The following is a 57,671-nucleotide window of genomic DNA, read 5'->3' as shown; positions in this document are numbered from 1 at the left end:
CGGGGAGGGACCCCTGTGCCCTCCCGCGCACGACGCGGGGGCTGACACGTTGGCCGCTGGGAACGGAATCCACTCCATGACGAATGTGACCGCATCGGCCGCGACGGGCGGGCCGTCCCGACCCACCGGCCGCCACGGCCGTCGACGTGCCCTCATCATCGTGGTGTCGATCCTCGCCGTGCTCGCAGTGGTCCTCACCGGCGGGGCACTCGCCTATGCCAAGCAGTACGAGGACAAGGCCCTTCCGGGCACCACCGTGCTCGGCCATGACGTGGCCGGCAAGTCGGCCGAGGAGATCTCGACGCTCGTCGCCGAGCAGGGCAAGGGGGTCACCGTCGCCGTCACCGCCGGTGACCAGCAGGTCGACGCCACCCTCGAGGAGCTCGGCGTGAGCGTCGATGCCGACGCGACCGCGCAGGCCGCCCTCGGGCGCGACGCCTCGCTGCCGGACGTCGTCGCCTCCACCTGGTCCGGGGAGCACCCCATCGAACCGGTCGTGGACGTCGACGAGGACGCCGTCTCCACGTTCGCCGAGGGCCTCGTGCCCGAGGAGATGAAGAAGCCGGTGGACGCGAAGGTCACCTTCGACGAGGATGCCAAGACCTGGAACGCCGTCCCGGGCCGAAACGGCCAGGGCGTGGACCCCCAGCCGCTCGTGGAGGCCGTCTCCCAGAAGGCCCCCGCGCTCGAGGACTTCAGCGTCGAACAGCCGCTCGAGGAGATCGCCCCGGCGATCACCACCGAGGAGGCGGAGAAGACCGTCGGCACCATCTCCTCGCTGCTCGAACAGCCCATGTCCATCTCCAGCGCCGAGGACACGACCCACGAGGTCTCCCCGGAGCGTCGCAGCAGCTGGCTCTCCGTGGCCCCCGACGATTCCGGGAAGGCCCTCGAGGTCTCGGTCGACGAGGACGCCGTGCGCGCCTGGGTCTCCGACCGCGCCGCCGACGATTCGGTCGAGGCCAAGGACGGGATCGAGCAGGTCGACGAGGACGGCGAGGTCGTCAAGGTCGTCAGCAAGAAGAAGGACGGCCTGGAGATCACCAACTCCGATGCCGTGGCCGATGAGCTGATCGCCGCGCTGCAGGGCACCACCCCTCTCGAGGCCGCCTTCAAGACCAAGAAGATCGAGTCCGAGGTCGAGAAGGTCGACGCGCCCGAGGACGAGAAGGACGACGCCTCCAAGGACGATGACAAGTCCAAGGACGACGACAAGGACAAGCCGGCGGACAAGCCCACGGGCGAGAAGTGGATCGACGTCGACCTCAGCAACAAGACCGTCACGGCCTATGTCGGGGACACCCCGGTGTGGGGCCCGCGGTCGATGGTCGACGGCAAGGAGGGCAACGAGACCCCGGCCGGCAGCTACGAGATCTATCTGCGCTACGACCGTCAGGACATGACGAACGCGGCGTACTACCCCGAGGGCCACGAGAAGTACTACTACAACGAGGACGTCCCCTGGGTGCAGTACTTCCACCACGGCTATGGCTTCCATGGGGCACCGTGGCGCTCGTCCTTCGGCTACTCCGGGTCGCACGGCTGCATCAACATGCCCGTCTCCGACGCGAAGTGGCTGTACGACTGGGCGTCGATGGGCACCCGGGTGGAGTCGCACTACTGAGGCGTTCACCCCGATGCCGCCGAACCGGCACAGGCATCGAGTGAGCAGCGGCATCGCGCCAGCGGCGACATCGAGCCAGTTGTCACGGGGAGTCAGGCGCCACGGACGGTGGCATGACAAGACCCCTCCCGGAGGATCCGGGAGGGGTCTCGTGCGTGTCAGCAGCGGGCGTCGAGCGGGACGACGAGCACCGGGCGCCAGTGTGCGCCGTCCGGTCGCAGGACTGCGCACAGGGCACCGGAGGGGTCCAGTGCGGCCACCAGATCGTCGGCCCCTCGTGCGGGTCGCGGCCCGGACGGCTCTCCCTCTGAAGCGGATGCCGGGGAGGGGTCCTGGTCCCGTGCGATGCGCTTGCCGTCGGCCAGCTCGCGGGCCGCCTGCTCATCGACCGTGAGGACAGGGAGCACCCGCCCGGCGGTCTCCCCCAGCCCTGGCAGGGGCAGCTCGACGTCGTCGCCCTCGCCGCGCGCGGGAACGTGCAGGGCCCCGTCGACGGAGAAGGGGCCCACGCTCGTGCGGCGCAGCGCGAGGAGATGGCCGCCGACGTCGAGCGCTGCGCCCAGATCCCGGGCCAGAGCACGCACGTAGGTGCCCGAGGAGCAGGTGACGACAGCATCGAGGTCCAGATGGCCCTCGGTCTCCCGGCGCGCAGTGATCTCGAAGCGGGAGATCCGCACCGGCCGGGCGGCGAGCTGGACATCCTCCCCGGCCCGGGCGCGAGCGTAGGCGCGCTGGCCGTCGACCTTGATGGCGCTGACGGTGGAGGGGACCTGCTGGATGTCTCCGCGCAGCTGCTGCAGCTGCGCCTCGATCTCCGCATCCGTCAGGCCGGTGGCCTCGTGATGCTCCCCGATCGCCTCGCCCTCGCGGTCATCCGTGACGGTGGAGCGCCCCAGCCTGATCGTGGCCTCATAGGTCTTGTCCAGTCCCACCAGGTGCGTGAGCAGACGAGTGCCCTGGCCGATGCCGAGGATCAGCAGCCCTGTCGCCATCGGATCCAGGGTGCCGGCATGGCCCACCTTCTTGGTGTGCAGCAGCCAGCGCACCCGGGCGACGACGTCGTGACTGGTCCGATCCGGCGCCTTGTCGACCAGCAGGATCCCGTGCGGGGCGCTGCTGTGCGGGGCGCTCACGCGTCCTCGCGCTCGTCGGTCCCCTCGTCCGGATCCGCGTCCCGCTCCTCGAGGTCATCTGCCCCGTGGGTCTCGTCGGCCGCATCGGCCTCGTCGCGGGCGACCCGGTACGGCTCCGCCTCGCCGGCGTAGTCAGCGCCCTCCTTCGCCTTGGCGAGCTCGGCGTCACGGCCCCGGGCCTCGGAGAGCAGGTCCTCGATCACGCGGGCGTTCTCGGGAACGGCGTCGGCGATGAACTCGAGGGTCGGGGTCAGGCGCACGCCGGTCTGCCGACCCACCTCACGACGGAGCATGCCGGTGGCGCTGACCAGCGCAGCGGCGGTGCCTTCGCGTTCCTCGTCGGTGCCGAAGACGGTGTAGAAGAGCGTCGCGTGCTGCAGGTCGCCGCTCACGCGGACGTCCGTGATGGTCACGAAGCCGAGTCGGGGGTCCTTGACGCGGGAGTCGAGCATCGTCGCGACGATCACCTTGATGCGATCGGCGAGCTTGAGGGCGCGGGGGTTGTCGGTCATGGTCGGTCATTCTCCTGAGGGGTGCAGAGAGCGGAGTGCTCGTCGATGCGGGGATGGTCTGTGGTGGTGGCGAGCACGGCACTCGTCATGTCATGGCCGAGGGTATGCCGGGACGGGGCGGACGCGATACCCGCTCGCCCGTGCGGCCGGCAGTGGCGGCGTGCGCTGCCCGGAGAACACCGGGGCGATCGACCCCGCGCAGGCCGAGACCCCCGGCGCGCGCCCGGGACCCGAAGGGCCCAGGCGCACGCCGGGGGTGGTGCGACCGCTGCACAGGGGCGGCCGGGCACCCAGGGGCGCCCGGCCGGCTCCGCATCAGATGCGGGGCTTCTCCTGCATCTCGTACGTCGTGATGACGTCGCCGATCTGCAGGTCGTTGAAGGATCCCAGGTTGATACCGCATTCGTAGCCGTCACGAACCTCGGTCACATCATCCTTGTAGCGACGCAGGCCGGCGATCTCGAGGTTCTCGGTGATCACCACACCCTGACGGGTGATGCGCGCCTTGCCGCCGCGCTTGATGAGGCCACCGCGCACGATGGAGCCGGCGATGTTGCCGAACTTGGAGGAGCGGAAGATCTCGCGGATCTCCGCCGTGCCGAGCTCGACCTCCTCGTACTCCGGCTTGAGCATGCCCTTGAGAGCCTGCTCGACCTCGTCGATGGCGTTGTAGATGACCGAGTAGTACTTGATCTCCACACCCTCGCGGTCGGCGTACTCCGCGTTCAGGCCCTCGGCCCTCACGTTGTAGCCGATGATGATGGCGTCCGAGGCCACGGCGAGGTTGATGTTGTTCATCGTGATCGCGCCGACGCCGCGGTCGATGATCCGCAGATCCACGCCGTCGCCGACCTCGATCCCGAGCAGCGACTCCTCCAGCGCCTCGACGGCACCGGCTGCGTCGCCCTTGAGGATGAGGTTGAGCGTCTCGACCTTGCCCTCGGCCATCGACTTGGTGATGTCCTCGAGGCTGATGCGCTTGCGCGCCTTGGACAGCGACGCGGCACGCTTGGCGGCCTCGCGCTTCTCGGCGATCTGGCGAGCGGTGCGCTCGTCCGGAGCGACCAGGAACGAGTCACCGGCGCCGGGGACCGAGGTGAGACCGAGGACCTGCACCGGACGGGACGGACCCGCCTCGGTGATGTTGTCGCCGTTCTCGTCGACCATCGCACGGACTCGGCCGTGGCCGGTGCCGCAGACGATCGCGTCGCCGACGTGCAGGGTTCCCTGCTGGACGAGGACCGTGGCGACCGGGCCGCGACCGCGATCGAGGTTCGCCTCGATCGACACACCGCGCGCATCCTTCTCCGCGTTGGCCCTGAGCTCCAGAGCGGCGTCCGCAGTGAGCAGGACGGCCTCCAGCAGCGCCTCGATGTTCTGGTTCTCCCGAGCGGAGACGTCCACGAACATCGTGTCGCCGCCGTACTCCTCGGCGATCAGGTTGTACTCGGTCAGCTGCTGACGGATCTTCTCCGGGTTCGAGTCCGGCTTGTCGATCTTGTTGACCGCGACCACGATCGGCACGTTCGCCGCCTGGGCGTGGTTGAGCGCCTCGATGGTCTGCGGCATGACGCCGTCATCGGCCGCGACCACGAGGATCGCGATGTCGGTGACGTCGGCGCCACGGGCACGCATGGCGGTGAACGCCTCGTGACCGGGGGTATCGATGAAGGTCAGCGCGCGATCCTCACCCTCGTGCTCGACGCCCACCTGGTAGGCACCGATGTGCTGGGTGATGCCGCCGGCCTCGCCGGCGCCGACGGTCGCCTTCCGGATCGTGTCGAGCAGGCGGGTCTTGCCGTGGTCGACGTGGCCCATGACCGTGACGACCGGCGGGCGCGGGACGCGGTCCTCGTCGTCCTCCTCGGCGAGCTCGGCATCGAGATCGATGTCGAACTGCTCGAGCAGCTCGCGCTCCTCGTCCTCCGGGGAGACGATCTCGATCTTGTAGCCCAGCTCGGTGCCGAGCAGATCGAAGGTGACCTCGTCGAGGGACTGGGTGGCCGTGGCCATCTCGCCCATCGCGAACAGGACGGTGATCAGCGACGCCGGGTTGACGTCGATGCGCTCGGCGAAGTCCGACAGGGACGCGCCGCGGCGCAGACGGATCGGGGTGTTGCCGTCACCGCGCGGGATGGAGACGCCACCCGGCGCAGGTGCCGACATCTGCTCGAATTCCTGACGCTTCGCGCGCTTCGACTTGCGCGAGCGGGCGGGCTTGCCACCGCGGCCGAAGGCACCCTGCGTGCTGCCGCGACCGCCGCGACCACGGGGACCACCGGGACCGCCGCCCGGACGACCACCGGGGCCACCGGGACCGCCGCCGGGACGACCGCCGCGACCGCGGTTGTCTCCGCCGCCGGGACGGGCGTCGGCGAGACCGCCGTGGGAGTGCTGGCGCATGATGCCGGGAGTGGGCATGCCCGGACGGGGGCCGCCGCCGGGACGGGGCGCTGCCCCATCACGCTGCGGACGCGCCGCACCGGCCTGGTCGCCTGCGCCGCCCTGGCCCGGCTTGCGGGCCCCGGGGCGGGGCATGCCCTGCGAGCTGGCGAAGGGGTTGTTGCCCGGGCGCGGAGCGCCGCCGTCCCGCGACGGACGACCGCCGCCCTGGCCCGGCTTGCGGGCGCCGGGGCGGGGCATGCCCTGCGAGCTGGCGAAGGGGTTGTTCCCGGGACGGCCTGCACCCGGACGGGGCGCTGGACGCTCGCCGCCGGGCTTCGGGGCACCGCCCGGCTTGGGGGCGGCACCGGGCTTCGGGGCAGCGCCGGGCTTGGGTGCGGAGCCGGGCGTGGGTGCACCGGCGGACGGAGCCGCTGCGGCATCACTCTCGGGCGTCTGCTTCGCGGCCTGCTCCGGCTGTTCTGCCTGCTCCGGCTTCTCAGCCGGGGCCGGCTTCTCGGCAGCGGTGGGCTCAGCGGCGGGCGCGGGGGTCACTGCCTCGGCCGGTGCGGACTTCGCACCGGGCTTCGGCGCGCCACCGGGCTTGGGGGCTCCGCCGGGCTTGCCGGCTGCGGGAGCGTCGGCGCTGGTCTTGGCCGTCTTCTCGCCGCTCTTGGCATCGCTGCCGCCGCCCTGTGCGGGCAGCTCCTGGCGCAGACGCCGAGCGACGGGGGCCTCGATGGTCGAAGAGGCGGAGCGAACGAATTCGCCCATGTCCTGCAGCTTCTGCAGAACGACCTTGCTGGGGTGTCCGAGCTCCTTGGCGAGCTCGTGGACGCGGACCTTAGCCACATTTCTCCTGTCTCGGTCCGGCCGACAAGAGGGCTCGGACCATTAATTCCTGAGGGTGCTCATTGGTGAGTACTCATCGGATGTCCATGGTTCTTCTACCTGTTCCACGTTCGGGTGAAATCGGGGTTCTCGAGTTCCTGGGCGAGAGACCCGGTATCGACCGCGCTCCGGAAGGAGCGGGCGAAGCCTCCTCGCCGGACGGCGAGCTCGAGACATGATGAATCGGGATGGAGCCACGAACCGCGACCGGGAGCCGATCCCGAAGGATCGAACCGGACTCGCGCCGCGACGCCGTCGGGAGCGGACTCCCGCACCAGACGCATCAGGTGATCGCGCGGTGCCACCTCTCGGCAGCCGACGCACGTGCGTTCGGGTCGAGGCGATCCGGAGTGTGCGACCACTCCTCCACCTCCGTTCCGAACACCTCCGCCGAGCAGGGCACCGGACCTCGAACGATCCTGCGCACCTCGGCGAACAGCCTCCCCAGTGTAGCGGACCGGTTCGCACCGACGCTCACCCGGGAGGCATGGGCCACACCTCAGGACTCCGGGCTGACCTCCGGCCGGGCGCCCGCCTCCGGGGCCGGTGCGCTCTCCGGGGCCGGCGCAGTCTCCGGGGCGGGAGCGATCCCCGGCTCCGACTCCGGCGTGGCGAGCACGGCGGCGCGGGGCTCCGGGTCGCTGTCCGGGCGGATGTCGATCTTCCAGCCCGTGAGCTTCGCGGCCAGGCGCGCGTTCTGCCCGTCCTTGCCGATGGCGAGGGAGAACTGACCCTCCGGCACGATGGCGCGCACCGCACGGCCCACTTCGTCGATCACGGTGACGCTGGAGACCTTGGCGGGAGAGAGGGCGTGGGCGACGAAGGTCGCGGGATCCTCGTCGTAGTCGACGATGTCGATCTTCTCGCCGGCCAGCTCGTTCATCACCGACCGCACACGTGCGCCCATCGGACCGATGCAGGAGCCCTTGGCGTTCACGCCCGGAACCGTGGCGTGCACGGCCATCTTCGTGCGGTGCCCCGCCTCGCGGGCGAGTCCCGTGATCTCGACAGTGCCGTCGGCCACCTCGGGGACCTCCAGCGCGAACAGACGGCGCACCAGGTTGGGGTGGGATCGCGAGAGCGTGATCTGCGGGCCCTTGGGTCCGCGCCGGGTATCGGTCACATAGGCGCGCAGGCGTCGACCATGGGAGTAGTCCTCCCCCGGGACCCGCTCGTGCGGAGGCAGCACGGCCTCGACCTCGCCGAGGTCCACCAGGACCATGCGCGGGTCGCGGCCCTGCTGGATGATGCCCGAGACGATGTCGTCGGCCCGCTCCGCGTACTCGCCGAGCACGGCCTCGTCCTCCAGGTCGCGGATGCGCTGGAAGATCACCTGGCGTGCGGTGGAGGCGGCGACGCGCCCGAAGTTCTCCGGGGTGTCGTCCCACTCCTCCAGGACGTTCCCGTCGCCGTCGCGCTCACGAGCGATCACCGCGACCTCGCCGGAGCGCTCGTCGATGTTCACCTCCGAGTCGCGCACGGGGTGATCGGTATGCAGATAGGCGGCATGCAGAGCCGAGCGGATCGCGTCCATGAGGACGGGGAGACGAATGTCCCGCTCGCGCTCGAGGGCCCTCAGGGCACCCATGTCGATGTCCATCTCAGCTCTCCTTCGAAGGGGTGGCGTCAGCGATCAGCTGCGCGAGGTCGGCGGGCGGGTCGAACTCGACCTGCACCTGGGCGGAGGTGACCTCGGCGGCGGGGATCTCCAGCCGCTCGGAGGTTCCCGGCGGCATCTTCAGCGGACGCCCGCGATCGTCGCGGCCGGGCTCCTGACGCAGCACGAGGACGTCATCCCCCACGACGGCGAGGAGGCGGGCGCGATAATCGGTGCCATCTGCGCTGAGGGAGAGCAGGCGGCCGCGAGCGCGACGGAAGTGACGCGGCTGGGTGAGCTGACGGTCGACCCCCGGGGTCGTCACCTCGAGGACGACCGGGTCCGGGCCGAGTAGGTCGTCATCCTCGTCGACGAGTGCGGAGAGCTCTCGGGACGCGGTCGCGACGACGTCGAGGTCGGCGCTGCCCAGCTGGTCCTCCGGGCGGTCCACGATCACCCGGACCTCGGGCATCGAGCGGGGCCCTGTCACCACGATCTCCTCGAGCACGAGGTCATGCGCCGCCAGGATCCGGACTGCAGCATCCCGCAGGGCGGTGTGGGCCGACTGGCCGTCGAGGTCGCTCATCGCTCGCTCACCTCCTCCTGCCTATGGATACCTGTTCCGCCAGGGACGAATCGCCCGGTCGGGAATGTCCCCAGGATAGTGGTCGTGAGGCGCCTGCGCCTCCTTCCCGGGCCTCGATGCGAGAATCCTCCTGTGCTTCTTCCCATCGGCTCCCGCTCCGCCGCTCCATCCTTCACTCGGCGTCGGCTGCTCTCCACGGGCACCGCAGGGGTCCTGGCCCTGATCGCACTCCCCGGATGCGGCGCGATCCGGTTCGGGGGCCCCGCGACGTACACGCCTCCCCCGCCGGGCATCGACGACCTCTACCGCGTGGATCTGCTCGAGCTGCTCGACCGTGCTCTGGCCGGTGCGCAGATCCTGCGCGACGCCGCCGATGCGGCGCAGACGCCCGATCCGTCGCTGTCGGTGGTCCTCGAGGACCTGATCATCTCCTTGCCGATCCAGCGCACCGCACTCCTGACCGGGGCACAGGCCGAACGGGAGCAGGACGGCTCCTCCGATCCGACGGGCTCCGCGGCCGCGTCGTCGGACGACGCCCCGCAGGACGGGGCCGGGATGATCGCGGTGCTGGTCGAGCTGCGGGAGCTCGCCGTCGACGCGGCCCGGCAGGTCTCCGGCTCGCTCGCGCGCCCGATCGCCGCCCTCGCCGCGCACACCGCATGGAGCGCGAAGGGGCTGCAGCGCGCCATGGACGCGGGCGAGGTCCCAGCCCTGCGCGTGCCGGAGGACCTGGTGGCCTCCCGCGAGGTGCCCGACACGGATCCGCCCTCGGTCGGGGCAGAGGTGGACTATCACTCCACGCTCCAGGACGCCCAGCAGCAGGAGTGGTACGCGGGGTACGTGCACGAGGTCCTCGCCGCTCGGACGACGGACGACGAACGGACACAGCACCTCGCACTCTCCGACCGTCATCGGGAGCGGGCCGAGCAGCTCGGAACGATCGCCGAGGAGGACGGCGGCCCGGTGGTGCTCCGCCAGGCCGTGTACGCCCTGCCCGGGGGCGAGCTGGACGACGAGCTGGCCGCTCAGCTGCCCACGCTCGTGGCGCAGGGGCTCCTGGTCGACCACATCGCCCTGGTCGGTGCCGCGCCGTTCGGGCGCCGGCCGCTGCCCCTCATCGCCGCGCTCGAGGCGGCCGAGACGCTGGTGGGACGGGTGGAGACGATGGATCCGCTCCCCAGCCTCGCGGCCGAGGACCTGCCGACGAGCGACGGCGGCTGATCCTCGGCCGCGGCAGTCAGTCCTCGCGGACCTCAGCGACCACGGCCTGGACGGCGTCCTGCACCGCGACCTCGTCGATCGCTCCGGTCGCGCGATCGCGGACCTCGACGACGCCCGTCGTCAGTCCCTTGCCGACCACCACGGAGGTGGGGATGCCGAGCAGCTCGGCATCCTTGAACTTCACGCCCGGGGAAACCTTGGGGCGGTCGTCGTAGAGCACCTCGAGGCCCTGCGCCTCGAGCTCGAGACCGATCCGTTCGGCCTCCTCGAAGATCTCCTGGCCCTTGCCGGTGGCCATGATGTGCACGTCGGCCGGAGCGACCCGGCGCGGCCACACCAGGCCCTTGTCGTCATGGTGGAGCTCGGCGATCGCGGCGACCGCGCGGGTCACGCCGATGCCGTAGGAGCCCATCGTGACGACCACGGTCTTGCCGTTGACGTCGAGCACCTTGAGATCGAGCGCCTCGGCGTACTTCCGGCCCAGCTGGAAGATGTGGCCCATCTCCATTCCGCGGGTCAGACGCATCGGCCCGGAGCCGTCGGGCGCGGGATCGCCGTCGTGCACCTCGGCGGCCTCGATGGTGCCGTCGGCCGTGAAGTCCCGACCGAAGACGAGGTCGTAGACGTGCTTGTCCTTCTGGCCGGCGCCGGCGACCCAGGAGGTGCCGGGCACCACGCGCGGATCCACGACGTAGCGGATCTTCGAGGCGGAGTCGAGTCCCAGCCCCTCCGGACCGATGTACCCCTTGGTGAGCGCCGGGTGCTTCGCGAAGTCGGCCTCGGTGAACGGGGCTGCGACCGCCGGGGCGACGGCGGCCTCCAGGCGCTTCTCATCGACCTCGCGGTCACCGGGCAGGGCGATGACCAGCGGCTCGGTGGTGCCGTCGGGGTAGGTCAGGAGGTAGACGAGGTGCTTGAGCATCTCGTAGCGGGTCCACTCCCCCGTCTCCGAGACCGGCCCCTCACCGGGGAAGGCCTGGTTGGAGAACTCCGTGAGCGCCGCGATGGTGCTCGCTCCCGGCGTGTCCTCGACGTGCATCGGGCGCAGCCCCGCGATCGCGGCCTCGTCCAGGGCGGGCGGGGCGACGGTGGTCACCGCCTCGACGTTCGCGGCGTAGCCGCCGTCGGAGACCACGAAGGTGTCCTCGCCGATGGGTGTGGGGTGCAGGAACTCCTCGGAGCGGGAACCGCCCATGGCGCCGGCATCGGCCCGGCAGATCACGGTGGGCAGGCCCAGGCGTTCGAAGGTGCGCTGGTAGGCACCGCGCTGCTTCTCGTAGGAGGCGTCCAGTCCCTCGTCGTCGATGTCGAAGGAGTAGGCGTCCTTCATGACGAACTCGCGCGTGCGCAGCAGGCCAGCGCGGGGGCGTGCCTCGTCGCGGAACTTGTTCTGCACCTGGTAGAGCATGACGGGGAGGTCCTTGTACGAGTTGTACAGGTCCTTCACGGTGAGGGTGAACATCTCCTCGTGGGTGGGCGCGAGCAGGTAGTCGCCCTCGCGGCGGTCCTGGAGACGGAACAGCGTGGGCCCGTACTCCTCCCAGCGCCCGGTGGCCTCGTAGGGCTCGCGCGGCTGCAGCGCCGAGAACACGAGTTCCTGGCCACCGATCGCGTCCTGCTCCTCGCGGACGATCGCCTCCACCTTGCGCAGCACCTTCAGCCCGAGCGGCAGCCAGGTGTAGACGCCCGGGGCGCTGCGGCGGATGTAGCCGGCGCGCACGAGCAGCTTGTGGCTGGCGACCTCGGCGTCGGCCGGGTCCTCCCGCAGGGTGCGGACGAAGGACGACGACAAACGGATCATGGGCAGGGCCTCTTTCACAGCGGGCGGTTCAGCGCCACCTTCTGCGGTGGCAGACGCGGGGTCCATCGTACTGTCCGCCGGGAGCATCCGGCGTGCGCCGTACGCTGGAGGGATGCAGAACGCCGGAGGACAGGACGCCCAAGGGCCTCAGGGCGCCTCACGTCGGCATCTGCTGCGCGGCGCCGGTGTGGTCGGCGCGCTCGGGGCGGTGGGCCTGGGCGGTTACGCCCTGCGGGAGGCCGTCGCTCCTCCAGTCGACCCGGAGACCGAGATCAGCCTCTACTCGCAGACGGTCGCCTACGACGCCGACGGATCCCGCCGACTCGTGACGACCGCCCAGGAGGCTGCACACGTCGAGGCCGGTGGCGGCCGAGGCCGCGGGGGCGACAGCGGCTCTGCGGCACCGTTCCCCGGCACTCGGCTGCAGCACACGCTCGCCGAGTCCTCGGGGCCCGCTCGCAGAGCCCAGGAGTTCTGGGCGGCGACCGTGCCCTGGCGCTCCCGGCTGGAGGCCGCTCTCCCGGATGCGCCCCTCCTCGCGGACCTCGCCGCCTCCGCGCTGGCCGACCTGTGGGTGCTCTCCGACGACCTCCCGGCACCGGTGGCCGGATGGAGCACCAGCTGGCGATACATCTGGCCCCGCGACGCGGCGTTCTGCGCGGTCGCGCTCGCCCGCATCGGCCATCAGGAGCAGGCCCTGAGCGTTCTCGAGCATCTGCAGTCGCTGCAGGCCGACGACGGCTGGTTCGAGGCCCGGTACGACCCCGGCACCGGTCGCGCCCCCGATGACCGCAGTCGTCAGTTCGACGGCACCGGATTGCTTCTCTGGGCCGCCTCCGAGATCGCCGGCCAGGAGGAACCGGACTCCCGGACGGAGACCCTCGACCGGCTCGCTGCACTGATCAGCACCTCCCAGCAGGCGCTCCTGTCCGCGACCGACGACGGCACCTCGATGCCGCCCGTCTCCCCCGACTACTGGGAGGTGAGCGAGCATCGGGTGACGCTCGGGATCATGGCGGCGACGCTGGCCGGTCTGCGCGGGGCCGCCGCGCTCACCGCGGACGACCGCGCCACGGCGGCCGCGAGGCGCTTCGAGGATCTGCTGCTCGGCACGTTCGGGGCGAACGGGTTCCAGCGCTATCGTCGCCGCGGCGGCGACGATTCCGCACTGGCCTTCCTCGACGCGACCGGATGCCACGGCGTCGCCTCGCCGTCCCAGGTCCGACAGCTGCGGCAGGCCCTGGCACGCCCTGCCGGAGGGATCGCCCCGGGTGCCGCCTGGCGAGAGGACGGCGTCAGCTGGACCCCGTCGACGAGTCTGCTGGCCCTGGCCCTGGCTCGCGCCGGGGACACGGACACCGCCGGAGACCTGCTCGGGTGGCTCGCCGAGCACCGCACGGAGGCGGGCTCCCTCCCGGAGAAGGTGCTGTTCGACGGTCGGCCGGCAGCGGTCGCCCCGCTCGCCTGGACCGCCGCGAACGTGCTGCTGACGCTCGACGCCCTCGGCGAGGGGACGTCGTCAGCGGGATGAGACCTGGACAGGGCCAGGCCGGGGCCGGTGCCGGTGCCGGGACCAGCCCTCAACCAGGCGAGCTCAGCGCGTCGCCTTGAGGATTCTCAACGCGGTCTCCTCGGGGCCGGTGACGCTGAGATCGAGTGTGATCGCATCCGCAGGGGCCGGCAGGGTCGGCATCTCGAGCACCCCGCGCAGCACCTCGGGATCCACGAGCTTGGACCGGTCGGCGCGGTCCGGGGAGCCGACCCGTGCGAGCAGGGACTCCCGCGAGGCGGTCAGCCACACGGGCACGAACCGCACGTTGCGGTCACGCGCGAGGTCTCGCAGCCGATCGACGTGCGCTGCGTTCTCGGGCGCGTCGGTCAGCCAGTTGGTGAACACATGGCTGATGCCGGGCGGGGCGGCGCGGGTCGCCTCGAGGACGACATCCATCACTCGGGCTCGCAGCGCGTCGGTATTGGAGAGGGCGGGCCCTGCTCCGCGATTCATCCCCATCGGGACGAAGACCGCGTTGTTCACCAGATGGTTGTCCACGACGATCGCGCCGCTGAGCCGCTCGAGCGCGCGGGCGACGCTCAGCTTGCCCACAGCAGGCGGCCCCACGAGGATGAAGAGCCGCGGAGAGCTCTCGGCACCGGCACGCCGGGCGAAGTCTGCCGCATCTGCGGCGTCTGCGGGGACCGTGTCTCTGGAGGCGCTGCTCATGTCCTCATCCTAGGGACGACTCCGGACAGCGGGCTCAGAACAGGATCGTGCTGAGCTCGCCGACCTGGCGGAAGCCCGCGGCGGCATAAGCACGGCGGGCCGGCTCGTTGAAGTCGTTCACGTACAGGGTGACCTGCGGGGCGTGGTCCCGACGCACCTGGCGCACCAGGTCCGCCATCGCCGTGCGGCCCAGGCCTCGACCGCGCTGGTCCGGCCGCACCCACACCCCGTGGATCTGGGCCACGGGGCCGAACAGGGCACCGACGTCCGCTTTGAACAGCACCTCGCCGTCCTCGATGACCACATAGGTGCGGCCGTAGTGGATCAGGCCGTCCACGCGAGCTCGGTAGGAGCGTCCGCCGTCCCCGAGAAGCGGATCGACACCCACCTCCTCGCGGAACATGGCGACGGCTGCAGGAAAGACCGCGGCCTCCTCGCCCGGCAGCGCGGCGCGCAGGCCCGACGGGCCGACGGCCGCGTCCCCCTCCGCCACCAGCAGCGGCTGGCTCCAGCGGTATTCGCGCACGGCGGGGCCCCACTGATCCGACAGCGAACCCCACAGCTTCTCCACCGCTGCCCGCTCGCCCACCACGGAACTGCAGCGTCGGCTGCGAGCGGCGACGTACCGACCGAACTCGTCCAGCGCGAGACCGGTCGCCGATATCGGGGAGAGGTTGACTCCGTGCCACAGCAGCCCGTCGGGCCGGTTCTCGTCGCCCGCGACGGAGAACTCCTGTCCGACCGACACCGTGCGGCCCACTTCCCGCAGCCGGGCGCCGGCGAGAGCATTGGTGATCGGTTCGGTCAGGGCGTGGGCGAGCGCAGCGTCGAGGCCGCTCGACCGGACCGCTCTGACCCGCCCTGCGCGCCGGAACATGAGCGATCAGCCCACGGAGATCGACGGTGCGCCCGGTGATGCGGCGCTCTCGTCGTCCATCTCGGCGGCGATACGATTCGCCTCGGCCAGCAGGGTCTCGACGATGTCCGCTTCGGGAACCGTCTTGATGACCTCGCCCTTGACGAAGATCTGTCCCTTTCCGTTTCCGGAGGCCACTCCGAGATCGGCCTCGCGGGCCTCGCCCGGTCCGTTGACGACGCAGCCCATGACCGCGACGCGCAGCGGGACCTCGAGATGCTTGAGCCCCTCGGTCACCTCGTCGGCCAGCGTGTAGACGTCCACCTGGGCCCGGCCGCAGGACGGGCACGAGACGATATCGAGCTTGCGGGGCTTGAGGTTCAACGACTGGAGGATCTGGATGCCCACCTTGACCTCCTCGACCGGCGGGGCCGACAGCGACACGCGGATGGTGTCGCCGATGCCCTCGCCCAGCAGGATCCCGAAGGCGACGGAGGACTTGATCGTGCCCTGGAAGGCGGGGCCCGCCTCGGTGACGCCGAGGTGCAGGGGCCAGTCGCCCTCCTCGGAGAGCTGCCGATAGGCGTCGACCATGATCACCGGGTCGTTGTGCTTCACGGAGATGCCGAACTCGTGGAAGTCGTGCTCCTCGAACAGGGACGCCTCCCACTTCGCGGAGGCCACGAGCGCCTCCGGGGTGACCCGGTCGCCCGTCATCATGCGCTGGTCGATGCTGCCCGCGTTCACGCCGATGCGCAGCGCGGTGCCGTGGTCCTTGGCGGCCTGGGCGATGTCCTTGACCTGATCATCGAAACGACGGATGTTCCCGGGGTTCACCCGTACGCCGGCGCAGCCCGCCTCGATGGCAGCGAAGACGTACTTCGGCTGGAAGTGGATGTCGGCGATCACCGGGATCGGGGATTTCGCCGCGATCGCGGGAAGGGCGTCGGCATCTTCCTGGCGCGGGCAGGCCACACGCACGATGTCGCAGCCGGCGGCCGTCAGCTCGGCGATCTGCTGGAGGGTCGCGTTGATGTCGTGCGTCGGCGTGGTCGTCATCGACTGCACGGTGATCGGTGCGTCGCCGCCGACGTGGAGCGCGCCGAGCTTGACCTTGCGGGTCGCCCGCCGCGGTGCGAGGACCGGGGGCGGCGTCTTGACGGAGGGGATGCCGAGGCTCACTGAAGTCACGCCCCTATTATGACCGTGCTGCGGAGGGCTGGGGCTCCGGTCGCGACACCTCCACCGTCCCTGCACTCCCTCCGTGGCGCGACCCACAGCGCCTGACCGACCGGTTGCGGGAGGCGACGTCGCGCAAGGCAGCGGCCGCGAGGAACGCAGGAACGAAGGCGCCTCAGAGACCTCAGAGACCTCAGAGACCTCAGAGACCTCAGAGACCTCAGAGACCTCAGGGGAACAGAGTGATGGGTTTGACGATGTCGGCGTAGATCAGCAGCGCTGTCATCACCAGGAACAGGAGCGCGACGGCGTTGGTCACCGGGAGCATCCGTGACATGTCCACCGGCCCCGGGTCCGGCCGGCCGCGCAGGCGCGCGATCATCCGCCGCGCACCCTCGATCAGCGCGCCCAGCACGTGGCCGCCGTCCAGCGGGAGCAGGGGCACCAGGTTGAACACGAACAGGGCCATGTTCAGCGAGGCCAGCATGGAGACCAGGGTGGCCGCCTTCTCGCGCACCTCGAAGCCGGGCTGATCCGCTGAGGCGACCTCTCCGGCGAGCCGCGACACCCCGACCACGCCGAGCGGGCCGTTGGGGTCGCGCTCGGCGCTGCCGAACGCCGCCTGGCCCACCTCGTACAGGCGCACCGGCAGGGTCAGGATGATCTGCCCGGTCCGGGTGAACGTCGTCCACGCCATCTCGGGCACGAGCGCCGGAGACTGCGGCACGAGATCCGGGGTGCCGGCCACGCCCAGGAAGCCCACCTGCTCGGTGGCCAGACTGCCGTCGTCGGCGTAGACGGCGGAGCCGTCCTCGTCGAGCACCGGGCGCGCATCGACGATCGGCGTCGCTTCGAGGTGGAGCGTCTCGCCCTCGCGATCGACGACGACCTGCACCGGCCGGTCGCCGCTCGCGCGCACCGCGGAGGTGACGTCCGACCAGGTGTCGATCTCGTGCCCGTCGATCTGCTCGAGCACGTCCCCGGGCCGGATGCCCGCGGCCAGCGCAGGGGCCTCCTGCTCGCCCTCGCAGCTGGTCCCCTCCGGGGCGTCCGCGGGGAGCACGCACTTCGAGACCGACTGCACCGTGGGGGTCACGGCGGGCATGCCGATGCCGCTGACCATCACGGTCATCAGCACCACCGAGATGAGCAGGTTCATGATGGGGCCGCCGAGCATCACCACGAGCTTCTTGGGCACCGACAGGGAGACGAAGGTGCGGTGCGCGTCCTCCGGGTCGTACTGCGAGGTCTCGAACTCCTTGGCGTCCTCGGACATCCGCGACATCTGCTGGAGGAAGCCGGTGGAGTCCTCACGGATCGTTCCCGCGGGCTCTCCCCGGTGAGGTGGGAACATCCCGATCATGCGGATGTAGCCGCCCAGCGGGATCGCTTTGAGGCCGTACTCGGTCTCGCCCCGGGTGCGGGACAGGATCGTCGGCCCGAAGCCGATCATGTACTGGGTGACACGCACCCCGAAGAGCTTGGCGGGCACGAGATGGCCCACCTCGTGCAGGGCGATCGAGACCGCGATCCCGAGGGCGACCAGGAGTACGCCGAGCACGAACAGCAGCGCGCTCATCCCACCGCACCGCTGATCTGCTCGCGGGCCGCGGTGCGAGCCCAGGCCTCCACCCCGAGCACGCCGTCCACCCCGTCGGCCGCTTCGGCGCGAGGCCGCCCGGGATGCTCGAGCACTGCGGCGATCAGCTCGGTGATGCCCAGGAAGCTGAGGTCGCCGGCGAAGAAGGCGTCGACGGCCTCCTCGTTCGCAGCGTTGTAGGCGGCCATCGCTCCCCCGCCCTCACGGTGCGCGGCGCGGGCGAGTGCGATCGCGGTGAAGGTCCGCTCGTCGACCGGTTCGAAGGTCCAGGGGTGGGCGGCGGTGAAGTCCAGGGACGCGGCCAGGCCGGTCAGCTTCTCCGGATGCGCGAGCGCCCAGCCGATGGCGTGACGCATGTCCGGCGGGCTCGCCTGCGCGATGGTGGAGCCGTCCACGAGGGTCGCCATGGAATGGACGATGGACTGCGGGTGGACGACCACGTCGACGCGGTCCTCGGGCAGATCGAACAGGAAGCAGGCCTCGACGACCTCGAGCGCCTTGTTGACCAGCGTCGCCGAATTGGTGGTGATCACGGGGCCCATCGCCCACGTGGGGTGCGCGAGAGCCTGCTGCGGCGTGACGGTCGCGAGATCCCCGCGGCTGCGTCCGCGGAACGGCCCTCCGGACGCGGTCACCACCAGATGGTCGACCTGATCCGGCCGGACCCCAGCGAGGGCCTGGGCGATCGCGGTGTGCTCGGAATCGACCGGGAGGATCTGGCCGGGTGCCGCGGCGTCGGTCACGAGATGGCCGCCGACGACGAGGGATTCCTTGTTCGCGAGCGCCAGGCGGGCGCCGCTGGCGAGGGCTGCGAGAGTGGGCAGCAGGCCCACGGAACCGGTGATCGCGTTGAGCACGACGTCCTGCTCGCCGAGGGAGCCCGCGAGGTCCACGACCGCGGAGGCACCGGCATCGAGGCGTGGGGCGGTGAGACCGTCGGCACGACAGGCCCGCGCCACGGCCTGCTCGACGGCGGCGGCGTTGTCCGGCTCGGAGACCACGACACGCTCCGGGCGATGCCGGAGCACCTGCTCGGCGACGAGCCCGGGGCGCGCACCGCCCACGGCGAGACCGTGCAGACGGGCGACGCCGGGGAAACGGTCCAGGACCTCGAGGGTCTGGGTGCCGATGGATCCGGTGGATCCCAGCAGCACCAGCCGACGAGCATCCGGGGTGCCGGTCACGGCACGGAAGCCATCACGTCCGCGACATGGTCGAGGTAGACGTCCACGACGGCCTCGCGATAGCCCTCGGTGCCGCGGCGACGACGGAAGGCCGCACGCCGCACATCGTCCACGCTCATCGGCAGGCCATCGGTGAAGTAGGCGACGAGCTGGTCGCACAGGGAGTCCACATCGGCCTTGTCATAGGCCGGCTCCCCCTGGGCGGCGGGCGCGAAACGATCCCCGGCGGGCCGCTCCAGGCGCTCCTTCAGGGTCTCGGCGCGCTCGGTGAGCTGCGCGACCCAGGCCTCCTCGCCCTTCTCCGCGATCGCGTCGTCGCGGGACTGCAGGGCGAAGGCGTCGGAGAGACGATCCAGCGCCTCGTCGACGACACGCATGTCGTACCCGCCGCGCTCGGTGCCGAAGCTCGCCGAGGTGATGTCCGCTCCGCTGAACGAGGGATCACGCCCCTCGTAGGCGGTGCGGGCGCGGGCGAGGAACTCGTCGACCTCACGCATGTCGTATCCGACGCTGACGCGAGAGACGCGCTCGAACGATGTGCTCACCAGTGGATCCTTCCTCGGTGCTGTCGGTGTCCCACTGTAGCGGCGTGGGCCGTGTTGATCAGGGACGTGGACGGACGTATTCAGCCGTGCTTCAGCTCCCCGACGCGGCGACGGCCTCGACGCGCGCGATGCGCGCCTCGCGGTCCTCGCGGTGCTCATCGGTCTCGATGACCTCTGCGGCGAGCTGGCCGCAGGCACCGTCGATGTCCGAGCCGCGGGTGTCGCGGATCGTGGCCGAGATCCCGTTGTCGCGCAGAGTCTCGACGAACTGCTTCTCCACGAACGGATCCGAGGCGGTCCACTTCGAGCCCTTGACCGGGTTCAGCGGGATCGGGTTGACGTGCACCCAGTGCGCGCCGCCCTTGGCGATGAGGCGCTCCGCGAGCAGCTGGGCGCGATGGGCCTGATCGTTGATATCCCGGATCAGGGCGTACTCGATGCTCACGCGACGGCCCGTGGCCTGGAAGTACTCAAAGGCGGCGTCGAGGATCTCGTCGATGTCGAAGCGGGTGTTGATGGGCACCAGTTCGTTGCGCAGCTCGTCGTCCGGAGCGTGCAGGGAGACGGCGAGTGTCACCGGGATCTTCTCCGCGGTCAGCTTGCGCACCGCGGGAGCCAGACCGACGGTGGAGACGGTGATGTGGCGGGCACCCACGCCGAAGCCCTCCGGGGCCGGGGCGTTCAGTCGCCGGCACACGGTGGCCACGGGCCGGTAGTTCGCCAACGGCTCCCCCATGCCCATGAACACGATGTTCGAGACGCGGCCGGTGCCACCGGGGAGCTCGCCGCGGGCGAGCATCTTGTTGGCGATGCGCACCTGCTCGAGGATCTCCGCGGCGGAGAGGTTGCGGGTCAGGCCCATCTGGCCGGTGGCGCAGAAGGGGCAGTTCATGCCGCAGCCGGCCTCGGAGGAGATGCACAGCGTGACCCGGTCGCTGTAGCGCATCAGCACCGACTCGACCATCGATCCGTCGAACAGCTTCCACAGGAACTTCTGGGTCGCGCCGTGGTCGGCGGACTCCCGTGACACCTCGGTGAGCAGCTGCGGGAAGAATCGTGCGACGAGCTCGTCGCGGCCGTCCTTGGGGAGGTCCGTGAGGTCCTCGGGATCGGTGGTGTAGTGCTCGAAGTAGTGCACGGAGAGCTGCTTGGCGCGGAAGCCCGGCAGGCCCAGCTCCTTGACCGCCTCGATGCGCTCCTCGAGCGTCAGGTCCGCCAGATGAGCCGGGGCCTTGCCACGGCGGGCGGGGCGCAGCTGCAGCTGCCCCGGGGCGAGGGCGATCTTCTGCCCTGGGACGGCCTCGCGCGAGAGATCGGGGAGGGAGGCGGCGGCCTTGTCGGCCGTGTTCCCTGGTCGTTCGGGTGTGCTGTTCATGGCAGCAGGACCTCCAGCATGATGTAGGTGGTGGGTGCGGCGAGAAGGATGGAGTCCACCCGGTCCAGCACGCCCCCGTGTCCGGGCAGCAGGTGCCCCATGTCCTTGATCCCGAGGTCCCGCTTCAGCAGCGACTCGGAGAGGTCGCCGCAGGTGGAGACGACCACGAGCACGACGCCGAGCACCACACCGGACCACCACGGGAGGCCCAGCGCGAGCACGGCGAGGGCAGTCACCGAGCCCACGCCGAGGACCATCGAACCGGCGAAGCCCTCCCAGCTCTTCTTGGGGCTGATGCTCGGGGCCATCGGGTGGGAGCCGAACAGCACTCCGGCGATGTATCCGCCGAGATCGTTGCCCACGGGGCCGAGCACGGCCAGCAGCACCAGCAGCGGGCCCTGCTCCATCCCGAACAGCAGCAGCGTGAAGCTGCCCAGGAACGCGACCCAGGCCAGGCAGAAGACTGCTCCGGCGACGTCTCGCAGGGCGGTCAGGCCCATCGATTCCGAGACCCGCCACAGGATGAGCACGCAGACGGCGACCGCGGTGGAGATCAGCAGACCCTCGACGTCGAACACGACCGTGGAGACGGCCATGCCGATCACGCCGACCAGCAGCGGCACCGCGGGGACCCGCAGTCCGCCGTGGGCGAGCGCACGGGTCAGCTCGAGCACCGCGAGCACGATCACGATCGCCACCAGTGCCGGGAACGCCTGCGGGACGAGGAACAGGGCGGCGAGGAAGACGCCGCCGAGGGCCACGCCGACCGCGATCGCGGCGGGGAGATTTCGTCCCGGACCCCGACGTTTGGCGCGTCCGCGCACCGGTTCGCCCTCGCCCGTGACCGCCCCGACCGAGGTCGGGGCGGTCACGGGAGCGGGATCCGGATCTATGCTCACGGGGGTGCCGGGTCGATGTCCGAGACCTCAGATGGTCTCGAGCTCGGTTTCCTTGAGGGCCAGCGCCTCGTCGATCTGGTCGTTGAACTTCTTGGTCAGGGACTCGAGCTCCTTCTCGGCGCGAGTGCCCTCGTCCTCACCGATCTCCTTGTCCTTGACGAGCTTCTCGATCGCCTTCTTCGCGTTGCCGCGGGATCCGCGCACTGCCACACGGCCGTCCTCGGCCTTGTTCTTGGCGAGCTTCACGTAGTCCTTGCGACGCTCCTCGGTCAGTGCCGGGAGCACCACGCGCAGGTTGTCGCCGTTGTTCGTGGGGTTCACGCCCAGGTCGGAGTCGCGCAGCGCGGTCTCGACGCCCGACATGGCGGACTTGTCGTAGGGCGTGACGATCACGGTGCGTGCCTCGGGGAACTGCAGCGACGCGAGCTGGTTCAGCGGCGTCGGGGCCCCGTAGTACTCGACCGTGATGCCCTGGAACATCGCGGCGGTCGCGCGGCCGGTGCGGATGGAGGTGAACTCGTCCTTGGTGACGTCGAGGGTCTTGGCCATCTTGGCCTTGGCGTCCTTCAGGATGCTGGCGGTGTCGTCGCTCACGACTGCTCCTCGGTTCTGGGGGATGTTGGTGTCCATTGTCCCGCATCGTCGATGCGGGGGGCCGATCGGGCCGATGGCGGGCGCGCCGCGCCGCTGGACGGGTCGCTGCGTCGGCTGTCGCATCGCGCCGACCGGGGGCGCCGGACGGCAGGGCGGGGAGTCCTGCGAGTCCAGGAGCTCCCCACCGCAGTCCGTCAGTCGTGGGTGACGACGGTGCCGATCCGGTCGCCCCGCATGGCCCGGGTGATGTTGCCGGGCGCGTCGAGCCCGAAGACCATCATCTGCTGCGCGTTGTCCATGCACAGGCTGAAGGCGGTGGAGTCGACGACCTTGAGTCCGCGCTGCAGGGCATCGTTGTAGGTCAGGTGCTCGAGCTTCACGGCATCCGGGTTGGTGCGCGGATCTGCGTCGTACACCCCGTCCACACCGTTCTTGCCCATGAGCACCTCTTCGCAGCCGATCTCCAGCGCGCGCTGGACGGCGACGGTGTCGGTCGAGAAGTAGGGCATTCCGGCCCCGGCCCCGAAGATCACGACGCGGCCCTTCTCGAGGTGCCGCACGGCCCGCAGCGGGATGTACGGTTCGGCGACCTGACCCATCTCGATGGCGGTCTGCACACGCGTGGAGACGCCGCGCTGCTCGAGGAAGTCCTGCAGGGCGAGGCAGTTCATCACGGTGCCGAGCATGCCCATGTAGTCGGCCCGGCGTCGGTCCATGCCGCGCTGGGAGAGCTCCGCGCCGCGGAAGAAGTTCCCTCCGCCGACCACGATCGCGCACTCGACGCCCTGAGCCACCCCCTCGGCGATCTCTCCCGCGACGCGGGAGACCACATCGGGGTCGACGCCGACGGCGCCTCCGCCGAAGGCCTCTCCGGAGAGCTTCAGGAGGACTCGACGTCCGTCCTCTCTCTGAGGGAGAACAGGTATCGGTGACGTGAACGTCTGGGTCATGTCGGTCCTTCCGCGCTGGGTCCTCGGCGATGATACCGGCGCGGCCCCGCACCGATGGTGCGGGGCCGCGGGGCGGTGGCCACGCTCACGCGCGGCCGTCGGTTGCGGGGCCCTTCGGCCCTGCCCCGGGGTCTCTCAGCTGCCGACGCGGAAGCGGACGAAACCGGTGACGGTGCCACCGACCGCTTCGACGACCTTGCCGACCGACTGCTTCGGATCCTTGGCGAATGCCTGGTCCAGCAGCACGTTCTCCTTGTAGAACCCGTTGAGGCGCCCCTCGACGATCTTCGGGATGGCCTTCTCGGGCTTGCCCTCGTTCGTCGCGGTCTCCTCGGCGATACGACGCTCGTTCTCGACGACGTCCGCGGGGACCTCGTCACGGGTGAGGTACGTCGGGGTGAACGCGGCGATGTGCATCGCCACATCGCGCGCGACCTCGGCGCCGGCCTTGTCGGTGGCGACGAGAACGCCGACCTGCGGGGGCAGATCCTTGTTCGTGCGGTGCATGTACGAGTTGACGGCCTCGCCGGAGACGCGGCCGATGCGACGGACCAGGATCTTCTCACCCATGGTCGCGCCGGCGTTCGTGAGGGCCTCGCCGAACGCGGTGGCGGCGAGCTCCTCGGGCTCGGAGGCGCCGGACTCGACGGCCGCGGCCACGGCCTCGTCGCCCAGGGCGACGAACTTGTCGTTCTTGGCCACGAAGTCGGTCTCGGAGTTGATCTCCACGAGGGTTCCGGTCTGGCCGCCCTCAGAGCCCTCGTTGTCGCGGATGTCGACCGCGATGAGGCCCTCGGAGGCCGTGCGGCCCTCGCGCTTGGCGATGCCCTTCAGCCCCTTGACGCGGATGACCTCGACGGCCTTCGCCTTGTCGCCGTCGGCCTCGTCGAGAGCCTTCTTGACGTCGAGCATGCCCGCGCCGGTGATCTCGCGGATCTCCTTGATGTCTGCTGCCGTGTAGTTGGCCATGTTCCTCTTCCTTGTGGGAGATGGTGACGTGAGGTGCGGAGCGGCTGGGATCGCCGCCCGTGGAGGGGCCCGGGGACGCCGATGGCGTCCCCGGGCCCGCGATGGTCACTCGGCGGCGGGGGCCTCGGTGGGCGCCTCGGTCGAGGTCTCCTCGGCGGGCTTCTCCGCAGCGGCGGTCTCCTCGGAGGAGGCCGTCTCGGTGGAGGTCTCCTCGGCGGCGGCCACGGACTCCTCGGCCGGCGCATCCTGCTGCTGGACCTCGGACTGCTTGAGCAGCTCCTGCTCCCACTCGGCCAGCGGCTCCGCGGCGACGGCGGAGACGTTCTTCTCCCCGCCGGCTGCCTTGGCGTGACGCTCCTGCAGGCCGGCGGCCACTGCGTCCGCGATGACCCGGGTCAGCAGCGTGACGGAGCGGATCGCGTCGTCGTTGCCGGGGATCGGGTAGGTGACCTCGTCGGGGTCGCAGTTGGTGTCCAGGATCGCGACGACCGGGATGCTGAGCTTCTGCGCCTCGTCGACGGCCAGGTGCTCCTTGTTGGTGTCCACGATCCAGACGGCGGAGGGAGCCTTGCCCATGTCGCGGATACCGCCCAGGGTCTTCTCCAGCTTGTCCTTCTCGCGGCGCATCATCAGCAGCTCCTTCTTCGTGCGGCCGGAGGAGGCCACATCGTCGAAGTCGATCTGCTCGAGCTCCTTGAGGCGGTTCACGCGCTGGGAGACCGTCTGGAGGTTGGTGAGCATGCCGCCCAGCCAACGCTGGTTCACGTAGGGCATGCCCACGCGGGTGGCCTGCTCCTGGATGGACTCCTGAGCCTGCTTCTTGGTGCCCACGAACAGGATGGTGCCGCCGTGGGAGACGGTCTGCTTCACGAAGTCATAGGCCTTGTCGATGTACGACAGGGTCTGCATGAGGTCGACGATGTAGATGCCGTTGCGCTCGGTGAAGATGAAGCGACGGACCTTCGGGTTCCACCGACGGGTCTGGTGCCCGAAGTGGACGCCGCTGTCCAGGAGCTGGCGCATGGTGACAACTGCCATGATGATGTCCTCTGTTTCCTAGGCCTGGGCTCGCACGACTCGCCCGTGGGCGTCCGTGGTCGTCGCGCAGGACCTGCATTCTCGGTTGTTCCCCGGCACCGGGCGGTGACGGGCCTGGTGCCCGGGTCGCCGACCACCCCGACCGCTCCTGCGCACGAGGTGCGAGGTCGCCGGGGACCGTTGGTCGACGAGCCCTGATGGGCACGCGAAGTCATCCGGACGGACCGGATGCTGCGAACAGTCTATCGGACGCCCCACCTCGCTCGTGCGCGGGATGCGTCACGCCGGGCGCTCGGCAGGGCTGCTCACCGCGACGCCCGATGCCTGCTCTCCTCCCCACCGGGCGGCTGTCCACAGTGCGCGTCCGGACCGGGCCGACGAGTGCCGCATTCGCGAGGATGCGGGGCATGACTCCACCTCCTGCTGCGGGCCGGCCGCGCCCCGCTCCTGCGTCCCTCCGTCGCGTGGTGCGCGCGGTGCTGTGCGTGCTGTGCGTGGTGCTGGGCGTCGCGATCTGTGCGCCCGCCCGCTCCGCGCCGAGCCCGCGCTGGCAGTGGCCGATACCCGCGCCGCACGAGGTGGTGGAGGTGTTCGATGCGCCCGACCAGCCCTACGGTGCGGGCCATCGGGGCATCGACATCGCGGTCGACGGGCCGGGCGCCGAGGTCCGGGCGGTGGAGGCCGGCACCGTGCGCTTCGCCGGTGCGGTCGCCGGGCGCGGTGTGGTCTCGGTGCTCCACGCAGACGGTCTGATCTCCACCTACGAGCCGGTGCAGGCGTCCGTGCAGCAGGGGCAGGAGGTGGATGCCGGCGACGTGCTGGGCACCATCGCCCCCGAGTCCGCCACGGGGTCCCACTGCACGGAGGTGCTGTGCCTGCATCTCGGGGCCCGTCGCGGGCAGGAGTATCTCGATCCGCTGCTGCTCCTCGGCGAGCGCGGCCCGAGCGTGCTCCTGCCATGGACCGACGGTGACGCGAGCGATCGGACCGGGAGCGCGGTCCCAGACGGGCTCGGAACGTCGGCCGCACGTACTGAGCCGGTGCACTCCGGGAGCTCAGACCCGGTGCCCCCGGTGGAGCGACCTCGGACCGCAGCCTCGGGTCACTCGCGTTCGCGGCCAGGATCTGGTGCGCCGCGGCCCGCTGTGTCGTCGGAACCCCGGCCGGCGCTGCTCGCCTGACCACTGACTTCCCTGGCGCTTGTCGCGCCCTGTACGCCTCGCGGCTCGTCTCTCGAGCGTGGACGGGCGCCTCCGGGAGCGGTTCAGGCCCGTGGGTGCGCCTGGTCGACGGTGCGGCGCAGGCGGTCGGCGCTGACGTGCGTGTAGATCTGGGTGGTGGCGAGGGACGAGTGCCCCAGGAAGTCCTGGATGCTGCGCAGGTCGGCACCGCCCTCGACGAGGTGGGTGGCGGCGCTGTGGCGGAGCGTGTGCGGGGAGATGTGCTTGGCGATGCCCGCCTCCGCCGCGTGCTTGTCCAGCAGGGTGCGCACGGCGCGGTCGCCGAGGCGGCCGCCCCGCACTCCGAGGAACAGTGCCCGCGCACCCGCTGCTGTCGTCCCGGAGGCGGCGAGGACCGGCCTGCCCTCCTGCTCCCAACGCTCGATCGCTTCCAGCGCCGGCACGCCCACGGGGACGATGCGCTCCTTGTCCCCCTTGCCCCGCACCCGCACTGTCGACTGCGCGCGATCGATCCCGTGCAGGTCCAGGGCGACCAGCTCGGAGACGCGCAGCCCGGACGAGTAGAGCAGCTCGAGCACGGCGGAGTCGCGCAGGAGCACCGCGCGCTGCACGGGATCGAGCTCCGGCGCAGGCCCCTGAGAGGGCGTCCCGTCCAGGAGCTGCGCAGCCTGCTGTCCGGAGAGCACGGCCGGGAGATGGCGGCCGCGGCGCGGGGCCCGAAGCCTCCCGCCCACGTCATGCGGGATGCGCCCGGTGCTCGCCAGCCAGGTCGTGAAAGTACGCGCCGCAGCCGCGGAGCGGGCGAGAGTGCTCGCCCCGGCCCCGGTCTCCGAGCGTGCTGCGAGCCAGGAGCGCAGCGCCGCGACGTCGAGCTCCTCCACCGGGATCCGTTCGACCTCCCTCAGGTGGGCGAGCAGGTTCGCGGCTTCGCGGGAATAGGCGCGGACGGTGTGCTCCGAACGGCTCCTGCCCAGGCGGAGATGGGCGCAGAAGTCATCGACCAGCTGTTCGTCGGTGGTCCCCGGATCGCGGTTCATTCCCCCAGTCTCCCGCACCGGGACGGGAGACAGCCGATTCACCGGGCGCTGCGGGCGCGCCGCGCGAGCTCTCCGGTCATCTCCACGAGGCCGAGCAGGCAGAGCCGCGCCAGCGCCGCCTCGACCTCGGCCGGGTCGAAGCCGATCTCTGCCGCGATCCGGGCTCTGGACAGGCTCGAGCGCGGCGGCACGGCGTCCAGCACCCGTCGATCTGCGGGGCTCAGCAGGTCCAGCTCGTCCTGCACGGCATATCCGCTCTCGCCCGACGCGGGCCCACCCGGGAGCAGATCCAGGATGTCCGCCGGCTCGGTGATGAGCACGGCTCCTCGCTCGCGGATCAGCCGGTGGCAGCCGGCGCTGGCCGCTGAGCCGATCGGGCCCGGCACGGCGCCGACCGGTCGGGAGAGCTCATCGGCCAGACGGGCGGTCGACAGCGCCCCGGACCGCCAGGACGCCTCCACCACGACCACTGCGTGGGACAGTGCCGCGATCAGTCGGTTCCGGGCCAGGAATCTCCATCGGGTGGGGGCAGTCCCCGGAGGGGCCTCGCTCACCAGCAGATGCCGCTCCCGGATGCGTTCGAGCATCTCGGTGTTCCCGCGCGGGTACAGGCGGTCCAGCCCTCCGGCGAGCACGGCGATCGTCGCGCCGTCCGGGACGGCGAGTGCGCCACGATGGGCCGCAGCATCGATCCCGTAGGCCCCGCCAGAGACCACCGTTCCGCCGCGTACGGCGATGTCCGCACCGAAGCTTCCTGCGGCGTCCTCACCGTACGGGGTCGAGGCCCGCGAGCCGACGAGTGCTATGGATCGGTCGGCGACCAGCGTACCCAGCGTCCCAGGGCCCTGGAGCCACAGGCAGTGGGGCGCGGTCGCCTGGAGGTCGTCCAGGGACATCGGCCATTCGCCATCAGCCGGGGTGATGATGCGGATCCGTCGGCGCCCTGCCTCCTCCAGCACCGCCTCGACGTCGACGCTGGCCAGCCGCGCGCGCCACCGCCCCAGTGCGCGGCGGGCGCGAAGGGTCTGTGTGCCGGGGCTCGGGGCGGCGGCGTCCGCAGGGAGCGTGCCGCCCAGCCGGGAAAGCAGGTCGCTGTCGGTGCCCTCGCGGGCCAGCGACAGGGCCTCAGCGGGGCCGCAGACGCTGCGAGCCAGGAGCGCGACGGAGTCGCCCGGCTCGGCGATCAGCGACCAGGTGATGCGGGCCCGGCGGTCCTCGTCGGGCGCGTCGGTGAGCTGGTCGCTCGGCGAGGCGGGGGCAGGGCACGTGCGCCCCGGCCGAGCGGGCCGCCCAGGATGCTTCGGATCGGGAGGAACGGTCATCGAAGATCTCCTTCGCGCAGGGTGATTGCCAGGCCGATGTGCTCGGCACCGGGTCGGGGTGACCCGTCGAGGTCGGCGAGGGTCCAGGCCAGTCGCAGCACCCGGTCATGGCCGCGCAGGGTCAGCCGGCCCTGGGCGACGGCATGATCGAGCAGTCGCAGATCGGACGCGGCCGGAGCGTAGGCACGTCGCAGTTCCGGTCCGGGCAAGTGGGAGTTCGTGCTCCAGGGCAACCCCTCGTAGCGGTCCTGCTGCCGCTCTCGGGCGATGCGCACACGCTCGGCGATCGTGGCGCTGGTGTCGCCGTCCTCAGCGCGGTGGATGTCGACGGGGCCCACCCTGACCCGGATGTCCACGCGGTCCAGCACCGGTCCGGAGAGCCGGGCGGAGTAGCGCCGTTTCTGCATCGGCGTGCAGGTGCACGACTCCCCCTTGCCCGAGCCGTTCCCGCACGGGCACGGGTTCGCGGCGAGCACCAGTTGGAAGCGCGCCGGGTATCGGGTGACGGTGCGCGCTCGGTGCAGGGTGATGTCCCCGGTCTCCAGCGGTTCGCGAAGGGCCTCGAGCACCCGGGCGGGGAACTCGGGCGCCTCATCGAGGAAGAGCACGCCGGCATGGGCTCGGGAGATCGCACCGGGACGTGCGGTCCCGGTCCCTCCCCCGACCATCGCGGCGGTGGTCGCGGTGTGGTGAGGGCTCTCGAACGGGGCGGTTCGGGGCAGCCCGGCGCGGGCGTCGACGCCGCCGGCGAGCGAGTGGATCGCCGCGACGGTCAGCGAGTCATGGACGTCGAGCGGGGGCAGGATGCCCGGGATCCGGGAGGCGATCATGGTCTTGCCCGCGCCGGGAGGCCCGGTGAGGAGAAGATGATGCCCGCCGGCCGCGGCGACCTCAGCGGCACGCCGAGCCTGTGCCTGCCCGATCACGTCGGCGAAGTCTCCGCGCCGCTCGACCTCGCTCTGCGCGGGATCAGGAGCACCCGGGGCGAGGTCGAGCGCCTGGCGCACCGGGGAGGGAGGCACGTCCGCTCCGAAGCGATGCAGCAGGCCGGTCAGGTCGGCGGCGGCGTCGACCTCCAGGCCGTGCACCAGCCGTGCCTCCTGCAGGTTCTGCTCGGGCACGATCGCGCGGGTGATCCCCAGGGACCGGGCGGCGAGCAGGGCGGGGAGCACGCCCGGGATGGGCCGCACCCTGCCGTCCAGACCCAGCTCTCCCAGCAGCACGGTGTCCCCGGGGACATGCGCGGGCAGTTCGCCCTGGGCATCCAGGATCGCCACCGCGATCGCGAGGTCGAAGCCTGACCCGTGCTTGGGCCTCCAGGCCGGGGTCATGTTGACGGTGATCCGGCGCGGGGCCAGGTGGAGCCCGCTGCGGGCGGCCGCCGCGCGGACTCGATCTCGCGCCTGCAGCATCGACGGATCGGGAAGGCCGACGAGGGAGAAGGCAGGCAGCCCTGCGGAGACGTCCGCCTCCACCTCGACCAGCGTCCCCTCGAGCCCGGTGAGACTGATGGACAGCGTCCGTGCGTGCCCCATGCTCAGACCGCTTCGAGGTGCTCGAGGGAGAAGGTGCCGTCGAGGTGGGCGTGGACGGCGACCACGTCGATCCGCACGTCCCGGTGGGGTGTGGAGCGCTCCATGAGGTACTCGCCCGCCAGGCGCCGCAGCCTGCGCAGCTTCGACGGCGTCACTGCCGCCTGCGGGACGCCGGCGACGAAGGTGCGACGTGTCTTGACCTCGACGAAGACTAGGGTGGTGTGCGCGAGCGCGACGATGTCGAGCTCGCCCTGGCTCAGGCGCAGGTTGCGTTCGATGATCTGCCAGCCGCAGGCGACCAGATGCTCGGCGGCGAGGTCCTCCCCCGCGCTGCCGAGCTCCGAGGTGGTCATCTCCGCGACCCGTCGGCGACGGGGCGGAGCGGCGGGGCCCTGCAGGGGCGGTTCAGCGGCGGCGCCGATCACCCGCGCGGCTCCGCGGGAGCCCTCCTGGCGGGGAGCGTGCGGTGTGGGACCCTGCCAACTGGGACCTTGCCGTGGAGCGGAGGGCTGAGGTGCGGAGGTGAGGGTGTTCATGCGAGCCAGCGTGGCCCGCCGGCCCTCTCACGAGCGCGTCGGACAGGATCCTGGGGACAGGCACCCTGTGTGGAGGAAAGGTCGCGGGCCGTCGGGCGGCCCTCAGCAGCTCCCTGCGCGCCCGCAGCATCCCGCCGGCGGCGACTCGCGCACGCTCGCGCAGCCCGCACTGCGGCGGGATGGCCCGATCAGGGCAGGGAGATGTCCTGCTTGTTGAGCTCCTCGATGTTGACGTCCTTGAACGTCACCACGCGCACCGAGCGCACGAAGCGGTTGGAGCGGTAGATGTCCCAGACCCAGACGTCGGCCAGGCGGAGCTCGTAGAAGACCTCCCCGCCGCCGGAGCGCACCTGCAGGTCGACCTGGTTGGCGAGGTAGAAACGACGCTCCGTCTCGATCACGTAGGTGAAGAGGCTGACCACGTCGCGATACTCGCGGAACAGCTGGAGTTCGAGGTCGGATTCGTAGTTCTCGAGATCCTGCGCGCTCACCGACGCTCCTCCTTCGGCTGGGGTTCCCACTGGTCGCCCCACAGTACGCCAGCATGGCTGAGCGTCGGGAGCGGGTCCGGTGCCGGCGCGGGCGCGGGAGTCGGGTTCGCGACCGGCGCGGGCGCCTGGGGCGAGGAGCGCTTCGGGACGGTCCCGGCACCAGAGCCCAGGCGCCAGCTGCGACGGTGGTGCTCGTGGGTCCCGTGGCGGTCGATCGCCTCCCGGTGCACGGCGGCGCCGTACCCCTTGTTCTGTGCCCACGAGTACTCCGGGGCCAGGGCGTCGAGCTCGACCATGTACGCATCACGGGCGACCTTCGCGAGGATGCTCGCCGCCGATACGCTCGCGCAGTCGCGGTCCGCCGCGACCCGCAGCTCGACCAGTGGAGCGGGCCGCTCCGCCGAGCCGAGCTCGGCCGAGAGCACGTCGACGTTGCCGTCGAGCAGGATGGCGTCGATCTCCACCTCGAGCGCCTCGAGCGCTCTCAGGGCGGCACGGGTCAGTGCGGGGACGATGCCGATCTCGTCGATCTCTGCGGCGCTGGCCCAGCCCACGGAGCCGGCATGAGCTGTGTCGAGGATCGGGTCCACGAGCGCCGCGCGACGCAGCGCCGAGAGCTTCTTGGAGTCGCGCACGCCCTCGGGCAGGGCCGCGACGCGCCCGCCGACGATCTCGATCGCGCAGGCTCCCATGGCGACCGGTCCGGCGAGGGCGCCGCGCCCCACCTCATCGATGCCCACGACGACCCGGCGCCCGGGCCCGCACCGTGCGGCCAGGGAGAGCTCGGCGTCGAGGGTGGGGGCGACGATGCTCACGGGTGATCGGGGACGTCGGAGAAGGCGTCCTGTCCGTCGCCGAGGCCGTCCCAGCGGCCGATCGGCCAGAAGATGACCTGGGCCTTGCCGGTGATGTCATCCTCGGGGACGAAGGCGCTCTCGCCCTGGTCCTCGTGGTACGCGGAGTCCGCGGAGGCGAAGCGGTTATCGCCCATCACCCAGACATTGCCCTCGGGCACGGTGACGTCGAAGGCGACCTGGCAGGCCGCGGTGGCCTGATTGATGTAGGGCTCGTCGAGCTCCACACCGTTCACCTCGAGCGACGCGCCCCGCTCTGTGCACACCACGTGATCACCGGGGAGACCGATCAGGCGCTTGACCAGGTGGTCCTGGGCAGGGTCGGGTGCCAGGCCGACGGTGCTGAGCACGGCCATCAGGCGCATCCGCGGCGTGGACTCCGTGGTCGTCTCGCCGCCGATCCAGTCGTCGGGGTCCTCGAAGACGATCACGTCGCCACGGTGCAGATCGAACACCCCGGGCGTCAGCTTCGACACCAGGATCTTGTCGTTCTCGACCAGGGTCGGATTCATCGATGCCGAGGGGATGTAGAAGGGCTGGATCAGGAAGGTCTTCACGAGCACGGCGATGACCAGGGCGACCGCCATGGTCACCAGCGTGTCCAGCCAGAGCGGCAACCGTGCTCCGCGGCGAGTGCCCGCGCCTCCGCGGGACCTGGTCGAGGGGTCCTCGCCGGGTGCGGCACCCTCCGGATCGGGCACAGCACTGCGGGTTTCCTCGGACGCGTTCATCGCTTGGATACTATCTGGCGAACCTGCGTGTCAGAGCGCACCGGCGCGAGGCAGTGGCCACACGCGTCGGTCGACCTCCCCCACCACGCGCTCCACGGGGATCATCCCGCCCCCCGGAGCGCCGAGCAGATGCCGAGAATCGGTGGAGTCGCCGCGGTTGTCGCCGAGGACGAACATGCGGCCCTCGGGCACCACCAGATCGAAGTCGATCTCACTGGGCACCGTGCCCACGGGCAGATACGGCTCCTCGAGCGGATCGCCGTTCACGGTGAGCTCCCCCGCGCTCGTGCAGCACTGCACGTGATCGCCGCCCACGCCGATGACCCGCTTGACCCAGTACCGGTCGCCGTCGGCCGCGGACGGTGCGAAATAGCCGGAGCCGTCGAAGACGACGATCGCGCCACGGTGGGCCGTGCCGCGCTCGGAGCGATCGGCGAGGATCACGTCGCCGGGCGCGAGCACCGGTTCCATCGAGGCCGACGGGACGCGGAACGGCTGGGCCACGAAGTGCCGCAGTGCGACCGCGGCCACCAGCAGCAGCACGACGCAGACGGCGGCGGCCACCACGGAGTGGGGCCGCCGCCGTCCAGACGCGGAATCGCGGATCATTCCTGGATCAGGAGTGGTTGCGCTTCTCCTTGATGCGGGCCTTCTTGCCCGTGAGGTTGCGCAGGTAGTAGAGCTTCGCGCGACGCACGTCACCGCGGGTGACGACCTCGATCTTGTCGACGGTCGGGGCGTGCACCGGGAACACACGCTCCACGCCGACGCCGAACGAGATCTTGCGGATGCGGAACGTCTCGCCGATGCCGTGGCCCTGGCGGCCGATGACGTAGCCCTGGAAGATCTGGATACGAGAGCGGTTGCCCTCGATGACCTTCACGTGCACCTTGACGTTGTCGCCGGCGCGGAAATCGGGGACGTCCTCGCGCAGGGACGCCTTGTCGAGCTCATCGAGCTTCTGCATGATGGTTCTCCAGCCCTCCGCCTCAGGTCGGACAGCTTCGTTCGTGGGGCTTCCCGAGAATCGGGATGCCCCTCATGAACTGTCGATCCGGCGAGGAGCGAGCTCCTCGTGCCGGTGTGCTGAGCCTCTGGCGGCGACTCCCGTCGCCACGGACCTGCCCGACCGCTTGGTGCGCCCCTCCCCTGAGGCAGAGGAGCGCGCGGTGTGCACAAGGGGTCATTCTTCCAGTGGGGACCGGCCGTGGCAAGCCCTCATCGACATGTCAGCGCTGGTCACAGCTCACCGATCTGTCGGCTCCGTCACGCGGCTGCGTCGCGGGGCGGCATCACCGCGCCGCGTCGGGCCCCTCGAGCAGATCGGGACGGCGTTCGCCCGTGCGCTGCACGGACTGCGCATGGCGCCAGGCGGCGATCCTGCCGTGATCACCCGAGAGCAGGACCGGCGGCGCCTCGCGGACCACTCCGGCAGGATCGGTCCAGCTCGCCGGGCGCGTGTACAGCGGGTACTCGAGCAGACCGTCGGAGTGGGACTCCTCGACCAGGGACTCGGCATTGCCGACCACGCCGGGGACCAAGCGCACCACGGCCTCGGTGATCGCCAGCACGGCGACCTCGCCGCCGTTGAGCACGTAGTCGCCCAGCGACGCGAGAGCGACCTCGTAGCCGACCTCCGCGAGATGCTCGTATACCCGCTCATCGATGCCCTCGTAGCGCCCGCAGGCGAAGATGATCCATTCGCACTGGGACCATTCCTGTGCGGTGGCCTGCGCGAAGGGCTCGCCCGCCGGGTTCGGGAAGACGATCAGCGGTTCGACGTCCGCGCCGAGCGCATCCTGACCGGCGGCGCGCACTGCCGCGAACGCGTCGGCCCACGGCTCGGGCTTCATGACCATGCCGGCCCCGCCGCCCAGCGGGGTGTCGTCCACCGTGCGATGGCGGTCGTGGGTCCAGCTGCGCAGGTCGTGCACCTGCAGGTCGATCAGGCCCTCGCGGCGGGCCTTGCCGATCAGCGAGAGCTCGAGCGGAGTGAGGTACTCCGGGAAGATCGTGAGGACGTCGATGCGCATCGCGCGCTCAGCCCTTCGATCGCGAGGACGGCGCGGACGTCTCGGGCTCCGGGCCCTGCTCGTCCTCGGGCAGCGCGTCGAACAGCCCGGCGGGCGGGTTCGCGGTGACGATGCCGGCCTCGAGATCGATCTCGGGCACGAGCTGCTCCACCAGCGGCAGCTGGACGCGGCGGCGGTCCGAGGTACGCACCACGAGCAGATCCTGAGCCGGATAGTGGTCGATCCCCTGCACGATGCCGAGGTCCCGACCGTCGATGTGGCGCACGGGGAGCCCCTTGAGCTGGCTGAGGTACCAGGCGTCGGGGTCCTCGTCGGCCTCTTCCTCGGCGTCCACCGCCATCGTGAGATCGACGCCCCGCAGCGATTCGGCGTCGCTGCGGTCGGTGACCTCCTCGAAGGAGACGTACCAGCGATCCTGCTGGAGCCGGGTGCCGTGCACGGTCAGGGTGCGTCGGCCGGTGGGGGCATCGACCGCGAACGACGCGCCGCGCTGGAACCGCTCCTCGGGCTGGTCGGTGCGCAGGATCAGCGCGACCTCGCCGCGCAGCCCGTGGGCCCTGCCGATGGTGGCGACGATGACGTCGAGAGTGCTCATACCAGTCCTTCGTTGTCGTCAGCGGCAGCGCCGCTCCCGGTCTCCCCGGAAACGCGCGCGACGGTCTCCCGAGCTCGCTGGTCCACGGTGCGGGCATCCTTCACCCGGTCGGCGAGCAAGCGCGGCCTCCTATGTGGTGACCTTCGGGAATGCCAGGAGCGGCACCGCTCGGGCATGCCTGTTGTCGCAGTCATGCCGGCGATGCCGCTCCGAGAGGTCGTACGAGGCAACTCAGCGCCGGTCGACGTCGACGATGTCGACGCGCACGTCATCCTCCGAGAGGGCCGCGGTGACCGTGCGCAGTGCACGGGCGGTGCGACCCGATCGACCGATGACGCGACCGAGATCGGCTGCGCCGACCCGGACCTCGAGCAACGGGCCGCGGCGCGTGTCCTTCTCGGTCACGCTCACAGCCTCGGGATCGTCCACGATGCCGCGGACGAGATGATCGAGTGCTTCGGCGCGAGAGCTCATCTCAGGCCTCGTCGGTCGCTGCGGCCTCGGCGTCCTCAGGAGCCTCGCCCTCGGCCGGGACCTCCTCGGAGCCCGCCTCGACCTCGGCGGCCTTGGACTCCTTGGACTCCTTGGCCTTCTTCGCGCCGTCGCGGGACTCGGCGGCGGCCTTGTCGGCCTCCGCGATGAGCTCCTCGGCGGTCTTCTTCGTCTCGGCGGACTTCAGGGAGCCGGCGGCGGTGGTCTCGCCCTTGGCCTTCTGCCAGTCGCCGGTGATCTTGAGCAGAGCGGCGACCTGCTCGGTCGGCTGCGCGCCGACACCGAGCCAGTACTGGGCGCGCTCGGACTCCACCTGGATGACCGAGGGGTCCTCGGTCGGGTGGTACAGGCCGATCTCCTCGATCACGGCGCCGTCGCGCTTCTTGCGCGAGTCGGCGACGACGATGCGGTAGAACGGTGCACGGATCTTGCCCATGCGCTTCAGACGGATCTTGACAGCCACGTGGGTGGACTCTCCTTCAGGGATGTTCGGGTGAGTTCCGCCGCAGCCTGTGGGGTCATGCCGGCGCTGACGGTCCTCGGGGTGACGTGCACGGGCGGGTAGAGGGCCGGCCCATGCACATACAGGGAACGAGTATGCCAGGGATCGGCGCCGGTGCACCACCCGGGCGGATGTGCACCGGGGCACATGTCCCCCATGAGGGCCCGACCGGACGCTGACCCCCGGCTCCCGGCTCAGCCGGGCAGCGCGTCGAGGAGCTGATTGATTCCTAGCGCGACGAACAGCAGCGTCACCGCGCAGAGCGCGATGTTGCCCGCGGGCCCGTTGCGCCACCCTTGCGGCATGTGCCGGGAGTTCATCAGCACCAGCAGCGTGACCGCCAGGAACGGCATGAAGAAGGAGCCGAGCACACCGTAGGCGATGATCACCTGCACCGGTTTGCCCATCAGAAGCAGGAGCATCGGCGGGACGGTGAGCCACAGGACGTAGAAGCGGTAGTACTTCCCGCCGATGCGACGGTCGGGGTGGTCCTCGGCCTTGCCCCGGACATGGCCCCAGAAGTCCGCGAACATCACCGAGACGCCGTTCCACACCCCGAGCACTGAGGAGAAGGACGAGGCCCAGAAGCCGATCAGGAAGATCCAGCTGAACGCCGTCCCGTAGCGGTCGGCGAGCACGTCCGAGAGGTCCAGCAGCCCGCGGTCGCCCTCGTCTATCGCGATGCCGGAGGAGTACAGCAGCTCGGCGCCGACGATGAGCATCGCGACCACGAAGATGCCGGAGATGACGTACGCCATGGCGTTGTCGATGTGCATGACCCTCATCCAGCGGGGCGTGGACCAGCCCTTCTCGGTCAGCCAGTACCCGTACGCGGCGAGGGTGATGGTGCCGCCCACGCCACCGGCGATCGACAGCGTGTACACGAGCCCGCCATCAGGGATCCGCGGGACCAGGCCGCCGAGGACCTCGCCGAGGTTGGGCAGAGTGACCACCGCAGCACCGACCACGGTCACGAACATGACGCCGACCAGCACCGCGACGAGCTTCTCGAGCGCGTGATAGCGGCCCATCCACACCAGAGCGGCGCCGAAAAGTCCCGAGAGGACCGCGTAGACCATGAAGGGCATCTCCGCGATCCAGCCGATGTCGCCGAGCACCGGCAGCTGGGGCACGAGGGCGGCCAGCGGCAGCGCGGAAGCGCTCATCGCCGTCGCCCCATACACGAAGCCCCAGATCATGATGTAGGGGCCGAAGTACCAGGAGGTCCACCGGCCCACCCGGCGCCAGCCCTCGAAGATCGAATGGCCTGTGGCGAGGGTCCAGCGGCCGGCGCCCTCGACGAGCACGATCTTGATGACGACGCCGGCGACGGCGGCCCACAGCAGCGCGTAGCCGTACCGCGAGCCGGCCACCAGGGTGGCGACGAGGTCTCCGGCGCCGATACCGGTCGCGGCCACGACGAGGCCAGGGCCGATGAGCTTCCATTTCGGTGGGGCCATGCTCCCGGCGTCGTGCGGGGCCTGCGGGCGGAGCGCTTCGTCCTCGGAGTGCATTCCCCGACGGTAGCGCCCCGGCTCGTCCGGAGGACGGTTCTGAGCGGCGAGTCCGGCGAGTGCGTCACGGCGCCTGCGCCGGACCGTCACGCAGTCACGCAGTCACGCAGTCACGCAGTCACGCCACGATCCGTCCGCCCAGCACGACGTGCGTGCGACCACGCAGCAGCCGATGATCGGTGCGCGGGTCCCCGGGCAGCACGAGCAGATCGGCCGGGGCGCCGTCCTCGAGCGCCGGCACGCCCAGGAAGCGTCGGGGAGCCCACGTGGCGGCATCGAGGACCGCCGCGCCGTCCAGCCCCGCGCGCGACAGCTCATCGAGCTCGTCATGGATGATGCCGTGCCCGAGCACTCCCCCGGAGTCGGTTCCCACCAGCAGCTGCACCCCCGCGTCGTGGGCGTCCCGGGTGCGCTCGTAGCGGCCCGCACGCAGTCGGCGCATGTGCCCGGCGTACGCCGGGAACTTCTTCTCGCCCTGCTGCGCGTAGGTCTCGAACTCGTCGACGTTGACCAGCGTGGTCACGACGGGAATGCCGGCATCGGCCGCCCGGGCGATGGTCTCGTCGGTCAGGCCCGTCGCATGCTCGAGGCAGTCGAAGCCGGCGTCCAGCGCGAGCGGCAGCGTGGCCTCGTCGAACGTGTGGGTCGTGATCCGTGCCCCGGCCTCATGGGCGGCGCGGGCCGCGGCCGCGAAGTCCTCCGCATCCCAGCAGGGGGTGAGGTCGCCGGCGGTCCGGTCGATCCAGTCCCCCACCAGCTTCACCCAGCCGTCGCCGCGGCCGGCCTCCCGCGTCACCGCAGCGGGGAGGTCCTCGGGCTCGACCTCATCGGCGTAGCCGATCAGGTAGCGGCGGGTGCGGGCGAGGTGGCGGCCGCACCGGATCAGCCGCGGCAGGTCGTGCTGCTGCTGGAGGGGTGAGCTGTCGATGATCGATCCCGCGTCGCGGATCAGCAGCACCCCCGTGTCGCGGTCGGTGAGGGCCTGCTGCCGGGCGGTCTCCAGGGTGGTGCCTTCGCCGCCGTCGCCGATGCCGAGATGGCAGTGGAGGTCCGCCAGTCCCGGGACGACGACGCCGTCGATCTCCTGGATCTCCGTGCCGGCGGCCAGCTCGGGCCGCTGATGATGGATGCGGCCCTCCGCCACCCAGGCCTCGGAGAGCTCCTGCTCGGGCCCCAGCAGGATCGGGCCCCTCAGGTGCAGCACGGGCGAGGTGCGGGGGTCAGCAGTCGTGGCGCTCATGGCCCGAGCGTACCCACGCCGGCGCGGCCGCCCGCGCCGGCCTCACTTCCCGCCGAACAGCTTCTGCATCTCCGGCGGCAGCTGATTGGGATCGAAGTCCGACAGGTCCGGCGTGCCGGACTGCGTCGCTCCGCCGCCGAACGCGGAGCCTCCGGTCGACTCGCCCGCTGCGGCCTTCCGATCCAGCTCCGCCTGCTCGCGCGCGGCCTTGGCCGGGTTCTTCGACTTCGAGGTCTTCTTCTTGCCCTTCTGGGGGGCCTGCCGGCCCCGCGACTTCTTGCCCATGCCCATCCCGGGCCCGCCGGGCATGGCGGGCATGCCGCCGCCGGCCATGCCCTTGCCCATCGTGCGCATCATCTGCTGGGCCTGCTTGAAGCGCTCGAGCAGCTGATTGATCTGCTGGACGGTCGTGCCGGAGCCGCGGGCGATGCGGCTGCGACGCGAACCGTTGATGACCTTGGGGTTGTTGCGCTCCTCGGGGGTCATCGAGCGGATGATCGCCTCGATGCGCCCGATCTCGGACTCGTCGAAGTTCTCCAGCGCGTCGCGGTGCTGGCCCATGTTCGGCAACATCCCGAGCATCTTCTTGATGTTGCCCATGTTCTTGAGCTGCTGCATCTGGCTGAGGAAGTCGTCGAGCGTGAAGTCTTCGCCCGAGGCGATCTTCTTCGCGGCCTTCTCGGCTTCCTTCTGATCGAAGGCCTTCTCGGCCTGCTCGATCAGGGAGAGCACGTCGCCCATGTCGAGGATGCGGTTGGCCATGCGATCCGGGTGGAAGCGTTCGAACTCGTCGAGGCTCTCACCGGTGGAGGCGAAGAGGATCGGGCGCTGGGTGACACCGGTGATCGACAGGGCGGCACCGCCCCGGGCATCGCCGTCGAGCTTGGACAGCACCACGCCGGTGAAGCCCACGCCGTCGCGGAAGGCCTCGGCCACACGGGCGGCGTCCTGGCCGATCATCGCGTCGACGACGAACAGGGTCTCGTGAGGGTCGACGGCGTCGCGGATGTCCCGCGCCTGCTGCATCATGTCCTCGTCGATGCCCAGGCGACCGGCCGTATCGACGATGACCACGTCGTGCTGCTGGAACTGCGCCGTGGAGACGCCGTTCATCGCCACCAGCACGGGGTCGCCCACGCCGTTGCCGGGCTCGGGCGCGAACACCGGCACCCCGGCGCGGTCCCCGACGATCTGCAGCTGGTTGACCGCGTTGGGCCGCTGGAGGTCGGCGGCGACGAGCAGCGGCGTGTGGCCCTCGGACTTCATCCACTTCGCGAGCTTGCCGGCGAGTGTCGTCTTGCCAGCGCCCTGGAGGCCGGCCAGCATGATCACCGTGGGCGGGTTCTTCGCCCAGTGCAGCTCGCCGGTCGCGCCGCCGAGCACCTCCACCAGCTCGTCGTTGACGATCTTGACGACCTGCTGGGCGGGATTGAGCGCCTTGGAGACCTCTTCGCCCAGTGCGCGCTCGCGCACCCTCCCGGTGAACTCGCGCACCACGGAGACGGCGACGTCGGCGTCGAGCAGGGCACGACGGATCTCGCGGATCGTCTTGTCGACGTCCGCTTCGGTCAGGCGGCCTTGGCCGCGCAGACCCTTCAGCGACGCTGTGATGCGATCGGAGAGGTTGTTGAACACGAAGCGCTTCCCCTTGGTCGGACGGACCGCCTCAGTGTAGTGGCCGCTCCCTGATCCGAGCACACCGGGGCGCCGTCGCCGAGGCGAAGGGCACGTAGGGCGGCCCGGCTCAGGTGGCTGCGGCGTCCATCAGCGCGGTCACGATCCGGCCGACGGTCGGCGGGTCCAGGCCGCGCCCGTGCTGATCGGTGAGGTAGAGGACGTCCACCGCGCGGCGGCCCAGGGTCAGCACATGCGCGCTGCGCACCTGCAGGCGGTGCACGGTGATCACCTCGGCGACGTCGGCCAGCAGACTGGGACGGTTGCGGGCGTTGACCTGGACCACGGTCGCCTCGCGGGAGGCGCCGGGCAGCAGCGTCACCACCGGGGTGTCCTCGGTGGTGCGGGGCGGCGGGGCCGGGGGCAGCTCGAGCACGCGGGCGTCGGGACGGTCGCGGACGGCGAGCTCGCGGTCCAGCGCGCTGCGCAGCACCGAGGGGTGCGGCAGATCCGCCGGGGCCGCGGCGACCCACCAGGTGTTCACGGCGACCCCGTCCTGGGTGCCCACCACGGCACTGTGCACGTCCAGTCGCAGACGCACCAGCACACGCGCCATGGCGGCGAAGACGCCGTCGCCGTCGGGGGCGCCGACGCAGATCTGCGAGATCGGTTCGTCCTCGGTGTGCGCGGGATAGACGACCTGCGCGCTCCCGGTGCGCTGCACGGCGGTCCGGACCGCATCCTGCACGGAGCGCTGCGGCGAGAGCACGATGCGCGGAGCGGGGGCGGTGCCGCTGAGGGCATCCCGGGCCAGATCGGTGAGGTGGTCGACGAGATCCGCCCGCCAGGTGGACCAGGCCGCGGGTCCGGCCGCCACCGCGTCAGCCTCGGTGAGCGCTCTCAGCAGCTCGAGCACCTCGGGGTCGTGGTCGATCGCGTCGAGCAGATCGCGCAGGGTGGCGGGATCGGCGAGGTCGCGTCCGGTCGCCAGGCGGATGAGCGTCAGGTGCTCCCGCACCAGCAGGGCGATCGCGCGTGAATCCGCTTTGTCGAAGCCCAGATGACGGGCCGCGGTTTCGGCGAGCGGTGCCCCCTCGGCGGCGTGATCGCGCGCACCCGAGCGCTTGCCGAGGTCGTGGAGCAGGGCGGCGACCAGCAGCAGGTCGGGCCTGCCCACCCGTGCCAGGAACCTCTGCGACTCCAGGACGGTCTCCACCAGGTGGCGGTCCACGGTGAAGCGGTGCACGGCGGAGCGCTGGGGGCGGTTGCGCACCTCGGCCCATCCTGGGACCCAGCGGGCGAAGATTCCCTTCACGTCGAGCGCCTCGTAGACCTGCGCGAAGTGCTCCCCCGCCAGGGAGTCCACGAGCACGTCCCGCTGAGCGGGGACCAGCGGTGCGGTGTCCGCGTCGGCCATCCGGGCGAGCGTGGCGTCCGCGAGCGGGAGTCCCGTGGTCGCGGCGTGGCGGACGGCCGCCAGGTCGCGCAGCAGGTCCCGCGTGGACGGGTCCACCGAAACCTCTCCGGCCTGGACCAGGACGCCGTGGGGCAGGCGGGTCAGCGCCGGCCGGCGGTCGCTGCCGGTGCCTCGAGTGGCGCTCCCGCCGGGGGCGAGAGCGGCCTCGGCGGCGCGGACCGTGCGGTGCAGCTCCCAGGACACGGCGCGTGCGGCCTCGGCGAGCACGGCGTGATGGTCGTCGGCGGTGGCGTGACCGGTCAGCGCCGCGACCGAGTCCTGATCGGCCCGGCCCAGTCGGGTGCCGGCTGTGCCGGTGACGGCCTGCAGGGCGTCGCGAGCATCGCCGAGCGTCCGGGCGGCCGCATCGACCACCTCGTGATCGTGGTCGGCCAGCCAGCTCTCGGCAAGGGCACGGATGACCGTCACATCCCGCAGCCCGCCGCGGTCGGACTTGAGGTTCGGCTCGGAGGAGTGGGCGAGCGACCCGTAGCGGTCACCCCGGTCCATGGCCAGGTCGACCAGGTCCGAGACCCGCCTGCGGGCCTCCCGGCGCCAGCGCATGCGCACCCGGTGCGCGGTGTCCTCGACGAGGTCGGAGTCGCCCGCGATGACGCGCAGGTCAAGCAGGGAGATCGCCGCTCGCAGGTCGTCGCGGGCAACCTGGTCGCATTCCTCGGGGCTCCTCACGGCATGGTCCAGCGACGTCCCCGAATCCCAGATCGGGTACCACAGGGCGTTCGCGAGCCGGTTGGTCTCCGCCTGGTCGAGACGGTCGGGGTCGATCAGCAGGACCAGGTCGAGGTCGCTGGCCGGCCCCAGGTCCCGGCGTCCCAGCGATCCGATGGCGCCGAGCGCGGCCCCGGAGGCCGGCCCGCCGGCCCCTGCCCAGAGCTCGGTCAGCCAGCCGTCCACGAGGGCGGCCTGCTCGAGCCTGCGGCGGGGGCCGGCGGAAGAGTCCGCGAAGCCCTCCTGGAGCACCTGCGTGATCCGTCGTGCAGAGAGGCCCTCAGAGGGCATCCGCGTCCCGTTCGCCGGTGCGGACACGGACGACGTCGTGGACCTCGGTGGTCCAGACCTTGCCGTCACCGATCCGCCCGCTGCGCGAGGCGGCGATGACCAGGTCGATGATCGCGGATTCGTCGGCATCCTCCGCGAGCACCTCGACCTTGATCTTCGGGATGGTGTCGATGGTGTACTCCGCGCCGCGGTACACCTCGGTGTGGCCGCCCTGGCGCCCGTACCCGGCGACCTCGGTGATGGTCAGTCCGCTGACCCCGTACTCTCGCAGCGCATCGGTGACGGCCCGCAGGGCGTGCGGCTGGATGATCGCGGTGACGAGCTTCATCGGGGCTCTCCTGTGGTGACGGTGCGGACGTCCTCGGCCGTGGGATCGGTCGGGGCGGCGGGCTCTTCTGCGCCCGGCGCCGGATTCCGGGGCTCCGACGTCGATCCGCCGGCCGGGGAGACCGGGAAGGAACCGGCGCCGAGGGGTGTCGGACGTTCCCGCCGAGAGGCGAGGGCACCGGCGAGATCGTATCCGGACTCGGCGTGATGGGCGATATCGATGCCGGCACGTTCGTCGGACTCGCTCACCCTCCACCCCATCGTGTACTTCAGGGCCAGGGCGATCACCGTCGTGAGCACCCCGGAGACGATGATCGCGGACACAGCCACGAGCACCTGCACCACCAGCAGGCTCACGCCGCCCCCGAACAGCAGGCCGCCGTCCGCGGCCAGCACGCCGATGAGGATGGTGCCGACGAGCCCGCCGACGAGGTGGACTCCGACGACGTCGAGGGAGTCGTCGAACCCGAACCGGTGCTTCAGGCCCACGGCGAGGGCGCAGCACGCTCCGGCGATCAGACCCAGCACGATCGAGGTGATCGGGGTCAGCGCCGCGGCGGCGGGGGTGATCGCGACCAGGCCGGCGACCACGCCGGAGGCGGCGCCGAGGCTGGTGACATGCCGATCTCGCAGTCGCTCCACGAGCGCCCAGCCGAGCATCGCGGCGGCCGTCGCGACGGTGGTGTTCACCCAGGCGAGCCCCGCGGTGGCATCCGCCGTGCCGGCCGACCCGGCATTGAACCCGAACCAGCCGAACCACAGCAGAGCCGCACCGAGCATGACCAGCGGCAGGTTGTGCGGCTTCATCGGGTCCGTGCCGAAGCCCTTGCGAGCGCCCACCACGAGCGCCAGGACGAGCCCGGCGACGCCGGCGTTGATGTGCACCACGGTGCCGCCGGCGAAGTCCACCGGCTCGGCCAGCGCCGCGAAGGGTCCGTCGGCGCCGAGCAGTCCTCCGCCCCAGACCATGTGCGCGAGCGGCGCGTAGACCACGAGCACCCACACCGCGGCGAAGACCATCCAGGTGCCGAGCTTGACGCGGTCGGCGATGGCCCCGGAGATCAGGGCGGTGGAGATGATCGCGAAGGTCATCTGGAATCCGGCGGCGACGAGGAAGGGCACGCCGGACTCGGCGAGGAGGGACTGCTCATCGGTGCCTGCCAGCCCGATGTGTTCCAGAGGGTTCCCGAGCACGCCGCCGACGTCCGTTCCGAAGGCGATCGAGTATCCGCCGATCGTCCAGGCGATGGCGACCACGGCCATGGCCGTGAAGGACATCAGCATCATGTTCAGGACGGTGCGGGCGCGCACCATCCCGCCGTAGAAGAGCGAGAGTCCGGGGGTCATGAGCAGCACGAGTGCGGCGCTCACGAGGATCCAGGCGGTCGCCCCAGTGTCGAGGGTGAAGGGCTCCATGGTGTCTCCGAACAGGAGTGGGGCCGGCCCCGGATCGCCTCAGTGATCCGAGGTCCGCGCGGCCCGGTGGGTCGCGCTCACATCGTGCGGGGATCCTGCCCGTGCGCCTAGGGCGGAGAGGTGCCGTGATCATTCCGTGACCCGCCGTCCCGGTCGACGGACGTCCTCGAGGCGAGAGCCCCTCGAGGACGACGACCGCCCTCGGGCGACGACCCCCTCCGGCCGCATCTGCCCCGGACGCAGCGCGCCCCCGTCCCCGACATGGGGACGGGGGCGATCACGCGACGGCCCGACGACCGCGCCGCGCAGCGCGGCCTCAGTCGCCCAGGAGCGCATCCACGAAGCCGTGGGGGTCGAACGGGGTGAGGTCGTCCATGCCCTCGCCGAGACCCACCATCTTGACCGGCACGCCCAGCTCGCGCTGGACCTTCACGACGATGCCGCCCTTCGCGGTGCCGTCGAGCTTGGTGAGCACGATGCCGGTGATCTGCACGGCCTCGGAGAACACCCGGGCCTGCTGCAGGCCGTTCTGGCCGGTCGTGGCGTCGATGACCAGGAGCACCTCGGCCACAGTGTCGCCATGCAGGCCCTTCTCCGCCACCCGGCGCACCTTGCCGAGCTCGTCCATCAGACCCTTCTTGTTCTGCAGACGGCCGGCGGTGTCGATGATGACCACGTCGCTCCCCTGCGCGATGCCCTCCTTCACGGCGTCGAAGGCCACTGCGGCGGGATCCGCGCCGTCGCGGTCCGCGCGCACCGTCTCGACACCCACGCGGGACCCCCAGGTCTCGAGCTGGTCGGCGGCGGCGGCGCGGAAGGTGTCGGCGGCACCGAGGACGACGCTGCGCTCGGCGGCGACGAGCACGCGTGCGAGTTTGCCCACGGTGGTGGTCTTGCCGGTGCCGTTGACGCCGACCATGAGCAGCACGGAGGGCAGCTCGGTGCCGTCGGCGGCGTCGCGGCGGCTGGCGGCGAGGCGGCGGTCCAGCCCGGGGTCGATCAGAGCGATGAGCTCCTCGCGCAGCACCTCGCGCACGGCGGCGGGATCGTCCGTGCCGAGCACCTGGATGCGTCGGCGCAGGCTGTCCAACAGCTCGTCGGTGGCGTCGGGGCCGAGGTCCGCCAGGAGCAGGGTCTCCTCGATCTCGTCCCAGGTGTCTTCGTCCACGCTGCCGCGGGTGAGCAGGCCGAGGATGCCGCGACCGATCGCCCCGGAACGGGCGAGACGGTCCCGCAGGCGCACCATGCGGTCCGCAGGAGCTTCGGGGGTGTCCAGGACGGGCGCGCCGGCGAGGGTCGCCTCGTCGGTGACGTCGACCGATTCTTCGGCCTCAGCAGGCACCGCGGGCTCGACGGTCGCCGCAGCGTCGGCGGAGGCGGTCGAGTCGTCGGACGGAGCAGGCGCTGCCGGCTGAGCGGTCCCCGCATCATCGGCCGGCGCTGCGGGCCCGACGGGATCCGCGGTGCCGGGTTCCGTGGCGGTCTCGTCGGCCACGGTGGTCTCGGCGGCAGCCTCGGCGCCCTGCTCGGGCTCCGTCGTGGGCGCCTGCACGGACCGTTCGGGCTCTGTCGTGGGGGCCTGCTCGCTTCGCTCGGGCTTCGCCGTGGGTGCGGAGAGGGTGTCGGCCCAGCTGGGGGCGGCCGGTCGTTCCTTGGCGGCGGTCGTGCTCTGCGCCGTCGAGCCGGTGGGAGCGGACGTGCTGCTGGTGCTCTCACCTCGGCGTCCCGTCGTGTCTCCGGAGTCCTTCCGCTTTCCGCGACTGCGGACGAAGGCCCAGGCCCCCGCACCGATGACGAGGATGCTGCCGCCGCCACCAGCGATCAGGGCAAGGATGTCATTGGGATCCACGGGTCACCTCCGGGGTCGGGGAAGCCGACGATGCGGCGCGGCCAACGGCCAGTGTAGGCCGCTCATGGGAGGTGCCCGCCTGTCAGGAGGCGATCTGGAGGAGCCGGCGCTGCGGAGGCGCACGCGCTGTGGAGGACCGTCGGCCCCAGCGCTCCGGAGGACAATCCTCCGTGCGGGGCACGAAGGGTCAGCGGCGAGTGCGAGAAGTGTGCCTCGGATCGCGCTGCGCACCGTCGTCCTGCCCCGCCCGATCCCGCTCACGCAGGTGCGGAGCCGCGACCGCAGCGAGGATCCCGATCGCGACCAGGACGGCGAGGCCCAGGAAGACGATGGTGACGACGGGAAGTTCCATGACCATATTGTGCACGCCGCACCGTCCGATGTGCACAATCTGACGGTGCGGCGCGTCTCACGTGGTCGTGCTGGCCGTACGGGGTGTGATCAGCCCAGTTCGGGGAACCAGATGCTGATCTCGCGGGCTGCGGACTCCTCGGAGTCGGAGCCGTGCACGAGGTTCTGGATCACGGGGAGGTCCCACTCGCGGGCCAGGTCGCCGCGGATGGTGCCGGGGGCGGCCTCGGTCGGGTTGGTGGCACCCGCGAGGGAACGGAAGCCGGGGATCACGCTCTCGCCCTCGGCAACGATCGCGACCAGGGGGCCGGCGCCCATGTACTCGACCAGCCCGGGGTAGAAGGGCTTGCCCTCGTGCTCGGCGTAGTGGGCGGCCAGCTCCTCCGCCGTGGCGGTGCGCTGGGCCAGGGCGACGATGTCGTAGCCCTTCGTCTCGAGCCGACGGATGATCTCCCCACGCAGTCCGCGCTGGACGGCATCGGGCTTGAGCAGGACAAGGGTTCGCTGTGCGGTCATGGCACCAGGGTACCCAGGGCCAGCGGCGGAAACGGACCGGACGCGTCGGGCCTCAGCCCTCGCTCTGAGGTCCCTCTCCCCGAGCTGCCAGCACCCGGGTGTCGATCGCATCCTTCTCCCGGTCCAGCTGGTGCCCCTTGAACGCGCCGTAGACGAAGAGCGCGGCGAAGGCCGCTCCCACCAGCCACATGGCGGTGACCTGGAGGCCCAGCAGGATCGTCGGGATCTGCAGGGCCATGCCCAGCCAGTAGGGCCAGGCACCGCGCTTGAGCATCCCCGAGCACGCCACCAGGGCGAGCACGGTGAGCAGGCCCCAGATCCAGGTCGTCACGCGTTCCCCCGGGGCCAGCTGATGCGCGACGAGCACGGCGAAGAAGACCACGAAGGCCTCCACCACGAGGGTGGTCGCCGAGATCATGCGCTGCGCGCCGTGGGGACGCGTAGAGGGTGTCAGGTCCATGGACGAAGACATGGTCAGTCCTCCTCCGGGACGCCGAGCAGGTCGCGCACCTCGGCCGCGAGGGTCACCGAACCCGCCACCACGATCCCGCCGAACTGATCGCCGCCGACCTCGGAGAGGTTCACGGCGGCCTGGATCGCATCGGGCAGGCTGCCGTGCTCCAGCACGCGATCCTCGTCGTCGAAGATCTCCCGCGCCAGATCGGCCAGGACATCGGCGGGGATCGCACGGGGCGAGGACGACTGGGAGATCACGACCTCGTCCAGGAGCGGCTCGAGGACCGTGAGGATCTCCTCGGCGTCCTTCTCCTGGAGGATCCCGACCAGGCCGATGGTGCGGGTGAAGCGGAAGTTCTCGCGCACCGTCTCGACGAGCTTCTGGGCACCGGCGGGGTTGTGCGCGGCGTCGAGCAGGATCGTCGGAGATTGGCGCACCACCTCGGCGCGCCCCGGCGAGGTGACGGTCGACAGCGCCGCGGAGAGCAGCTCGCCGTCCAGCGGCGCGGTCCCGTTGCCGAGCAGCGCTTCGGCGGCGGCGACCGCGAGCAGGGCGTTGCTCGCCTGATGCTCGCCGAGCAGGGAGAGGAACACCTCCTCATAGCGGCCGGCGATGCCCTGCAGGGTGAGCATCTGACCGCCCACGCCCGGCGTGCGGGCGAGCACGCCGATCTGCTGGTCCTCGACGGCGGCCTCCGCGCCGAGCTCCATGATCCGGTCGCGCAGCACGTCGGCGGCGTCCTCGAAGGGCTGGGAGGCGAGGATCGCGGTGGCCTCCGCGGTGAGGATGCCCGCCTTCTCGCCGGCGATCTCCGCGATCGTGTCCCCCAGGTAGTCCATGTGGTCCATCGAGATGGGGGTGATGACGGTGACGTCGGGGTCGACGACCCCGGTCGCGTCCCAGGTGCCGCCGAGCCCGGTCTCGACCACGGCGACGTCGACCGGCGCGGAGGCGAAGGCCTGGAAGGCCATCGCGGTGAGGTACTCGAAGTAGGTCAGCCGCACTCCCCCGGCGGCCTCCTGCTCGGCGTCGACGATCGCCGCGAAGGGCTCGACGTCCTGATAGGCCTGGAGGAAGCCCTCCTCGTCGATGGGGACGCCGTCGATCGCGATCCGTTCGACCGGGGAATGCAGGTGCGGGCTGGTGGTGCGCCCGGTGCGCAGGCCCGCCTCGCGCAGGATCCGCTCGAGAATGCGCGCGGTGGTGGTCTTGCCGTTGGTGCCGGCGATCCGGATCGACCGGTACGCCTGCTGAGGGTCCCCCATGAGCTCCATGACCCGGGTGACGCGCGAGAGGTCCGGTTCGATCCGGTTCTCCGGCGCCCGCTCGAGCAGTGCGGCATAGACCTCTCGCAGCTCGGGCGACATGGCCGGACGGGACGTGCCCGGACGAGGAGAACTCGGCACAGGGGCTCCTGGGGTTCGTGGGGCGGATGGACCATTGATCAGTGTACGAGCCGCGCCTGGGGACCAGCGGTCCGCAGGAGGGTGTCCTTCCTCCCCACAGGGCGGTCCTCCACACGTGCAGGCGGGCCCCTGTGCCGTGCGCGCCCCCGTCCCTAGCCTTCGAGCATCATCTGCGCCGGTGCATCCGGCTCGACGCCGCCAGGAGGGCTGCGATGTCACCGCTCGGAGCCGGTTCGGCGCACGCCGCCCGTCGATCCGCCGCGTGCTCCGAGCGGCCGTCGCCCCGGAGCCTCGCGAGGGTCTGCTCGCAGGGGGCGGGTCGACGATGACCGGCTTCCGGGGGATGGACACCGACGCGGCGCGCGCTCACGGCGAGCGCCTCCGCAGCGCCTCGAGCGAGGTCGAGGATCTGCGCGGCCTGCTCGGCGTCTCGGTCCACGGGGCGCAGTGGGCCGGACCCGACGCAGACGCCTTCCGCGCACTCTGGAGCGAGCTCGCCGCAGCATCTCTCGCGTCCCTGTGCGAGGACCTGCTCGCGGCCGGGGAGCGGGTCCTGGGTGAGGCCGACGAGCAGGACATCGTCTCGGAGCAGGACGGGTCCGAGGTCGGGCCTGCGGGAGGGCCCAGCACGATTCTCGACGCCCCGGTGGAGGACTCCGCGAGCGGCTATCTCCAGGACGATCTCCCGTGGGCGCCGAACTGGTGGGAGCAGCCGCTCGAGCACGCCTTCTCCGACATCGCCCGGGCAGCGTCCGACAGGATCGGTCGGGGCCTGGACGACGGGATCGACCGGCTCGAGTCCGGTCTCGCCCACCTCGGTGTGCGGACCGACGGGATCGCGCAGTTCCAGCGCGATGCCGACCACTTCGGCGCGATCCTCCAGGACTGGGCCACCGGCGATCGCGTCCCGACCTACGCCGAGCTCGGCGCAGCCGCCGCCGTGACGGCGGGGTCGGCCGGCGTGGGCGTGTACGAAGCGTCCACCGGCGAGGACACCGTGCTCCTGGACGACCGCCCAGGAGGTCACGTGCTCGGGGTGGAGACCGACGTGAGCACCAGCCGCTCCCCTCAGGATCTTCGGGAACTCATCACCGACAACGATGCGCTGCGCGGGCGGTCGCTGGAGTCCGGCCGGATCGGGATCCAGGAAGTCCGGGCGGCGGGTGGCGCGGAGCCGTCGTACATCGTGCAGGTCCCGCCCACCGAGGGGGCGCTGGTCACCGATGTCCCCGCGGCCTACGGGGGCCAGGGGAACTCCCGGGACTGGGGATCGAATCTGCGCCTGGTGGCCGGTCAGCACCCGGCCGCGATGGACGATGTGCGTGCCGCACTCATCGCCGCGGACGTCCCCGCCGGGGCGAACGTCCTGATCGTCGGCCACAGCCAGGGCGGGGTCATCGCGAACCATCTCGCCGCGGATCCGAGCTTCAACAGCCCGACCGGGGCGACCGGGACCTACAACGTCACCCACACGTTCTCGGTCGGCTCACCGGTCCAGACCGTGATCCCGGCTCAGGCCTCCACACAGTCGGTGAACGTCAACCATGAGGCCGCCGTCGGCACCGGAGGATTCAGCGGCGATCTGATCGCCGCAGCGGACCTGGACGGGGCGCAGCCCGGAGGCACGCACCTGAGCGCGCCCACCCGGCACGAGGTGACGCTCGCCCCCTCGCCAGGAGCGGATGTCGATCTCATCGCGGTGCTCGAATCCGAGCACAACTCGGTGGGGCCGGGTCACGACCCCACAGGCGGCTACGCGGGCTCGGTGGCTCGCGCCACCGCCGGCGATCCCACACTCTCCGCACTGGAGGATGATCTGACGGGCACCTACCTGGGCGAGGGCACCTACGTCTCCCGCTCGGAGGTCGTGAGCGTCGGGCGGGGAGCGGCGTGAACTCGCCAGGATCGGCGCCTTCGGCGAGGTCCCGCCAGGGCGCCACCGACCGCAGCGCAGCGGGGCGGGGCACCGCTGCTGCGACACCCCGCCCTCCTGCGGCTCCTCCCGGATCTGCCGGGCCGGTCGGCTCAGACCTTCGCGACAGACACCGTCACGGTGCCCCCGGAGACCTTCTCGCTCGCGCTGTGCGCTCCCGCGCCGGGGGCGGCCGGGACCTCGAGCTCCACGGCCAGCACCTCGGCGGCGACCAGCTCGCGGTGGGTCGAGACGGCGGCGACGACCTGCTCGTCGCCGTCCACGGTGAGACGGATGCGATCGGAGACATCGAACCCGGCTCCACGACGCGCGGACTGGATCGCCCGCACCACATCGCGTGCAGTGCCCTCGGCCTCGAGCTCGGGACTCACCCGGGTGTCGAGCGCGACGAAGTCACCACCGCGCAGCACGCCGACGGCGCGACCCTCCATCGCGGACGTCTCCCCCGCCACGAGGTCCAGCGAGTACTCGCCCGCTGCCAGCTCGATGCCGCCGGAGGTGACCACGCCCGCCTCGTCGAGCGACCAGTCGCCGCTCTTCGCGCCCTTGATGACCGTCTGGACCTGCTTGCCCAGACGCGGGCCCGCAGCACGGGCGTTCACGCTCAGACGCTGCTCGACGCCCATGCCCTGGGCCTCCTGGCTCGCCACGTCCAGCAGACGCACGGACTTGACGTTGAGCTCGTCGGCGATGAGCGCCGAGAAGGCCTCGAGCCCGGTCGGATCGTGATGGACCACGGTGAGCTCCGCGAGCGGCAGGCGTGCACGCAGCTGCTCCTTCTTGCGCAGGGAGTTGCCGACGCCGGCGATCTGGCGCACGGCATCCATCCGGGCCACCAGCTCCTCGTCGCGGGGGAAGAGATCGGCATCGGGCCAGTCGGTGAGGTGCACCGAGCGGCCGCCGGTCAGCTGCTTCCAGATCTCCTCGGTGACCATGGGCAGCAGCGGTGCGGCCACCTGGCAGAGCGTCTCCAGGCAGGTGGAGAGCACGTCGATGGCCTGCTCGTCCCCCTCCCAGAAGCGGTCCCGCGAGCGGCGCACGTACCAGTTGGTGAGCATGTCCAGGTAGTCCTGGATCAGCTCGGCCGCGTCCGCGATCGCGAGCGCGGTCATGGAGTCCTTGACGTCCCGCACCAGGTCGCCGGTGCGTGCCAGGAGGTAGGTGTCCATGACGTCGGTGGACTCGTAGCGGGTCCGACCCCGGTAGCCCGTCGGCCGCCCCTGTGCGTCCTTCTCCCCCGCCGCGTTGGCGTACAGCCCCAGGAAGTACCAGACGTTCCACAGCGGCAGCACCACATGGCGTGTGGCGTCGCGGATCTTCGGCTCGTCGACGATGAGGTTGCCGCCGCGCAGGATGGGCGAGCTCATGAGGAACCAGCGCAGTGCGTCCGCCCCGTACTTGTCGTACATCTCGCGCACGTCGGGGTAGTTGCGCAGCGACTTGGACATCTTCTGCCCGTCCTCGCCGAGCACGATGCCGTGGCAGATCACCGACTTGAACGCCGGGCGATCGAACAGCGCGGTGGAGAGCACGTGCATGACGTAGAACCAGCCGCGGGTCTGACCGATGTACTCCACGATGAAGTCCGCCGGGTTGTGGCTCTCGAACCAGTCGGTGTTCTCGAAGGGGTAGTGCACCTGCGCGTAGGGCATCGAGCCGGAGTCGAACCAGACGTCGAAGACCTCCTCGACGCGGCGCATGGTCGAGCTCCCGGTGGGATCGTCCGGGTTCGGCCGGGTGAGCTCGTCGATGTACGGGCGGTGGAGGTTGACCTCGCCGTGCTCATCGCGCGGGAGGGTGCCGAAGGCCTCCTCGAGCTCGGCCAGAGAGCCGTACACGTCGACGCGGGGATGGTTCGGATCGTCGCTCTTCCACACCGGGATCGGGGAGCCCCAGTAGCGGTTGCGGGAGATCGCCCAGTCGCGGGCACCCTCGAGCCAGCGCCCGAACTGCCCGTCCTTCACGTTGCCGGGGACCCAGTCGATCTGCTCGTTCAGCTCGAGCATGCGCTGGCGCTGATCGGCGACCTTCACGTACCAGGAGCTGACGGCCTTGTAGATCAGCGGGTTCCGGCAGCGCCAGCAGTGCGGGTAGGAGTGCACATAGCTGGCCTCGCGCAGCAGGCGGCCGGCGCGCTGGAGATTGCGGATGATCGGACGGTTCGCCTCGAACACCTGGACCCCGGCGATCTCGTCGAGTCCCGTGCCGGCGAAGTAGTCCAGGAACTGGGCGCCTTCGTCCACCGAGACGATCACGGGGATGCCGTACTCGGCGTTGACCTGCTGGTCGATCTCACCGTAGGCGGTGGCCTGATGGACGACGCCGGTGCCGTCGTCGGTGGAGACGTAGTCCGCGACCGTGACGATCCAGGCGTTCTGCGTTCCCCACTTCTCGCGGTCCTCGGAGTAGATGGTCCACAGTGGCTCGTACTGGACGTGCTCGAGCAGCTCGCCGGTGATCCTGCGCCCGTCGAGCGCGGCCACGGCGTCCTCAGCGCTCTCGTAGCCGAGCTCCTTGGCGTAGGAGCCGACGAGCGACGTGGCCATCAGGAAGCGGCCCTCCCCGGCGGCGGTGCCGTCGGCCGCGCCGAGCGGACCGGCGGCGACCACCGAGTACTCGAGCTCGGGGCCCACAGCGAGCGAGAAGTTCGTCGGCAGGGTCCACGGTGTCGTGGTCCAGGCGAGGGCCTTGACACCCTCGAGGTCCAGCTCACGAGCCTTCTCGCCCACGAACGGGAAGGTGACCGTGACGGTCTGGTCCTGGCGCTCCTGATAGACGTCGTCGTCCATGCGCAGCTCGTGCGCGCTCAGCGGTGTCTGGTCCTTCCAGCAGTAGGGCAGCACGTAATAGCCCTCGTAGGCGCGGCCCTTGTCGTGGAGGGTCTTGAACGCCCACAGCACGGACTCCATGAACGTGACGTCGAGGGTCTTGTAGTCGTTCTCGAAGTCGACCCAGCGGGCCTGGCGGGTGACGTAGTCCTCCCACTCCTTCGTGTACTTCAGCACCGAGTTGCGCGCGGCGTTGTTGAAGGCCTGCAGGCCCATCTCCTCGATCTCGGACTTCTCGGTCATGCCGAGCTCTCGCATCGCCTCGAGCTCGGCGGGCAGGCCGTGGGTGTCCCAGCCGAAGCGGCGATCGACCTTGTCGCCGCACATCGTGCGGAAACGCGGGATGACGTCCTTGACGAAACCGGTCAGCAGGTGGCCGTAGTGGGGCAGACCGTTGGCGAAGGGAGGGCCGTCGTAGAAGACGAACTCCTCGGCGCCCTCGCGCTGGGCGATCGAGGCGCGGAAGGTGTCGTCGGTCCGCCAGAACTCCTGGATGGCGTTCTCGAGCGCGGGCAGGTTCGGCGAGGGGACGAGCGGGTCTCCGCTGACCGGGTAGACCATGGGACGGACCTCCGAGGAAGAACAGGGGACGACGGCTGGGACATCACGATGTCCGAGGACGCTCTCCGGCGCAGGGCCGGTGGCGCGGTACCACCTCGGTTGACGCCTGGTCCGCACCGGCGGACCGATGCAGGGGCGCCCCCTTGTTCCTCAGCGATGACGGGCTGGTCCCGGCGGGTTCTACTGGACCTGCGCCCGCGAGCGGGCGACGGGCTGTTCTTCCCGCGGCTCTCCGGTGATGGCCGGGTCGATGCCGATGCGGGCCAGTGTACGCGGCGGCTGCTGCGTGGTCATCCGCCCGCGAGCGGAAGAGACACGGTGAACACGGTGCGACCGGGCGAGGAGCTGAGGTCGATGGTGCCGTGGTGCGCCTCGGCGATCGCCCGGACGATGGACAGCCCCAGGCCCGTCGTGCCCTCGGCACCGGAGCGGGCGCGGTCGGCACGGGTGAACCGCGAGAACACCTCGGGGACCAGCGCAGGGTCGATGCCGGGTCCTGCATCGAGGACCGTCAGCTCCGCCCGTCCCTCCTGCGAGCGCAGCTTCACCTCGATCTCGGTGCCCTCCGGGGTGTGCTTGCGCGCGTTGGACAGCAGGTTCGCGACGACCTGGCTGAGCTGACGGGGATCCCCGAGCACCACGACGGGCTCGTCGGGCACGCGCACGTCCACCGGGTGGTCCTGGGCGGCGGCGCGGGCGTCCATCACGGCCTCCAGGGCGATCTCGCCGAGGTCCACCTCGTCCTGGACCTGCGGAGCTCGGTCGTCGAGCCGGGTCAGGAGCAGCAGGTCCTCCACGAGCGAGGTCATCCGGGCGGACTGCACCTCGAGCCGGTCCACGGACTGCTGGCCGCGCTCGCCGAGGTCCTCGGTCAGCCGCAGCATCTCGGTGTAGCCGCGGATCGCGGTCAGCGGCGTGCGCAGCTCGTGGGAGGCGTCCGCGATGAAACGGCGCATCCCGTCCTCGCTGCGCTGGCGCACCTCGATCGCCTCCTCCACGTTGTCCAGCAGGAGGTTCAGAGCCCGGCCGACGTCCCCCACCTCGGTCCCCGGGGTCGAGTGCTCGACGGGCACGCGACCGTCGATGCTCACGGTCCCGCTGCCCAGCGGTGTGCGGGCCACATCGGAGGCGAGATCGGCGACGCCTTCGAGCGGGCGCAGGGTGCGACGGATGATGAGTGACCCGCCGATGCCGGTCACGGCGAGCGCGACGGCCCCGGCGGCCAGCAGGGTGAGGTCCAGGCGCAGCAGCGTCGAGCGCAGGGAATCGGTCGGCAGCCCGGTGACGACGACGGCGCCCTGGTCGACCGGGCGCACGACCACCCGGTACGTGCCGAGGGAGAGGGACACCGGCGCCGCCCCAGCGCGCTCGGCCTCCGCCATCACCCCCTCGAGCTCACGGAGGTCCGCGGCGGGGAGCTCGCGCACCTCACCGTCCTGATCGCGCCAGACGGCCGAGTCGAGCGTGCCGCCGCTCCCGCCCTTGCGCTCGCCACGGGCGGTGAGCTCGAACTCTCCGCTGTCCGGGCCCTCGCCGGACGGCGGCCCGTGCGGGTCCGGTGCTTCGGTGGGACCAGCGTCCTGCAGCTGCTCGCGGCCGACGGCACGATCGGCGGCGCGCTGCAGCTGGGCATCGAGCTCCGCGTCGAGCTGGTTGCTGAGGCTCGCGTGGGTCAGCAGGCCCAGCGCCAGGCACACCACGGCGACCGTCACGACCAGTAGGGCCACCAGCGTGGTCCGCAGCCCGGCTCGCCGACGGCCGGGGAGAGCGTCGGGGGCGGAGCCCTCCGTCGACGACGGGACGGTGCTCACCGTATGCCCCTCAGAAAGCCGGCTTGAGCACATAACCGGCACCGCGCACGGTATGGATCATCGGCTCGCGGCCGAGATCGATCCGCTTGCGCAGGTAGGAGATGTACAGCTCGACGATGTTGGCCTGGCCGCCGAAGTCGTAGTTCCACACCGCCTCGAGGATCTGCGTCTTCGACAGCACCTTCTGCGGGTTCTCCATGAGGTAGTGCAGCAGCTGGAACTGGGTGGCGGTCAGCGCGACGGCCTCCCCGCTGCGGGAGACCTCGTGGGTGTCGAGGTTCATCACCAGATCCCCGCCCACGAGCTCGTTGCTGCCCTGCGCCACCGCGCCGGAGCGCTGGACCAGGCGATGCAGGCGCAGCAGCACCTCCTCGATCGTGAACGGCTTGGTCACGTAGTCGTCGGCGCCGGCAGCGAGACCATCGATGCGATCGGAGGGGGCGTCCATGGCGGTCAGCAGCAGGGCAGGGATGTCGGGCTGCATCGCACGGATCCGACGCAGCACCTCGACCCCGTCGATCCCCGGCAGCATCCGATCGAGGACGAGGACGTCGGGCATCCGTTCCCGTGCCAGTCGCACCGCGGCCAGCCCGTCGCCGCTCAGCGTCACCTCCCAGCCCACCATCTGCAGCGGGAACCGCAGCAGATCGGCGATGGTCGGCTCGTCCTCGACCACGAGCACCCGGACGGGGCTGCCGTCGGGGTGCGCGAGCGCGGGCAGTGCGGCGAGAGCGGACTTCGCGGAGTCGGACACTGGCGGGCTCCTGGTGAGGGATCGGTGAACGGCGATGACGGATGTCGTGTCGACACTAGCCCCGCAGGCACGCTCGACCACGCGTTGCGGGGTCCGGGCGGCCATGTCACAGAGAACCCGGTCCGCACGCACAGGGTGAGCACAGGTCGAGG

General features: G+C 70.9%; 51 protein-coding genes. 5 read left to right on the top strand and 46 right to left on the bottom strand.

Going from position 1 to position 57,671, the window contains the following annotated elements; translation table 11 throughout:
• The first annotated feature begins 76 nt into the window (after window positions 1-76).
• Complete coding sequence (locus CIK71_RS05050; protein ID WP_096164060.1) at window positions 77-1,624, top strand: L,D-transpeptidase family protein; 1,548 nt, start codon at window positions 77-79, stop codon at window positions 1,622-1,624.
• A 158-nt stretch (window positions 1,625-1,782) separates the two neighbouring features.
• On the opposite strand, the gene truB is transcribed toward CIK71_RS05050, so the two are convergent.
• From truB to CIK71_RS05020, 6 genes are all read right to left on the bottom strand, one after another.
• Window positions 1,783-2,757, bottom strand: a complete 975-nt coding sequence (gene truB / locus CIK71_RS05045) for a tRNA pseudouridine(55) synthase TruB (RefSeq protein WP_096164059.1) — start codon at window positions 2,755-2,757, stop codon at window positions 1,783-1,785.
• A complete protein-coding gene (gene rbfA, locus CIK71_RS05040; protein ID WP_096164058.1) occupies window positions 2,754-3,269 on the bottom strand; it encodes a 30S ribosome-binding factor RbfA in 516 nt (171 codons plus the stop codon). Before rbfA ends, truB begins: the two co-directional genes overlap by 4 nt.
• 315 nt (window positions 3,270-3,584) lie before the next feature.
• Window positions 3,585-6,503, bottom strand: coding sequence for a translation initiation factor IF-2 (gene infB / locus CIK71_RS05035; protein ID WP_096164057.1), 2,919 nt, complete (start codon window positions 6,501-6,503; stop codon window positions 3,585-3,587).
• A gap of 95 nt (window positions 6,504-6,598) precedes the next feature.
• Window positions 6,599-6,904 carry a YlxR family protein gene (locus tag CIK71_RS05030; protein WP_096164056.1) on the bottom strand — a complete coding sequence of 102 codons (306 nt, stop codon included), beginning with the start codon at window positions 6,902-6,904 and terminating at the stop codon, window positions 6,599-6,601.
• A gap of 137 nt (window positions 6,905-7,041) precedes the next feature.
• Window positions 7,042-8,142 carry a transcription termination factor NusA gene (gene nusA, locus CIK71_RS05025; protein ID WP_245857293.1) on the bottom strand — a complete coding sequence of 367 codons (1,101 nt, stop codon included), beginning with the start codon at window positions 8,140-8,142 and terminating at the stop codon, window positions 7,042-7,044.
• A gap of 1 nt (window position 8,143) precedes the next feature.
• Window positions 8,144-8,725 (bottom strand): ribosome maturation factor RimP, encoded by a 582-nt coding sequence (locus CIK71_RS05020; protein WP_096164249.1) that lies wholly within the window; start codon window positions 8,723-8,725, stop codon window positions 8,144-8,146.
• Window positions 8,726-8,857: 132 nt separating this feature from the next.
• On the opposite strand from CIK71_RS05020, the gene CIK71_RS05015 reads away from it, so the two are divergent.
• Window positions 8,858-9,946: a DUF4439 domain-containing protein gene (locus tag CIK71_RS05015; RefSeq protein WP_241964189.1), complete on the top strand. Its 1,089-nt coding sequence runs from the start codon at window positions 8,858-8,860 to the stop codon at window positions 9,944-9,946.
• Between the two features lie 16 nt (window positions 9,947-9,962).
• Here the strand turns inward: CIK71_RS05015 and CIK71_RS05010 are convergent, their stop codons facing one another.
• The gene (locus tag CIK71_RS05010) at window positions 9,963-11,747 is read right to left on the bottom strand and encodes a proline--tRNA ligase (RefSeq protein WP_096164054.1); all 1,785 of its coding nucleotides are present in this window, start codon (window positions 11,745-11,747) and stop codon (window positions 9,963-9,965) included.
• Between the two features lie 112 nt (window positions 11,748-11,859).
• Between CIK71_RS05010 and CIK71_RS05005 the strand changes: the two genes are divergently transcribed.
• Window positions 11,860-13,278, top strand: coding sequence for a hypothetical protein (locus CIK71_RS05005; RefSeq protein ID WP_096164053.1), 1,419 nt, complete (start codon window positions 11,860-11,862; stop codon window positions 13,276-13,278).
• 63 nt (window positions 13,279-13,341) lie between these two features.
• On the opposite strand, the gene CIK71_RS05000 is transcribed toward CIK71_RS05005, so the two are convergent.
• The 12 genes from CIK71_RS05000 to rpsB form a co-directional block, all read right to left on the bottom strand.
• Window positions 13,342-13,968, bottom strand: a complete 627-nt coding sequence (locus CIK71_RS05000) for a P-loop nucleotide/nucleoside kinase family protein (RefSeq protein ID WP_114306921.1) — start codon at window positions 13,966-13,968, stop codon at window positions 13,342-13,344.
• Between the two features lie 34 nt (window positions 13,969-14,002).
• On the bottom strand, window positions 14,003-14,845 hold the full coding sequence (locus tag CIK71_RS04995) for a DUF4081 domain-containing GNAT family N-acetyltransferase (RefSeq protein WP_096164052.1): 843 nt from the start codon (window positions 14,843-14,845) through the stop codon (window positions 14,003-14,005).
• Window positions 14,846-14,851: 6 nt separating this feature from the next.
• A complete protein-coding gene (ispG, locus tag CIK71_RS04990; RefSeq protein WP_096164051.1) occupies window positions 14,852-16,015 on the bottom strand; it encodes a flavodoxin-dependent (E)-4-hydroxy-3-methylbut-2-enyl-diphosphate synthase in 1,164 nt (387 codons plus the stop codon).
• A gap of 217 nt (window positions 16,016-16,232) precedes the next feature.
• A complete protein-coding gene (locus CIK71_RS04985; protein WP_096164050.1) occupies window positions 16,233-17,582 on the bottom strand; it encodes a M50 family metallopeptidase in 1,350 nt (449 codons plus the stop codon).
• Window positions 17,579-18,787 carry a 1-deoxy-D-xylulose-5-phosphate reductoisomerase gene (gene dxr / locus CIK71_RS04980; protein ID WP_096164049.1) on the bottom strand — a complete coding sequence of 403 codons (1,209 nt, stop codon included), beginning with the start codon at window positions 18,785-18,787 and terminating at the stop codon, window positions 17,579-17,581. The genes CIK71_RS04985 and dxr overlap by 4 nt, the downstream gene beginning before the upstream one ends.
• Entirely contained in the window at window positions 18,784-19,332 is a 549-nt protein-coding gene (locus CIK71_RS04975) for a DivIVA domain-containing protein (RefSeq protein WP_096164048.1), read from the bottom strand. The genes dxr and CIK71_RS04975 overlap by 4 nt, the downstream gene beginning before the upstream one ends.
• A 91-nt stretch (window positions 19,333-19,423) precedes the next feature.
• Window positions 19,424-20,707, bottom strand: coding sequence for a dual-specificity RNA methyltransferase RlmN (gene rlmN / locus CIK71_RS04970; protein WP_096164047.1), 1,284 nt, complete (start codon window positions 20,705-20,707; stop codon window positions 19,424-19,426).
• Window positions 20,704-21,579 carry a phosphatidate cytidylyltransferase gene (locus CIK71_RS04965; protein ID WP_241964188.1) on the bottom strand — a complete coding sequence of 292 codons (876 nt, stop codon included), beginning with the start codon at window positions 21,577-21,579 and terminating at the stop codon, window positions 20,704-20,706. The genes rlmN and CIK71_RS04965 overlap by 4 nt, the downstream gene beginning before the upstream one ends.
• Before the next feature lie 54 nt (window positions 21,580-21,633).
• Window positions 21,634-22,200, bottom strand: coding sequence for a ribosome recycling factor (gene frr, locus CIK71_RS04960; protein ID WP_096164248.1), 567 nt, complete (start codon window positions 22,198-22,200; stop codon window positions 21,634-21,636).
• 194 nt (window positions 22,201-22,394) lie between these two features.
• A complete protein-coding gene (gene pyrH / locus CIK71_RS04955) occupies window positions 22,395-23,150 on the bottom strand; it encodes a UMP kinase (protein ID WP_096164045.1) in 756 nt (251 codons plus the stop codon).
• 135 nt (window positions 23,151-23,285) lie between these two features.
• Window positions 23,286-24,119, bottom strand: a complete 834-nt coding sequence (tsf, locus tag CIK71_RS04950) for a translation elongation factor Ts (RefSeq protein WP_096164044.1) — start codon at window positions 24,117-24,119, stop codon at window positions 23,286-23,288.
• Window positions 24,120-24,224: 105 nt separating this feature from the next.
• Window positions 24,225-25,157 (bottom strand): 30S ribosomal protein S2, encoded by a 933-nt coding sequence (rpsB, locus tag CIK71_RS04945; RefSeq protein WP_096164043.1) that lies wholly within the window; start codon window positions 25,155-25,157, stop codon window positions 24,225-24,227.
• Between the two features lie 407 nt (window positions 25,158-25,564).
• Between rpsB and CIK71_RS04940 the strand changes: the two genes are divergently transcribed.
• A complete protein-coding gene (locus CIK71_RS04940) occupies window positions 25,565-26,338 on the top strand; it encodes a murein hydrolase activator EnvC family protein (protein WP_096164042.1) in 774 nt (257 codons plus the stop codon).
• Window positions 26,339-26,421: 83 nt separating this feature from the next.
• Here CIK71_RS04940 and CIK71_RS04935 read toward each other — a convergent pair whose 3' ends face one another.
• The 24 genes from CIK71_RS04935 to CIK71_RS04825 all read right to left on the bottom strand — a co-directional run bounded on the left by CIK71_RS04935 (window position 26,422) and on the right by CIK71_RS04825 (window position 49,593).
• Complete coding sequence (locus tag CIK71_RS04935) at window positions 26,422-27,375, bottom strand: tyrosine recombinase XerC (RefSeq protein ID WP_096164041.1); 954 nt, start codon at window positions 27,373-27,375, stop codon at window positions 26,422-26,424.
• A 38-nt stretch (window positions 27,376-27,413) separates the two neighbouring features.
• Window positions 27,414-28,697 carry a DNA-processing protein DprA gene (dprA, locus tag CIK71_RS04930; RefSeq protein ID WP_096164040.1) on the bottom strand — a complete coding sequence of 428 codons (1,284 nt, stop codon included), beginning with the start codon at window positions 28,695-28,697 and terminating at the stop codon, window positions 27,414-27,416.
• Window positions 28,694-30,232 (bottom strand): YifB family Mg chelatase-like AAA ATPase, encoded by a 1,539-nt coding sequence (locus tag CIK71_RS04925; RefSeq protein WP_096164039.1) that lies wholly within the window; start codon window positions 30,230-30,232, stop codon window positions 28,694-28,696. Before CIK71_RS04925 ends, dprA begins: the two co-directional genes overlap by 4 nt.
• Window positions 30,233-30,234: 2 nt before the next feature.
• Window positions 30,235-30,768, bottom strand: a complete 534-nt coding sequence (locus CIK71_RS04920; protein ID WP_096164038.1) for a YraN family protein — start codon at window positions 30,766-30,768, stop codon at window positions 30,235-30,237.
• Window positions 30,769-30,956: 188 nt separating this feature from the next.
• Window positions 30,957-31,259, bottom strand: a complete 303-nt coding sequence (locus CIK71_RS04915) for a DUF2469 domain-containing protein (RefSeq protein WP_096164037.1) — start codon at window positions 31,257-31,259, stop codon at window positions 30,957-30,959.
• Complete coding sequence (locus CIK71_RS04910; RefSeq protein ID WP_096164036.1) at window positions 31,256-32,074, bottom strand: ribonuclease HII; 819 nt, start codon at window positions 32,072-32,074, stop codon at window positions 31,256-31,258. The genes CIK71_RS04915 and CIK71_RS04910 overlap by 4 nt, the downstream gene beginning before the upstream one ends.
• The gene (gene lepB / locus CIK71_RS04905) at window positions 32,071-32,844 is read right to left on the bottom strand and encodes a signal peptidase I (protein ID WP_096164035.1); all 774 of its coding nucleotides are present in this window, start codon (window positions 32,842-32,844) and stop codon (window positions 32,071-32,073) included. Before lepB (CIK71_RS04905) ends, CIK71_RS04910 begins: the two co-directional genes overlap by 4 nt.
• 30 nt (window positions 32,845-32,874) lie before the next feature.
• Window positions 32,875-33,453: a signal peptidase I gene (gene lepB, locus CIK71_RS04900; protein ID WP_096164034.1), complete on the bottom strand. Its 579-nt coding sequence runs from the start codon at window positions 33,451-33,453 to the stop codon at window positions 32,875-32,877.
• A gap of 7 nt (window positions 33,454-33,460) precedes the next feature.
• On the bottom strand, window positions 33,461-33,811 hold the full coding sequence (gene rplS / locus CIK71_RS04895; RefSeq protein WP_096164033.1) for a 50S ribosomal protein L19: 351 nt from the start codon (window positions 33,809-33,811) through the stop codon (window positions 33,461-33,463).
• Window positions 33,812-34,136: 325 nt separating this feature from the next.
• Window positions 34,137-34,877 (bottom strand): tRNA (guanosine(37)-N1)-methyltransferase TrmD, encoded by a 741-nt coding sequence (gene trmD / locus CIK71_RS04890; RefSeq protein ID WP_096164032.1) that lies wholly within the window; start codon window positions 34,875-34,877, stop codon window positions 34,137-34,139.
• A 7-nt stretch (window positions 34,878-34,884) separates the two neighbouring features.
• Window positions 34,885-35,472, bottom strand: coding sequence for a ribosome maturation factor RimM (gene rimM / locus CIK71_RS04885; RefSeq protein WP_096164031.1), 588 nt, complete (start codon window positions 35,470-35,472; stop codon window positions 34,885-34,887).
• A 231-nt stretch (window positions 35,473-35,703) separates the two neighbouring features.
• Window positions 35,704-35,946 (bottom strand): KH domain-containing protein, encoded by a 243-nt coding sequence (locus tag CIK71_RS04880; RefSeq protein ID WP_096164030.1) that lies wholly within the window; start codon window positions 35,944-35,946, stop codon window positions 35,704-35,706.
• A 1-nt stretch (window position 35,947) separates the two neighbouring features.
• A complete protein-coding gene (rpsP, locus tag CIK71_RS04875; RefSeq protein ID WP_096164029.1) occupies window positions 35,948-36,427 on the bottom strand; it encodes a 30S ribosomal protein S16 in 480 nt (159 codons plus the stop codon).
• 233 nt (window positions 36,428-36,660) lie between these two features.
• Window positions 36,661-37,980 carry an Nramp family divalent metal transporter gene (locus tag CIK71_RS04870; protein WP_096164028.1) on the bottom strand — a complete coding sequence of 440 codons (1,320 nt, stop codon included), beginning with the start codon at window positions 37,978-37,980 and terminating at the stop codon, window positions 36,661-36,663.
• Window positions 37,981-38,098: 118 nt separating this feature from the next.
• Window positions 38,099-39,220: an amidohydrolase family protein gene (locus CIK71_RS04865; protein ID WP_096164027.1), complete on the bottom strand. Its 1,122-nt coding sequence runs from the start codon at window positions 39,218-39,220 to the stop codon at window positions 38,099-38,101.
• A 42-nt stretch (window positions 39,221-39,262) separates the two neighbouring features.
• Window positions 39,263-40,855 (bottom strand): signal recognition particle protein, encoded by a 1,593-nt coding sequence (gene ffh / locus CIK71_RS04860; RefSeq protein WP_096164247.1) that lies wholly within the window; start codon window positions 40,853-40,855, stop codon window positions 39,263-39,265.
• A gap of 109 nt (window positions 40,856-40,964) precedes the next feature.
• Complete coding sequence (locus CIK71_RS04855; protein ID WP_096164246.1) at window positions 40,965-43,310, bottom strand: [protein-PII] uridylyltransferase family protein; 2,346 nt, start codon at window positions 43,308-43,310, stop codon at window positions 40,965-40,967.
• Window positions 43,300-43,638: a P-II family nitrogen regulator gene (locus CIK71_RS04850; RefSeq protein ID WP_096164026.1), complete on the bottom strand. Its 339-nt coding sequence runs from the start codon at window positions 43,636-43,638 to the stop codon at window positions 43,300-43,302. The genes CIK71_RS04855 and CIK71_RS04850 overlap by 11 nt, the downstream gene beginning before the upstream one ends.
• The gene (locus CIK71_RS04845) at window positions 43,635-45,053 is read right to left on the bottom strand and encodes an ammonium transporter (protein ID WP_096164025.1); all 1,419 of its coding nucleotides are present in this window, start codon (window positions 45,051-45,053) and stop codon (window positions 43,635-43,637) included. The genes CIK71_RS04850 and CIK71_RS04845 overlap by 4 nt, the downstream gene beginning before the upstream one ends.
• 316 nt (window positions 45,054-45,369) lie before the next feature.
• Window positions 45,370-46,902, bottom strand: coding sequence for a signal recognition particle-docking protein FtsY (ftsY, locus tag CIK71_RS04840; RefSeq protein ID WP_096164024.1), 1,533 nt, complete (start codon window positions 46,900-46,902; stop codon window positions 45,370-45,372).
• Between the two features lie 187 nt (window positions 46,903-47,089).
• Entirely contained in the window at window positions 47,090-47,254 is a 165-nt protein-coding gene (locus CIK71_RS17655; protein WP_176485546.1) for a hypothetical protein, read from the bottom strand.
• Between the two features lie 89 nt (window positions 47,255-47,343).
• Complete coding sequence (gene ndk / locus CIK71_RS04835) at window positions 47,344-47,769, bottom strand: nucleoside-diphosphate kinase (RefSeq protein WP_096164023.1); 426 nt, start codon at window positions 47,767-47,769, stop codon at window positions 47,344-47,346.
• Between the two features lie 52 nt (window positions 47,770-47,821).
• Window positions 47,822-48,241, bottom strand: a complete 420-nt coding sequence (locus CIK71_RS04830) for a DUF4233 domain-containing protein (RefSeq protein ID WP_245857292.1) — start codon at window positions 48,239-48,241, stop codon at window positions 47,822-47,824.
• A 2-nt stretch (window positions 48,242-48,243) separates the two neighbouring features.
• Window positions 48,244-49,593 (bottom strand): bifunctional folylpolyglutamate synthase/dihydrofolate synthase, encoded by a 1,350-nt coding sequence (locus CIK71_RS04825; RefSeq protein ID WP_176485545.1) that lies wholly within the window; start codon window positions 49,591-49,593, stop codon window positions 48,244-48,246.
• A gap of 364 nt (window positions 49,594-49,957) precedes the next feature.
• Between CIK71_RS04825 and CIK71_RS04820 the strand changes: the two genes are divergently transcribed.
• Window positions 49,958-51,526 (top strand): WXG100 family type VII secretion target, encoded by a 1,569-nt coding sequence (locus tag CIK71_RS04820; protein WP_096164244.1) that lies wholly within the window; start codon window positions 49,958-49,960, stop codon window positions 51,524-51,526.
• Between the two features lie 131 nt (window positions 51,527-51,657).
• On the opposite strand, the gene ileS is transcribed toward CIK71_RS04820, so the two are convergent.
• From ileS to CIK71_RS04805, 3 genes are all read right to left on the bottom strand, one after another.
• On the bottom strand, window positions 51,658-54,954 hold the full coding sequence (gene ileS, locus CIK71_RS04815) for an isoleucine--tRNA ligase (RefSeq protein ID WP_096164021.1): 3,297 nt from the start codon (window positions 54,952-54,954) through the stop codon (window positions 51,658-51,660).
• Window positions 54,955-55,244: 290 nt separating this feature from the next.
• On the bottom strand, window positions 55,245-56,765 hold the full coding sequence (locus CIK71_RS04810; RefSeq protein ID WP_096164020.1) for a sensor histidine kinase: 1,521 nt from the start codon (window positions 56,763-56,765) through the stop codon (window positions 55,245-55,247).
• Between the two features lie 10 nt (window positions 56,766-56,775).
• Window positions 56,776-57,519: a response regulator transcription factor gene (locus CIK71_RS04805; RefSeq protein ID WP_241964185.1), complete on the bottom strand. Its 744-nt coding sequence runs from the start codon at window positions 57,517-57,519 to the stop codon at window positions 56,776-56,778.
• Window positions 57,520-57,671 lie beyond the last annotated feature (152 nt).

Source organism: Brachybacterium alimentarium, assembly GCF_002332425.1.
GTDB lineage: Bacteria > Actinomycetota > Actinomycetes > Actinomycetales > Dermabacteraceae > Brachybacterium > Brachybacterium alimentarium.
This window is presented reverse-complemented; position numbering and strand designations above follow the sequence as displayed.

Bases quoted from the DNA above. Each gene is read 5' to 3' on its own strand.
- CIK71_RS05050 (WP_096164060.1), top strand. From the start codon at position 77: ATGACGAATGTGACCGCATCGGCCGCGACGGGCGGGCCGTCCCGACCC.
- rbfA (WP_096164058.1), bottom strand. From the start codon at position 3,269: ATGACCGACAACCCCCGCGCCCTCAAGCTCGCCGATCGCATCAAGGTG.
- nusA (WP_245857293.1), bottom strand. From the start codon at position 8,142: ATGGACATCGACATGGGTGCCCTGAGGGCCCTCGAGCGCGAGCGGGAC.
- CIK71_RS05020 (WP_096164249.1), bottom strand. From the start codon at position 8,725: ATGAGCGACCTCGACGGCCAGTCGGCCCACACCGCCCTGCGGGATGCT.
- CIK71_RS05010 (WP_096164054.1), bottom strand. From the start codon at position 11,747: ATGATCCGTTTGTCGTCGTCCTTCGTCCGCACCCTGCGGGAGGACCCG.
- CIK71_RS05005 (WP_096164053.1), top strand. From the start codon at position 11,860: ATGCAGAACGCCGGAGGACAGGACGCCCAAGGGCCTCAGGGCGCCTCA.
- CIK71_RS05000 (WP_114306921.1), bottom strand. From the start codon at position 13,968: ATGAGCAGCGCCTCCAGAGACACGGTCCCCGCAGACGCCGCAGATGCG.
- CIK71_RS04995 (WP_096164052.1), bottom strand. From the start codon at position 14,845: ATGTTCCGGCGCGCAGGGCGGGTCAGAGCGGTCCGGTCGAGCGGCCTC.
- CIK71_RS04985 (WP_096164050.1), bottom strand. From the start codon at position 17,582: ATGAGCGCGCTGCTGTTCGTGCTCGGCGTACTCCTGGTCGCCCTCGGG.
- rlmN (WP_096164047.1), bottom strand. From the start codon at position 20,707: ATGAACAGCACACCCGAACGACCAGGGAACACGGCCGACAAGGCCGCC.
- pyrH (WP_096164045.1), bottom strand. From the start codon at position 23,150: ATGACCCAGACGTTCACGTCACCGATACCTGTTCTCCCTCAGAGAGAG.
- tsf (WP_096164044.1), bottom strand. From the start codon at position 24,119: ATGGCCAACTACACGGCAGCAGACATCAAGGAGATCCGCGAGATCACC.
- rpsB (WP_096164043.1), bottom strand. From the start codon at position 25,157: ATGGCAGTTGTCACCATGCGCCAGCTCCTGGACAGCGGCGTCCACTTC.
- CIK71_RS04940 (WP_096164042.1), top strand. From the start codon at position 25,565: ATGACTCCACCTCCTGCTGCGGGCCGGCCGCGCCCCGCTCCTGCGTCC.
- CIK71_RS04935 (WP_096164041.1), bottom strand. From the start codon at position 27,375: ATGAACCGCGATCCGGGGACCACCGACGAACAGCTGGTCGATGACTTC.
- dprA (WP_096164040.1), bottom strand. From the start codon at position 28,697: ATGACCGTTCCTCCCGATCCGAAGCATCCTGGGCGGCCCGCTCGGCCG.
- CIK71_RS04925 (WP_096164039.1), bottom strand. From the start codon at position 30,232: ATGGGGCACGCACGGACGCTGTCCATCAGTCTCACCGGGCTCGAGGGG.
- CIK71_RS04920 (WP_096164038.1), bottom strand. From the start codon at position 30,768: ATGAACACCCTCACCTCCGCACCTCAGCCCTCCGCTCCACGGCAAGGT.
- lepB (WP_096164035.1), bottom strand. From the start codon at position 32,844: ATGAACGCGTCCGAGGAAACCCGCAGTGCTGTGCCCGATCCGGAGGGT.
- lepB (WP_096164034.1), bottom strand. From the start codon at position 33,453: ATGATCCGCGATTCCGCGTCTGGACGGCGGCGGCCCCACTCCGTGGTG.
- rplS (WP_096164033.1), bottom strand. From the start codon at position 33,811: ATGCAGAAGCTCGATGAGCTCGACAAGGCGTCCCTGCGCGAGGACGTC.
- trmD (WP_096164032.1), bottom strand. From the start codon at position 34,877: ATGCGCATCGACGTCCTCACGATCTTCCCGGAGTACCTCACTCCGCTC.
- rimM (WP_096164031.1), bottom strand. From the start codon at position 35,472: ATGAGCACTCTCGACGTCATCGTCGCCACCATCGGCAGGGCCCACGGG.
- CIK71_RS04880 (WP_096164030.1), bottom strand. From the start codon at position 35,946: ATGAGCTCTCGCGCCGAAGCACTCGATCATCTCGTCCGCGGCATCGTG.
- CIK71_RS04870 (WP_096164028.1), bottom strand. From the start codon at position 37,980: ATGCACTCCGAGGACGAAGCGCTCCGCCCGCAGGCCCCGCACGACGCC.
- CIK71_RS04865 (WP_096164027.1), bottom strand. From the start codon at position 39,220: ATGAGCGCCACGACTGCTGACCCCCGCACCTCGCCCGTGCTGCACCTG.
- CIK71_RS04855 (WP_096164246.1), bottom strand. From the start codon at position 43,310: ATGCCCTCTGAGGGCCTCTCTGCACGACGGATCACGCAGGTGCTCCAG.
- CIK71_RS04850 (WP_096164026.1), bottom strand. From the start codon at position 43,638: ATGAAGCTCGTCACCGCGATCATCCAGCCGCACGCCCTGCGGGCCGTC.
- CIK71_RS04845 (WP_096164025.1), bottom strand. From the start codon at position 45,053: ATGGAGCCCTTCACCCTCGACACTGGGGCGACCGCCTGGATCCTCGTG.
- CIK71_RS17655 (WP_176485546.1), bottom strand. From the start codon at position 47,254: ATGGAACTTCCCGTCGTCACCATCGTCTTCCTGGGCCTCGCCGTCCTG.
- ndk (WP_096164023.1), bottom strand. From the start codon at position 47,769: ATGACCGCACAGCGAACCCTTGTCCTGCTCAAGCCCGATGCCGTCCAG.
- CIK71_RS04830 (WP_245857292.1), bottom strand. From the start codon at position 48,241: ATGTCTTCGTCCATGGACCTGACACCCTCTACGCGTCCCCACGGCGCG.
- CIK71_RS04825 (WP_176485545.1), bottom strand. From the start codon at position 49,593: ATGTCGCCCGAGCTGCGAGAGGTCTATGCCGCACTGCTCGAGCGGGCG.
- CIK71_RS04820 (WP_096164244.1), top strand. From the start codon at position 49,958: ATGACCGGCTTCCGGGGGATGGACACCGACGCGGCGCGCGCTCACGGC.
- ileS (WP_096164021.1), bottom strand. From the start codon at position 54,954: ATGGTCTACCCGGTCAGCGGAGACCCGCTCGTCCCCTCGCCGAACCTG.